Origin of the sequence: Paenibacillus sp. FSL R7-0340, assembly GCF_038002205.1 — a bacterium.
Lineage (GTDB): Bacteria > Bacillota > Bacilli > Paenibacillales > Paenibacillaceae > Paenibacillus > Paenibacillus polymyxa_B.
This window is the reverse complement of record NZ_JBBOBY010000001.1, coordinates 962,672-1,020,342: the sequence shown is the minus strand read 5'-3', so window position 1 is coordinate 1,020,342 and position 57,671 is coordinate 962,672. Positions and strand designations below refer to the sequence as shown.

Genomic DNA, 57,671 nt, shown 5'->3' with positions numbered 1-57,671 from the left:
TTTAGGTAACGATGCAAAATTGTAAATCCCTAGCAAAATACACATGCCAAAGAAAATAAGTGTGATTTTCTGCTTTTTAACGATATATTTAATCATTCGGACGACTCCTCCGATTTCCCAAGTACATCATTCCCAATTAAATCACCATTAAATAAGGTTCCTGCTCCTTGCGTAACGATTTGATCGCCTGCCTGTAGCCCAGAGACCACTTCGAGTAGATTATTAGTCACTTTCCCCAGTTTAATCGCGGCTTTTACGGCCTTTCCATTCACAACTTTAAAGACATACGGGTCATTTTCCGTACTAATTACAGCCTCTACGGGTACTAAAAGCGCTTCGTTTTGATTCATGCTTTTAGAAGCACTAATGACTTGACCAGGCTTCCAATTCAGTTCAGGATTGGGAATGCTAACTTCCACATTGATGCTTCCCGTTTTGGAATTAGTCGATGGATAGATCTGGGTAACAGTCCCTGTTCTGATTTCATCATAGAGAGATATATTTACTTTTTGGTTTTTCTTCCACGATAAGATTTCACTGTCCGGTACGGGGAGAAGTACTTTTAAAGTCTTGATATTTCCGACAACAAATGCCTCACTCCCGCTGGAGCCCAATTGACCATCAGATATCTTTTTTTCAATCACAACACCAGTGATCGGGGAGGTTAAAGTAGCTTTTTTCAGTGACAAGGATGACTGTTCATAAGCAGCCAGTGCATCCTCATAGGTAGCCTGCGCCTGGGCTTTGCTGGCTATCCCTTGTTGCCTAGTAGCCCTAGCTGACTCCAGCCCTGCTCTGGCCTGATCTACCCCAGCCGAAGCTTGTGCACGTTGTTCTTGGGATGCCCCTGCAAGCAAAAGAGACAATTTCTCTTGCGCATCACTTAAACTTTCTTGTGCGTTCGTTAATTCCAACTGTGCATTCTCATTTTCCGTTAAGGATACTGCACCTGCCTGGAATAGACTTTGGGACCGTGCGGCATCCGCTTTCTTCTTGTTGTAATTATTAGTTGCTACAGTAACCGCATTTTGAGACTGTGCAATCTCCTGCTTTTTGGCGCCATTGTTCAATTCCTGCAATTTGGATTGGGCCGCATTGACCTGGGATTGTGAACTATGAATGCCCGCCTGTGCCGATTGAACAGAAGCCTCCGCTTGGCTAACACCAGCCTTTGCCTTTTCCATGGTTGCCTTTGCCCGATCCAGCTGTAACTGATAAGCAGATGTATCTAACTTCGCAAGGACACTCCCTTTTTCTACTGAATCTCCAACCTCGACCATGGTGTTCAATATACGTCCATCCGCTTCAAAGGAAACATTGGCCTCATTACTTGCCTGCAATGTCCCCGCCAAATTAAAATCATTGGCCAAAGGTTTCATTGCAAGTTTCTCCACTTTTACCGGGTGACTGGCTTGTGTTACAGAGTTCTCCGTTGCACTGGAGCAACCAGAAGCTACTATAGCTAATACAACCCCTGCAATCATTATTCTGATTCCTTTTCTCTTCAACTAATGTCATCCTCTCTGATTCTCTCTTCTAAAGGTGCTATCAGCAACCCGTGGGTCAAGTAAACTTTTTCATCCTTTTTTCATGTTATAACAATGAACAAACAAAAAAATCGTACAAAGGGGCAAGCACCTTATGTACGACTGGGCAAATAAATAACATATTTTCAGTTATTATTTCTAAAGCTGTAAAATACCACGTTCCAACGAAACAGCAACAGCTTCGGATCTGGAATCAACACCAAGCTTGTTATAAATATTCGTTAAATGTGCCTTTACGGTACGCTCGGAAATTCCCATATCAAACGCAATTTCCTTACTTTTATAACCATGTGCAACAGACTTTAATATGTGCCTTTCCTTATCAGTCAGAACTAAGTTTCTTTCGTGTGACTCTATCTCAGCTTCTCTCTTATTCGTGGCAGCGAATACCCTTGCTGTTATCTCTGGCTGAAGCAGCGTTTCCCCCCTTAGCGCAGACTCAATAGTGCGAAATAAATTTTCTCGACTGGTATCTTTTAATAAATATCCTTTTGCTCCCAAAGAGAGCCCCTTAATCATTAAATCATCTTCGTTATAGGTCGTCAGGATAATGACTGGTGTTTCATTTTGTTTTTCTCTGAGGGCTTTCATGGTTTCCAAACCACTCATTTGTGGCATATATAAATCCAACAATATGACATGCGGCTGAAGTTCTTCAATCAATTTAAGAGCCGTTACACCTTCTCCGGCTTCACCAATAACCTCATAACTGTCATTGGTCTCCAGCACCAGCTTTAATCCTTCTCTAACTACCCAATGATCGTCGACAATTAAAATCTTGTATTTCATGATAGGTCTCCTTTAGTAAGAGGCGTCTCTATTTTTATAGCTGTACCTTCTTGAAATATACTGCTAATATTGATTTTTCCACCCAGTATCCGTACACGTTCATGTATACCTATTATTCCGTAATGCCCTGTTTGCTTGGCAATAATATCCGTATCAAATCCTTTTCCATCATCGCGAATCTCGATTTCAATCTTGCCTTCGTTATCTAAAATATTAATCCATACGGTATTAGCATGTGAATGCTTCGCTACGTTGGTTAAACACTCGCTTATAATAAACAATCCATGTTCGAACACCAGTCTGGGAACCGAAGCTTTAATTTTGATGTTGCGTATTACACGAATGCTCGTAGCCATTGTAAATCGCTGTATTTCTTCCTCCACTGCTTCTGCAAAATCAACTTCCGAGATGGTTTTCGAACGCAGATTGTCTATAGCTCGCCTTGAATCAGACAATGTTCTTCGCACTTGTGACATCGATTGTTGAACGATCTCCTGAGCTCTTTGCGTACTTCCTTTTGTCAGATGGGCATCAATGGCTTCAAGTTGCATGATTAGCCCAGCAAGCCCCTGTGCCAGCGTATCATGAAGATCACGGGCCATACGTTGTCGTTCGTTAGCAATTGTAAGTTCTTCGACCTTTTGATGTGCGATTTCAAGTTCCTTAAGAACATTTTGCGTGTGGATTCGTGCTTGGACTTGTTTGAGAAAAAGAATGGCATAAGCTACTATAACAACTGCAATTAGAAAAAATAGCGGGATGAACAATACAAACTGCTTGCCATCATTATGCCAGACCACAGCCACACAAAAAAGTACATAGGAGATCAAAAATACAAGAATGACCTTAAGCGGCTTATAATAAATACCTATACTCTGCCCCACCAAAATTGGCATTAACCCAACCAGTACAATGGAGAAACTTTCAGGTAAAAGTAAGGCACTTGAAAAGATCAATCCTCCTTGTACAACAAAATAAGCCCATGAAAAATATTTTGCAACTCTTTGAGCATGCAAGTACAAGAGGATGTGTAATATGACAATTACAGTAAATAAGACACTTTGCAGAAGATTTAGTCCACTAGACAAATGTTGAAGAATGACAGACTCACTATAAATTATAAAAATCCATATTATAGTTAATACTTTTGAAATATCTTTCTTCTCAAATTCACCTTCACTTTCACTTATTTCCGTATCTACATTCTGGACCTGTACATTGAATTCATCGTTCATAATTCCCTCCTACAATTCTGAATTCGGCTTTTCAACTTATTAGAGACCATGCCGCTATGAGGGCCTGATCCATTTAGTTTGGACAGAAATCATTTATATATTATTTTACAAAAAAACAAACAGAAAAAAACGTACACATGGGCAATATCATTTGTACGTTTGGGCATTAAATACTATTTGCTTTTTAAGAATCATCTTCATTTTGGTATAAAAGCTTAATGCTAACTCTCCTCTGCACGTTACCTGCAGCTTCATTGTCTTCAGCAATCACCTGCCACTGTCTGCCGATAAGCCCTTGCAAAGTATCGATTTCGAGAGGATCAAGATGCAGATTCTTCAACGTGATCCCATCTTGCTCATAATCGCGATCTAGGGCTCGATCAAAACGAAAATAAAGCAGCCTTTTCAATCCATTGATGTGTAAAAACTTAAATTCATAACCACTAAGGATCGCTTCTTCCCACTCGTCTCCTATGTCTTCTGCCGTTTGACAACGTTCTTTGAAATCCATTGTTTTTTCTTTAACCTTGTCGAGCAAAGGAGTGAAATCCTGTTTTTTGATACATTCAATGATGACGTCTTTCGGTTCACCACTCGTACGTAAGTTCTCGATCAGAAAGGCCACTGGGATGGACAATTTCACTTTACTCATTGGAGTATACTCCTTTACTCAAGTAGGAATTGAACCAAGCCACCACTTGTTCAAAGTTATCCACACGAAGGGACGGTTTACCGCTCTTTAGCAATGAATGATTGGACCCGGGATATCGAATGAGGCGTGTTATTTTACCCAACCGCTTCAGAGCCGTATATAACTCATCCCCTTGGCTAACAGGGCAGCGCAGGTCTTCCTCGCCGTGTAAAATCAGCAACGGAGTTTCAATGCTATTTACATGTGCCAGTGGGGATTTGGACCAGAGTAGCTCAGGATCTTCCCACGGGTTAGCCCCAACGATTCCCTCTGTGTAGGAAATACCAATATCGCTCAAGCCATAGAAGGAGAGCCAGTTGGAGATGCAGCGTTGCGTAACGGCAGCTCGAAATCGGTTCGTGTGAGAAATGATCCAGTTGGTCATCAGGCCGCCATAACTGCCGCCAGCCACCCCGAGCCTGGTTTCATCTATACAATCAAACTGGCTCAGCACAAAGTCCAAGGCGTCCAGCAGATCACGATAATCTCCTCCCCCAAAGTCCCCCCGGCAGGCCTGAGCAAAATCCTGACCATAACCAAAGCTACCGCGCGGATTGGTCATGAGCACGGCATATCCCTGCGCAAGGAGCGTCTGCATTTCATGGCTATACGTGCCGGTATACATCGCATGGGGTCCGCCGTGAATTTGTAAGATCAAAGGAACCTGATCCCCCGGTACCATTCCGGCCGGTTTGAAAATCCATCCTTGTACCTTGAAGCCATCCGAAGCCTCAAACCAAAATGTCTCTGGTGAACTCACTTGCAAGGAAGCCATATGATCGTCGTTATGGTGCGTAAGTCGCTTCTCTTCCCCTGTCTCCAGATTCATTTGATACAGCTCGCCTGGCCGGTCCACATCAAGTGCAGCAAAAACCAAATAGCGGCCGTCAGCAGATAGCGTGTACTGATAGATATCTCTATCACTTCCGCCAGTCACCGCTTGAACATCCCCGTCCATTGTGATGCGGTATATATGAACAGCACCCTGCAACGTCCCGAGCACATACATTTCTGGCTTCAATCGTGCAGGAGCATATAACGGAGATGGAGACGGACCAAATGATTTCATATCGCTTAAGGCGAAGTTGCCGATTTGCATGTCTAATTCAGGAACCAATAGTTCCGGGGCTCCCCCCGTAACAGGCACGGTGTATAGTCGATTCTGGCTACCACTTCCATAAATGCGATCACTAGCGATCAGAGTCAATGATTTTCCGTCTGGGGCATACGAAAATTGGCTAATCGCCAAGCTGGAATCCGTAACTTTCACCAGATTACCGCCGTCGCAATCGATCGTATACACATCCGAAAACGAAAGCATGTCTGCATCCTTCATGTCGTCGTCTACACGTTTGGACAAGAAGGAAATCTGCTTGCTGTCCGTGGACCATACAGGGTAAGATGCATTCCAAGGTCCCGACGTTATTGGCGTGATCCGGCCGTTTTCAAGCTCCAATACATATAAATGACTAAATAGACCATTCCACCAGCCCGATCCTTCAGCTTTGGGAGTGGTGCGATCCACGATACGTCCCCGCTCACCGGATTGCTTGCTATATTCCTCAAGCCCCATGGCTTCCCGCTCAGCGTGTATACTCACCATACTTGTGAATACAATATACTTTCCGTCCGGTGACCAGACGAATGCACCCACTCCCCGCTTCACCTCCGTCTGCTGCTGTCCCTCTCCACCTTCAGCCGGAACCGTCCATAGCTGTTTGCTTCCATTCGCCAGACGTAAAAAAGCTAGCTGTAATCCATCGGGTGACCAAGCTGGAGCCGAATCCTTGTGGCCACCGGTCAACGGCTGATCGTCGTTCCCAAGAAGGGATGCGACACGGATGTGTGTTTGGTAGTCATTCTTTGGGCGATCTATGCTTTTATTGACGTAGGCAATCGTTCCATCGGGGCTTATTGTGGGATCACTGATCCACTGATATCCGTACAAATCCTCCGGTACAATTGATCGTTTATTCATGAGTAGCCTCCTTTTTTTGGTTAACGCCTACTTCCAAAAGTTCATCTATTCGTGAGCCACCTGCTCATGCAGGGGAAAATGACAGGCAGCAATATGTCCTGGAGTATGCTCTTCGAGCAATGGACTCTGTAGTCGGCATATCTCTTGTGCATAGGGGCAACGCGTGTGAAAAGTACAGCCCGAAGGCGGATTGGCAGGATTGGGGATTTCCCCCGTCAATGTGATCCGTTCTTTACGCAGCCTCGGATCAGGAACAGGCACTGCCTCAAGCAATGCTTTTGTATACGGATGTTGCGGTCTTGCAAACAACTCGTCACGATCTGCAAGCTCCACGATTTTGCCCAAGTACATCACCGCGATGCGGTCGCTAATATGCTTGACGGAGGGCAACCCGTGGGCAATAAAAATGTAGGTAAGCTGGAACTGCTGCTGAAGCTCCTTTAACAAATTCAAAATCTGAGCCTGAATTGACACATCCAGCGCGGATACAGGTTCATCACAAACAATGAGCTTCGGTTTCATAGCCAGTGCTCTCGCTATGCCAATCCGTTGACGCTGCCCGCCACTGAATTCATGGGGATGCCGATCCGCTAAATGCGCGCCTAACCCTACCGTTTCCAACAGTCGAAAAACTTCAGCTTTAAGCTCCTTGCCTCTAGCAATCCCGTGTACCTGCAGCGGTTCCGCGACGATATCAAAAACCTTCATTCTTGGATTTAAAGAGGAATACGGGTCTTGAAATACAAATTGTAAATCTCGTCTGACTTTACGGACTTCTTCGTCTGTTAAATCAGACAGGCTTTGCCCTTGAAAACGAATTTCGCCTGCCGTGGGTTCTAATAGTTGTGTAATCATTTGTCCTGTTGTTGATTTGCCACACCCTGATTCCCCTACAATACCTAAGGTTTCTCCTGGCATCACCTTAAAGCTCAAATCATCAACCGCCCGTACATAACCGCTCTTTCTGGAAAACCAGCCCTTGTTCATCGGAAAATATTTCTTAAGCCCATTCACTTCGAGAAGCGGTGTTTTCTGTGCTGTCTCGTTCATACTGACACCTCCTCCATCCGTAAACATCTGACATAGTGTCCTGGATTCTTGGCCTGTATTTCAGGATGAATCCTTGTGCACTGTTCCTGGGCATAAGGACAGCGGGGATGAAATGGACAACCACTCGGCATCTGCATCATATTAGGAACGGTACCGGGAATGGAATCCAGCCATTCCCTCTGTTCCGTAAGCTTAGGGAGTGATCCTAGCAGTCCGATCGTATAGGGATGGCCCGGCTTTTCGAACAATTCAAATACGTCCGCTTCCTCGACTACTTCCCCGGCATACATCACGACTACCCGGTCAGCCATTTCCGCGACGACACCTAAATCGTGGGTAATAAGAATGATGCCTGTATTCTCTTCCTTGCTCAGCTTGTGGATTAAATTCAAAATTTGAGCCTGTATCGTTACATCCAGGGCCGTCGTCGGCTCATCAGCGATGAGCAGTTTTGGCTGGCAGGCCAAGGCCATTGCGATCATCACCCGCTGACGCATTCCTCCCGACAACTGATGTGGGAAATAACCTACCACTTTCGACGCGCCAGGTATACCTACCCTTTCCAGCATCTCTATACTTTTCTGCCGTGCTTCGGGTTTGCTCAGCTTCTGATGCTGCCGGATGACCTCACTGATTTGGTTGCCAATCGTAAATACAGGATTCAACGAACTCATTGGCTCCTGAAAAATCATGGATACCTCGTTTCCCCGATATTTGCGCATTTCTCCCTTGGACAATTGGAGCAAGTCTCGTCCTTCAAGCAGAATCTCCCCGCCCACGACTTTACCTGGTGCTGCCACTAAACCCATAATAGACAAGGAGGTTACACTTTTACCGGAACCGGACTCTCCAACAATAGCTACTGTTTCGCCTGGATTCACAGTGAAGCTGACACCGTTGACCGAAGGAACGATGCCATCCTCCGTTTTAAAGTAGGTTTTCAAATGATTCACTTCAAGCAATCTCGTGGTCATCTTTTCCGATCCCCCGCTTTCTGTTATTCTTTCGCTTTCATATGGGGATCTAACACGTCGCGAAGCCAGTCACCGAGAAAAATGACGCCCAGGACTGTGATGGTAATCGCCAGACCGGGAAACGTTGCCACCCACCAGCTCGTGGCTATATACTGTCTCCCATCGCTCAGCATGCCACCCCAAGACACTGCCGGCGGTGTAATCCCTAACCCGAGAAAACTAAGAGAAGCTTCCATAATAATCGTCGTTGCTACATTCATACCGGAAATGACGATAAACGAAGACAGGACATTCGGTAAAATGTGCTTCAACAAAATCCTACTATTTTTAGAGCCAATCGCCTTGGCTGCTTTAACAAAGTCTCGTTCCTTGATACTCAATACCTCGCCCCGGACAACTCTCGTATAAGAAACCCAATTTGTAACCCCAATGACGAAAATGAGCGTAGTCATGCCAGGCCCTACCACGGCCAAGACAACCAGCATCAGCAGAATAGCCGGAATAGCCAAAAAGGCGTCGGCAACTCTCATTATGGTGGCATCCACCCATTTACCATAAAACCCGGCGAGGAGGCCGAGGATTGCGCCAATGGTGCCTGAGACCAGAACTGCACCAATACCGACGATAAGCGAAACTCTCGCTCCATATACGATACGACTCCACATATCTCGTCCTAGGTTATCTGTACCAAGCCAATGTTTCGGCAATCCACCATCCAGCCACATAGGCGGCTTCAGACGGTTAAGCGGGTCAATTTCCGCAGGATTGTGACTGGCCAGCATAGGGGCACATAATGCCGTTAAACTAACGAGCAGTAAGATTACTGCGCCGACTGTTCCGGTTTTACTTCGTAACAGTTGCTTCCATATGCGTCCGATACCGGACGGTTGTGTCTGCTTTTTGCCATCCAGGTTTAGATCTGGACCAAGGGCTTGTACATCATGAATGCCTGCCACGCTTCCCCCTCCCCTCTCTAGTTGTATTTAATCCTTGGATCAAGCAGTCGGTAAACGACATCGGTTAAAATATTGCTGACCACCACAATAAAGGCAATCACAAATACAGCAGCCTGAACGATAGCCATGTCGTGCGTATTCACAGCGACGACAAGTAACTGTCCCAAACCCGGCCATGCAAATACCGTCTCTGTAATCAGTGTACCGCCGATCAAGCTCGTAAATTGCAAGCTCATAATCGTAACGACCGGAATCAATCCATTACGGAAAGCGTGTTTTCCGATAACCACGATTTCTAGAATCCCTTTACTTCGGGCTGTTCGAATATAGTCCTGATTCAAAATGTCCAGCATACTGGAGCGAATGAGTCGGGTCATCTGTGCAGAAAGGCCGACACCCAGTGTAAAGGCCGGGAGTATTAAATGATCCATCCCGCCCCGGCCGGACACCGGAAGCATCCCTAACATGACGGAAAATAATAAGATGAGCATAATCCCCATCCAAAAGTTAGGCATGGCCTTTCCGACTACGGATAAACTGGAAATGATTAAATCGGTAAAGGTATTCCGTTTGACTGCTGAGATGACGCCCAACGGCACAGCAATGATGACCGCAAAAATCATGGCGGCTACTGCCAATTCAAAACTGGCAGGCAGCCGTTCCAATACTAACGGCAAAGCCGATTCACCATAGCGAAACGAGGTGCCAAAATCTCCTTGTAAGGCACTGCCAATAAATTTAATGTATTGCGTATATAAGGGCTGATCTAGCCCCAGCGCCTGCGTTAACACTGCACGATCCTCAGCTGTAGCGGTCTCCGGCAGCATAAGGGCCACAGGGTCCCCAGTTACCCTCACCAGGATGAATACAATAAGGGAGACAATCAACAGTACAGGGATAACCTGAAGCAGTGATTTAGCGATATACGTTTTCAATCTGTCACCTCCATAACCAGCAGGCTTTTTTTAAAAGGACGGGCAGGAACCTTCATTGAGGTCCCCGCCCGTTCATTTCTCTTCTTTATTTAGCAGGTGTAATATCCTGTGCATAGAACATCTCATCGCTTCTCGGTTGGAAATTCACACCGTTACCGGTGCCATAAATCCCTTCCATTTGGAACAGATATACGGCTGGACGATCTTCAGCCAAAATCTGTTGCACTTGCTGATACTCTTTTTCACGCGAGGCTGTATCCAAATTCGTCAGCGCATGCTGCAGCAGCTTCTCTACCTTCGGATTGTTATAATCCGTTTCGCCTTTTGCCTCTTCTACCAGATAGCGATTATAGTTGTTGGAAGCATCAAATAGAGAATTACCAATGCCGATCATAAACATTTCTTTGAAAGATTTGGAACTGTAACGCTCACTGAAAGCACTTGGCTCCAGCACGTCCAATTTAATGTTGAATCCTTCTTTATTTAACATGGCGGCTACGACCTCGGCATACTCTTTGTATATTGAGGATACTGAAAGGGTCAATGTCGGGCCTGCGCCAGCATAACCGGCCTGCTTCAGCAGTTCCTTAGCTTTAGCCGGATCATATAATGTTTTCTCATATAAGGAAGGATCGGCACCAAAGTTGCCTGGTGTAACGGAAGTACGGGTTACAATCCCAGCACCGCCTGCGATGCTGTCTACGATTCCTTTTTTATCAATCGCGAGATCTATCGCTTCTCTCACTTTGGAGTCAGCCGTAACACTGCCCTGACTTTGACGTAAAATCAATTGCAGCACACGCTGGATCGGAGCCTTGACGATTTTCTTACCCTCTTCGCCTTGAACACGTTCTATATCCGTGGAAGGGATACCAGATGCAATGTCAATCGAGCCTGCGAGCAGTTCAGATACACGCGTAGAAGCTTCTGGAATGGAGCGAAAAACAACTTGATCCCATTTGGGCTGACCTTCGTAATACTTATCGTTTTTAACGAGTACCACCCGGTCATCCTTGATCCATTGGCTAAATTTATAAGGGCCCGTACCTATCGGATTTTTAAGGAATGCCTCTATCCCATTTTTCTCAATATACTTGGAAGGTAAGATGCCAGCTCCCATTTTGGATAAACGATTCAACAGCAACGGATCAGGTCCATCGGTGATGATGTCTGCCGTATGTTCATCTACCACTTTCACTTCTTTGATATTTTTAAAGTAGGAATTTTGTTTGAGTGTGTTATCCTTTGCTACTCTTTCTATCGTGTACTTCACATCTTCGGCTGTGAATGGATCACCGTTATGGAAGGTTACCCCTTCGCGCAGATGAAAACGCCAAGTGGTATCATCTACCTTTTCCCAGGAAGTAGCGAGTCCAGGTACTTTCTTCTGCTGACTATCATTTTTCAATAAGTAGTCAAATACGTTAACCAGAACAGCTTCACTCGCCGTATTGTTATTGTTATGTGGATCAAAACTTTCAATATCCGTAGCATTAGCAATTGTCAGTACTTTACTGTCGGTCGATGTTGCGCTGTCTTTACTATCGCCTGTGGATTGGGTACCGCAGCCTGCCAGGATCATCGCAGCAATCAGTAACGTAATCCCGCCTCTAAACCACTTATGTCTATTCATCTTGTCCACTCCACTCCATTAAGGTTGTATATTGCCACACAGCTGCATTTGAGCGTCTTAATCCCAATTTTATGTTGTCTTCAAAAAATTCAGCGCGATGGCCGACATCATGGCTACCCCATAAGGCAGTACCATTTCATCTAAATCAAATCTGGGATGATGTAATGGATAGCTAGTATCTTCATCACCTCTCCCACATCCCAGCCGGAAAAACACGCCGGGTACCTGCTCACAATAAAAAGCGAAATCCTCCCCGCCTGTTGACGGTTTGATGTAGTCCCACTCCTTGGAGCCAAACAATTGCTCACTCGTTTCCGTCATCAGATCGACCATATCCGGGTCGTTCTGCACAACCGGGTAGCCCTGCTGATAACTCAGCTCATATCCAGCTCCGAACGACTCACACACCCCACGGACCACCTGTTCGATCAGCTCAGGCATCCGGTTACGCAGTTCCGCAGATAGGGTACGCACGGTACCGATCATCTCTACTTCCGGTGCAATGGCCGCTCCCATATACCCGCCACTAATTTTGCCAATCGTAATGACCATGGTTTCAAGGGGATCAACCATACGACTTGAAATGTTTTGCAGGGCAGAAATAACCTGCGCGGACACGGCAATGGCGTCTATTCCCTCATGTGGACGGGCAGCATGACCGCCTTTGCCTAGAATCTTAATGGTTAAGCTATCTGCCGATGCAAAAGCGACCCCTTTGCTGACCCCCAGTGTTCCTGTCTTCAGACCCGGGAACATATGTAGTCCTGCCATCGCATCCACTTTTGGATTCTCCAATACACCGTCATCGATCATAGCCTTGGCCCCTGCCAAACCTTCTTCAGCCGGCTGAAAGACAAATTTGATATTTCCTCTTTCAGGTCGCTCCAAATGAGCAAGTAACTGTGCAGTTCCCATCAGTATGGCTGTATGGGCATCATGCCCACATAAATGGGCCTTACCTGGGATCTCCGAACGATAGGGAACCGTTTTTTGATCCTGAATCGGTAATGCATCCATATCTGCCCTTAGACCGATGGTAGGCCCTGGGCTTTTTCCCCGTAACAGAGCCACAACCCCGGTTTTCCCTACCTGGGTTGTCACCTCCAACCCGAGACTACGCAAGTGCTCGGCTACAATGCCCGATGTTCGAATCTCTTCATAACCCGTTTCAGGATGGCGATGAAAATCCCTTCGCCATGTGATCAATTGCTCTTGAAGTGGTCTAGATAAAGCCAAAAGCTCGTGTATGTTCATGTTTTCACCCTCCCCACTCGAATCGTATTCTTTTTCTGTATGATATCGTTAGCCTTTTGCAACCACTCTTGCATAAATGGCATCTGCGGAATGTCCGATATGATGCTTCATCATTTCCCGCGACTTCTCAGCATCTCGTGCCCGAAGTGCACTCAAAATTTCTGTATGGACGTCGTAATTCACCGTCCGAATCTGATCATCATAGGGCATGAGATCAAGTGCCGGGTTAATCTTGGTACGAATCTGCCTAACCGCATCTTCACAAAATGGATTACCGGATGCTTTGGCAATGGCCAGATGGAATTTAACATCCAAGGCCCGAAACCATTCTCGGGTACAGTCCGCTTCAATGCTCTGTTCCAGGTAATGCTGAAGCAGGTCCAGTTCATCCGTGGTGATCCGCGCAGCCGCTAAAAAAGCACCCTCTGGCTCCACAATCATCCGATATTCAAAGACCTTCAGCATGTGCTCCCAATCTTTTGCAATTTCTTCTCGGGTACGTTTATGAGAGTTTGCTGTCACTGGAAGAACAAAGGTCCCTCCCTTGGCGCCTACTCTCTTCTCAATGAGTCCCTTGGATTCCAATTGAGATAACGCCTCACGGACTGTAATTCTACTGGCATTAAATATTTCTGCGAGTTCCCGTTCTGTCGGTAGTTGCTCCTCGCTAAGCAATTCCTTTAAAATAATAGCCTCTTCCAACTGCTCTCTAATAAAATCACTCACTTTTTTAGCTGATACTTTTTCAAAGCGCAGAGGAGTTTGGATTAACATATGAACACTCCGATCATAAATCTTTAAGGTCTAAACCTTATACCATTGTGAAAAACAAAAAAATATAAATCTGTTGTTATCATAATACCTAGTAAACCTATATGCAATACTTTTTTAAAAATATTTATGATGCTTTCGAAACAATAAAAAGAAGCAGCCCCTTACAGAGCTGCTAAATCTTTGGTTATCCTTATGCATCATATAAAAAGCACGCAACAGGTTATCCTGTGCGCGCTCGGTCATTCTCTATTTCTCCTCCAACTCATCCGGTACATCGTATTTATTGATATGTGAGGTTATTGCTGCAACTGCTTCGCTGGCATCCGTCGTGGCCGGCACTTCTCTAACCACATCATCCGTCTGGTCACGAAAATTCAAACGGTCTGCCTCGACTACTTTCTGTTGATTTGGTTTCATTTTTCATAGCGCTCCTTTCTTATTCCAGTACCTGATCTCTTTCCGTTAACGTGTACAAAGGTACTTCCCGTTCCTCTTCTGGATGGTTCAGCGCATAAATGCGTGCCGTCTCACTCTGCTCGTTCACATGCTGAATATAAATGGGTAAACCATCACACAACACATTCGCCATTATGGAAGAGGACGCTATTTCTTGCGCTCTTTGAACATTCACTTAGAAAAAACCTCCCTTGCTAAGTAGAGTTCGCCTTTACTATGCACGAGTTAAATATTTGTTATACACATTTCATGCCAACATGTGTTTCACGATCGTGAAAGGATATCATTTGAAAAAATAAATATTATTGTTATTATGGATTGAGAGATTCAGTGAAAACTGCGATCTTAATTGTAGAGAAAAGGAGTAATGATGAATGTTAAACATATTAATGGTTAACTTTCCGGCAGAAGGACATGTGAACCCTACGATCGGGATGACGCAAGCCTTTGCAGCACGAGGGGACCAAGTACATTACATTACAACTGAGAAATACAAGGACAGACTCGAAGCCGTTGGAGCAACGGTTCACCTGCATACCGATCTGATCAGGACTGCTTCTATTGATTCCAGTACTCCGGCTGGGTTGAGTGCATTTATGAATATTCATATTCAGACTTCGATGGACATATTAGCAATCACTAAGCAACTGTCTGAAAGCACTGATTTTGACTTTGTATTCTATGATAGATTCGGAGCTGGCGAGTTAGTTAGAGACTATTTGAAAATCCCTGGTATTGCTTCCTCCCCATCTTTTCTGATTTCGCAGAATCGGATGGCTACCAATCTCTTTCGCTCTAATGGAAATGAGCCGTTTCAACTTGATGAACAGGCCACGACCTCACTACATCTCATGAAAGAAAGATTCGGTGTTGCTCCCAAAGATATGGTTCAATTTATGAACAATACAGGGGCTCTAAACGTTGTATACACCAGCCGATATTTCCAACCAGACGCTGACAGCTTTGGTGAAGAGAATCTCTTTATTGGTCCCAGCTTCCCAGAACGCAAAGGGGAAAATTCATTTCCTTTGGACGCACTACAAGATAAAAAAGTTCTGTATATTTCGATGGGAACGGTTTTGGATCATGTTGAGGACTTTTTCAACACCTGTATTGAAGCTTTTTCCGATTTTGAAGGTATCGTCGTGATTGCAGCTGGCGAGAAAGCTGACTTTACGAAAATCAATCCAGCCCCAGAGCACTTTATCATCTCGCCCTATGTTCCCCAATTGGAGGTACTACGTCATTCAGATGTATTTATTACTCATGGTGGAATGAACAGTGTGAATGAAGGGATTCACTTTAATGTACCCTTGGTTGTACTGCCTCAGGACAAGGATCAGCCCATGGTCGCGCAGCGGTTAACAGAACTTCAGGCTGGCTATCGAATAACCAAAGACCAAATCAATGTCCAATCGTTAAGAGGTGCCGTAGATGAGGTAATGTCGAACGCGGCGTATAAAGAGGGCGTACAAAAAATAAATGATAGCTTCCAGCAATCTGGCGGTACAGAAGAAGCCCTCGCAAAAATTGATGCCTATCTTCAAAATAAGCTTGTGTAAATCACACGATTACAATTCTACAAAAAACAGGAGCCCTGACCATCAATGGTCGGGTTCCTGTTTGTCATGCATTTCCTATGTGGATATATCCCACTTCTGAAACGAAGCCATCGTACACTTTCCGCTCGCGAACGCTCGAATGCCCGTAGATTCCACTCCCGGATACACTCTTCCTGTGAGGACGTATTCACCATCGCCGATGAATATTTCCACCGAGCTTTTATCGACAAAAACCCGAAGCTCCAGACGGCCCTCGTTTAAGCCCACAGGCACTCTTCTCTCCCCGCCTGGGCCTATACCGGCACGTTCTCGGTTGAAACGGAACAGACCGTCATCGGGACGGTACGACAGTACAGTCTCCTCTTCACTACCCACCCGCAGTTTCAAACCGAATTCATCGGTGTTACTGGCCTCAAACTCAAATACGACCTTCAGTTCGTAGCTATCTCCGCGCGTGTCCATAATCTGCTCACCTGTCAGTAAGATATTCCGCTGCTCGAACAGATTGCATCGGTAATTCTTTACCTCTTCAAGCGGACGGAACAGCAGCCTGGCGCCGTCGATAACCACTTCCCGCGGAAGACTCATCGCACCAGCCCAATGGTGCCCCTCCTGAGTCGGCATCTCCGACTCCCACATATCCATCCATCCGATAACGATACGCCGCCCTTTATCATCCAAGGTTGACTGTGGGGCATAGAAATCGAATCCGTGATCCACCTGAGCATACCGCTCTGCCGTAAATGTTCCTTCAACGGAATTGAAATCACCTATACCGTACATGGTGGAATGCAGATTGCGGTAAGCCTCCCCCTGCGCAGGCATGCGCTGCGGGGACAGCATAAATACGTGCCGACCACCGAGCGGGAACAGATCCGGGCATTCCCAATTATCGCCGAAGCGTCCGTCACTCACGGCTAGTACATTGACATACGTCCAGCTTTTCAGGTCTTCAGAACGGTAAAGCAGTACAAGTCCGTTCCCTTTCGCATCATTAGAACCGAGAACGGCGTAATATTGACCTTCGTGTCTGAACACCTTAGGGTCACGGAAGTCTTTACGGCTGATCGTGTCCGGTATGGCGTCATAACCGATGACCGGGTTGCCCTCCCACTTTTCGAACGTTACTCCGTCTTCTGATACTGCGATTCCCTGCGACTGCTTGTAATCCTGATCTTTGTCAGGCCCGGTTACAACATGTCCGGTATACATCAGGACAAGCTTCCCGTCCTGCTCAATCGCACTGCCAGAGAAGCAGCCATCCTGGTCGAACTCACCGTCCGGTGCCAAAGCGATCGGCAGATAATCCCACTTCATAAGATCGCGGCTGACTGCATGTCCCCAGTGCATCGGTCCCCATACTGATTTATACGGATAATGTTGATAGAACAAGTGATACTGCCCGTTATATTGAATGAAGCCGTTCGGATCGTTCATCCAGCCGAATTCAGCCATTAAGTGGTAGTTCAGCCGATAATCCGGCCGAAGCATATGCTTCGATTGGGAAATAAATTGATCTGCACGCTCTCTCGTATACGCTTTAGTCTGTTTGATAAAGCATCCTTCCCCTGCAGTTATTTAATCGAACCTTGCATAACACCCTGAATAATATACTTCTGGGCGAACAGATAGATGATAATGATCGGAAATATCGTCAGTACCAAACTTGCCATCAATGGACCATAATCCACTGTATAGGTTCCATAAAAGTTGTACGTGGACAATGGAAGTGTCCTTTGCTCCGGATCGACCAGAATGAGGGAAGGCAGCAGAAAATCATTCCAGATCCACAGCACATTGAGAATGGAAATGGTGGCCGTCGTGGGCATCAGTACCGGAAACACGATCCGGAAGAATGTCTGAAACCGCGTGCATCCGTCAATTAGCGCCGCTTCCTCCAGTTCCTTTGGAATACTCTTTACAAAACCATGATAAATGAAGACGGCCAGCGAGCTGCCAAAACCGATATACATGTAAATCAGCGACCACTTACTGTTCAGCAGATCAAGGGACCCGTAGATTTTCACCAATGGAATCATGATAGCCTGGAATGGAATGATCATGGATGCAACCATCAGCATAAATGTATATTGGTTGAACTTGGTGTTGTTTCTGACAAAATAATGAGCCGTCATCGCCGCGAACAGTGAGATAAACAGAACACTTAACACCGTTATGACCAATGAGTTGGTGAAGGCAGCGATATAATTCATTTTATCGAATGCATTCATATAATTGACCATACTGAAGCTCTCTGGAAGCGATAACGGATTTGAGGTGATGGCCATGTTTTCCTTGAACGAATTGATCAGCAGAAAGACGAACGGTACGATGAACAATATGAGTATGACTGTCAACACAATGAATTTGATCACGGAGGAAGCAACTCTTTTTCTTGCCATTACGCCTCCACCTCCAACTTCTTGCTAAAATAAACCTGAAGCAGAGTGATGAGAGCAACCATCAGGAACAACACGAATGCTTCTGCCTGCCCCACACCATAATCACGGGAAAGGAATGCCTTTTCATACACATGCATCGACACCATTTGAGTACTGCTGAACGGCCCACCTTTCGTGAGCGCAAGGTTCACGTCATAGACCATAAAACCGCGCTGCAGGGACAAAAATATACATACGATGAAAGAAGGAACCATCAAGGGCAGCACCATTTTCCGCAGTCTGGTCCAGCTGTTCGCCCCATCAATGCTTGCGGCCTCCATAATATCATTCGGCACACCCGTCAATCCCGCGATGTAAATGACCATCATGTAACCCGCGTTCTGCCACACGGTTACAATCACGAGTGCCCAGAACGCTTTGTCGGGATCAGCCAGCCAAGTCGTGCTGAGCGACTGTATGCTGGCATGTTGTCCCAAATAGACAAGCACGTTGTTGAATATAAACTGCCATATAAAACCGAGTACAATGCCGCCGACAAGGTTGGGCAGGAAAAATCCCGCCCGGAAAATACTCTGTCCTTTTAACCCTTTTGTCAGCACATAAGCCAGCATAAAAGCGATCACATTGATAAGAACAACGGTATAAAACACATACTTGAGCGTCAAGCCGAACGATTTCCAAAACTCAATATCTCTAAAAACAGCCAGATAGTTTTGGATGCCAACCAGCGATAGTGTGGTGGAAATACCATCCCAGTTTGTGAACGTCAGATAGATGCCGTACAAAAATGGAATGATCATTACTGTTATGAAGGCAAACAAGGTTGGTCCGGTAAACAGCAGCCGCGTCCGCAGCCGATTCCATACTCCTTTTTCCGCAATCATGATGATCCCTCTCTTTGTCCCTGATTTCTCTCTCTATTCCGGGTAATTTGAAAACAACCTTATTTTGCGGTCTTCCAGTAGTTTTCGATTTCTTTAACCAGTGTTGCGCGATCACCCTGTTTCGCCAGATACTTTTGCATGGAAGATCCTGTCTTGGACCAGTGGTCGGCAGGCAGCATGCTCATCGACTGCTCTGACTTGCCTTTTGCGATATAATCCTGGATGGACTTGCCAAGCGGATCGGCCGCAGGCAGTGTAATATTTTTGAACGCCGGGATAATGTTTGCTTGGTTCACGAGGAAATCCTGGCCTTTCGCTTCATAGACGATCCAGTTCAGGAACTTCTTCGCCGCCTCTTGCTGTTCTGGAGTAGCCTTCTCCTTGTCAATAACAATGCGCTTGGATACAGCAGACGAAATCTCCTGATTGCCGTAGTCATCGGCATTGTTGCTGATTGGTACAGGCAGAAAACCATATTCTTTGTTAGCGGTATCAAAACTGTTGATTTGCGGCCATGCCCAGTTGCCCATGAACCAAATGCCAACTTCACCTTTGCCGAGCAGTTCCGGTCCGCGTTCATAAGTTCCTGCTAGCGGAGAAGCCTGATCGATATTGTATTTCATCATGACGTCGAATGTATCCATAAGTCCGTTAAATACAGGATTATTAGCCAAGTCCGCCTGGCCCGCTTTTAGTGACGCCATGAATTTGTCCACTTCAGCCATGTCTTTGTTCTGGCCTGCATAAGCAAGAGGCAAATAATGAGCGCCCAGGGACCAGTCCATTGATGAAATCACCAGTGCTTTCTTTCCGGATGTCTCGATTTGCTGAAACAGTTTTTCAAGGTCATTTCGGGTTTTAATTGTGGTGGGATCAAAGCTTCCGCCTACCGCTTTATCTACAACGGCTTTGTTGTAAATGAATCCGTAGCCTTCAACAGCCAGTGGAAACGCGTAATTTTTACCATCAAATGTCGTAGCAGTGGTAGCGTTTTCAACAGTGTCCGCATTCCACTTTTCCCCACTTAGATCGAGGATACGGTCCTTGAATTTCTCAACATCACCTGTATCTAGCATGATCATGGTCGGCGGGTTTCCTGATGCATACAATGCGGAGGCACGCTCAAAAGGAGAACCACCAGTCGGAACCGGCTGGATTTCAACAGTAATGCCCGGATTGTCTTTCTGGAACGCCTTCGCGGCTTCCTCCAGCTGTGGAAGGATTTCGCCTTTGGAGTTCAAAAGCGTAATTTTCACATTTTTTGAATCCCCTGATCCCCCTCCAGAAGCCGAATTACCTTCTCCTCCGGAGCCACTGCATGCAGACACCACCATAACCAAAAGAAGCAGCATTACCATCCATTGAACTCTTTTGAATTTCCTCATTGTTGTCATCCCCTTATTTATATAATGGCTCTGAACACTTAAATAAAACGCTTACAAACGGATTATATGTCAAAGGTTTAACTTGTGTCAATCGTTTGACATGTTGAATTTTTAACATGTACTAAAAAAAATCTGTTCCCCTTGTTAGAGGAACAGATTTTCATTCAGGTCGTTGCACGCTCAATTAGTTCAACAGGCAGCAGATTGACAGGTTGTACCTGCTCCCCTTCCGCCTGCCTGCGGATCAGCTCGACCGCCAGTCTGCCGATGTCTGCAATCGGCTGTCTTACCGATGTAAGTTCCGGCGTCAGCCAGGAAGCAACGCTTACATCATCGAAGCCTACAATGCGCACATTCTCTGGCACATGCCTTCCAGCGCGAATATATTCTTTCAGCGCAAAAGCGGCAATAATATCACTTGTTGCGAACACTCCATCCACATCGGGATGTTCATGAACGAGTTTTGAAATGATTCGCTCGTACTCCTTCTGATCGAACACATTCAAGTCTGTTTGAACGATCACATGCTCGACACCATTCCTGCCCACGACATCCCGGAATGCTTTGGTCCGCTCATTGGACAGCATGTTCAGCTCCAGATTTCCGCAGATATGCGCAATTTTCTGGCAGCCTTTGCGAATGAGCAGCTCCGTAGCCAGCTCGCCTCCGCGATAATTATCCGAGGATATGTAAGGAATATACGGGTCGATCTGCCTATCAAACGTCACGATCGGTGAATTCAAATGTCGGTACTCTTCTACTTCTAATGTATGGCTACCCATAATGATGCCATCCACCCGGTTCCGCTTCAACATATCGATATATACTTTTTCCTTCACGGGATCCATATGTGAATTGCACAGCAGGACCTTGCAGTCATGCTGATAGGCATAATACTCGACCTGATTGGCAAGCTCACCGAAGAAAGGATGCGAGACATTGGGAATAATAAGGCCAATAATATTGGACTGCTTACGTAGCAGAGATCGTGCTATTTCATTCGGTTGATAATTAAGCTCCTCCATTGCGTCAAACACTTTTTTGCGTGTAGTTTCGCTGATATATCCTCGGTTATTCATTACACGGGATACTGTAGTGACTGACACGCCCGCTTTTAATGCTACATCATGAATTGTCGCCATATTAACCTCTTCCCGCACAAAATAAATACATACAAACTATACTCTCTCCTCATCATTTCAACAACCTTACATAACGGAAGGCCTCAAAATGGCCGTAAATGTTAGGTGACTGAACTTTGCGAATCCAAAATTAAAGGTCACAATTGCTCTAAACCATAATGATAGCAAGGCCCCCTTAAAAAGGTCTTGCTATCTTTTCTTTAACCATCCTTCTTGGATTCAACTTCCCCGCCGGACGTAAGGGCTCTGGTTATCGGGGTGAGTAGCGTAGCGGCCCAGCGGTGCATTTTTAAACCACAACTTGATAAAATTTAGGTTTTTTTAAATTATGTTTCAAGCGTTAAGTTTGCTATAGTCTACGCCTCAATTTCAAGCTACAATGAAGATACCAAATATGGAAGCGTTTTATATTTTTTTCGGTAAGCCGGTCAATACTTGAAATAATGTATCATTGCCAGCCGTTTCTTTCATGTTTGGTCAATCTTTTATGGAGGTGTAAAATGAAGAAGAAATCTTGGTTTACTTTACTGGCAACTGGAATTGTCTCTCTGTTTTTTTCGGTAAGCGTTTATGCGGGGAATGTTTTTTGGGAACCACTTAATGGTTTCAATTCTGGTGCATGGCAAAAAGCGGATGGATATTCCAATGGGAACATGTTTAATTGCACTTGGCGTGCCAATAATGTCAATTTTACGAACGATGGCAAAATGAAGCTTGGCTTAACAAGTTCTGCGTACAATAAATTTGACTGCGGAGAGTATCGATCGACGAACACTTACAGATACGGCTTATACGAGGTCAGCATGAAGCCGGCTAAAAATATAGGGATCGTATCTTCCTTTTTTACGTATACGGGACCTACTGATGGCACGCAATGGGATGAAATAGATATTGAATTTTTAGGCAAAGACACGACAAAAGTGCAATTCAACTATTATACAAACGGGGTCGGTGGTCACGAGAAGATTGTAGATCTGGGCTTCGATGCATCAAAAGGCTTTCACACCTATGCTTTTGATTGGCAGCCAGGGTACATTAAGTGGTATGTTGACGGGGTTCTAAAGCATACGGCAACTACAAACATACCAAGCACGCCAGGCAAGATTATGATGAATTTATGGAATGGCACTGGCGTTGACGACTGGCTAGGTTCGTATAATGGAGCGAATCCGCTATACGCTGAATATGATTGGGTAAAATACACGAGCAATTAGCCCATAGTACCAAAAGCAGCCCTGTAGTGGCTGTTTTTTTTGATGATGCATTCGGCCATGAATAAAATCGCTGGAAATCTATTCAAAGCTGGCGATCACCGATGCGCAGCTGAATATAATCAGGTATTTAATAAATCCCCTGTTTAACCCATATGTTTGCGGATGGTTAGCATTTTCCTGCTTCAATTACTTTAAAGATACCAATACAGGAAAGGGGTCATGTAACTCCAATCGGTTTATAACTCAGGAACCAACTTTAATGAAGGGAAGTCAGACAACAAGTATTACGTTTGAAGGAATCATCCCCGGTTCAGCTTCAAGTTCAAGCTTATATTGCTGTCCATTCCACCTTAGGATACTCACGCTCGCGTTTTCTATTTTCTTTCCTGACCATATACTGCTTATTGACATCTGCTTAGCGACTCGCTTTGATACATTAACATGTGCCTTTCAAGGCTTTTTGGACGTTGGCTTCAATTATGAACAGGCTAGCTTAGGTTTGAAATATGTTCCTAGCAATTCATTGACCAGTAAAAGTATGGATGATATAATCATAAAAGGAAAAAATCATTGGTATAGAGCCATGCGTGAATGGGCTTTTCTCATAATTTCTTTTGTAAGCGCGTACAATGATTATTTTCCATATATACCACGGAGGAGGCGATCAAAGAATCCATTTTATCAAAATAAATGTCTTCTTTTTTTTTTATTTTTAATGCAACCGGTTGCATTATTTATTCCACTAAATATTATCAGGAGGTTGTTAACTTGCTAGGAAAAAAAACTGGGAGTTTTATTTCTTGGTTGATTATTTTGTCGCTTTGCTTCAACTTCTTCGGTTTACCCGGCGTAGCTTCGGCCAGTAGCACCGATTATACAGCCACCTACACGAATTCCACAGCGACTACCCTTCCCTCTACAACCGCTTCGATCACGTCTATCGTTACCGCAACGTATGCACCTACCACAATACCTAAATCAACTCAAACTGGGTTAACGGTTCACTTTAAGAAACCTTCAAGCTGGAATTCAGCGATTCGAATCCATTACTGGAATCTGAATCCGACAACCGTTCCGATAAGCGGAGCGTGGCCGGGAATCCTGATGAAGTCGGATGGAAACGACTGGTACAGCTACACCATTGCCGAGGCCACAGGCTCAAGTCTCATCTTTAATGACGGTAGCGGCAAACAGACGGCCGACTTGTCCCGCAGTGTGAAAGAGGGCTGGTATTACACAGATAACACATGGTATGATACCAGCCCGGAAATGCCTAAAATTCCGGCGATTTCCGCCTCCCCTGTACCCAAAACATATGATTCGTCCCAATCGGTGACGCTTTCCAGCACCAACAGTGACGATAAGATTTACTATACGATAGACGGCTCGACACCTACGACATCCTCGACCTTGTATACCTCTCCAATCCAAGTTGCTTCCTCTTTGACCATTAAGGCCTTCGGTGTCAACTCAATCGGTCAAACTGGAAATGCATCCTCTTTCGCTTATATGATTGACCTGAATTCAGATCTGCAAGCTCCGACAATCACAGCGAATTTGCCTACCAGACATTCCGATTCCTCTGTGACTGTATCCTTCAACCTAAATGATAACAAGGCGGCAACGACCAAGGCATACTACACGGACGATGGTACGGAACCAACCATAAGCTCGAAAGTATATATCCTGGGCAACGCTATGGCCGGATTGACCGGACCGTCCATCCTTATTTCCAAGACCACGACATTAAAATTTCTCGTTATAGACGGCGCTGGCAATCAAACCAAACAAAGCTTTGTTTATAATATTGGAAATAAAGGTGATTTTCGGGAAGATACTATTTACTTCGTGATTACTTCCCGGTTCTATGACGGTGATCCGAGCAACAACATGCACGCATGGGATGATGCCAAGGCGCGTAATCCGGATTCGGACCCAGCTTGGAGAGGGGACTTTAAGGGGCTGATTCAAAAGCTCGATTATATCAAAGCCCTCGGATTCAGCGCCGTCTGGATTACACCTGTTGTGCAGAATGCCAGCGGTTATGATTATCATGGTTACCATGCAATAAATTTCGCCAAAGTAGACCCAAGATATGAATCGGCGGGAGCTTCTTACCAGGATTTGATCAATGCGGCCCATGCCAAAGGGCTGAAGGTTATTCAAGACATCGTTGTCAATCATACCGGTAATTTCGGTGAAGAGAATCTGTACCCCATGTTCAAGAAAGATCCGGCTAAACCGGATACGGCTAACAACTTGGTGAAAACTACGGATAAGCTGCCGTCAAACTATGATTCTATGACACCCGATCAGCAGTATCAGGCAAGGCTCACTTTAATGAAGAACGCGGAAACGAACAATAACATTTACCATACAGAGAAAAGCCTCTCCTGGGAATCCTATACTGTCCAAACTGGTCAGATAGCGGGAGATTGCGTGGATTTGAACACGGAAAACCCTGCAGTTAACGAATATTTAATTGATACCTACAATCACTATATAGACATGGGTGTTGACGCTTTCCGTGTCGATACGGTGAAGCATGTGAGCCGGTATATTTTCAATAAATACTATATTCCTGCCTGGAAGACAAGAGGCGGCTCGGATTTCTATATTTTTGGAGAAGTAGCCACCCGTTACAGAGATGTCTGGAACAGTGGAATTCCGGCGATCTCGACGCCATTCTATACTTGGAAAAGCTCGAAATCGTATCCGGGCGATGGAAAGAATGATTACGCCTCCAATAAAGTGTCGGTTGAACAAGAGTGGGCGGACAACTCTACTACAGCAGGACAGCCAACCTCGAACAATGCTCTCTTAAACGGAAATACCTATCATACGCCTGACTATTCAATGAAATCGGGCATGGATGTGATTGATTTTCCGATGCATTGGGCATTCAAGACCGCGCAGGAAGCATTCAATATGAGAAGTGGCGATCAATACTATAATGATGCTACCTGGAATGTAACCTATATCGACTCGCATGACTATGCGCCCGACCAGGCTCCGGAAAATCAAAGATTTGCGGGCACACAGGACACTTGGGCCGAGAATCTCGATCTGATGTTCACCTTCCGCGGAATACCCGCTATCTTCTATGGTTCCGAAATCGAATTCCAAAAGGGGGCTGTCATTGATCCGGGTCCAAACGCACCGCTAAGCAAAACGGGACGGGCTTATTACGGCGATCACATGGAAGGCAGTGTTACAGTACAAGATTACGGCAAATACACAAATGCTACCGGCACGCTTGCGGAATCGCTCAACCATCCTCTGGCCAAACATATCAGACAGCTTAATTTAATCAGAAGAGCTGTTCCCGCCTTGCAAAAAGGACAGTATTCCACAGAGAATGTAACGGGCAATCTGGCGTTTAAGAGAAGATATACCGACAGCGCCAAAGGCATTGACAGCTTTGCATTGGTCACGATTTCAGGAAACGCCACATTTACCGGAATTCCGAACGGAACCTATGTGGATGCGGTGACTGGTAATTCCAAAACCGTTACTGATGGCAAGATCACCCTGACATGCTCCGGCAAAGGAAACGCAAGGGTATATGTATTGAATGGCAGCGGTGGAATTGGAGAAACGGGAACCTATCTGAAGTAAACGGCAGTATGTCTTAGTTAACTGAAGCAACCTCAGTTCGGTATTGCACCGTGCTAAGGTTGCTTCCAATTAAAAAGTATATCCAAGAGAGAGAGTCAGGATATTGCTCTGGACTAAATTTTTAACGGATGGGAGTGAACCAAGATGCACCAACGACAGCTTCTATGTGCGTACATTCCTCCGTATATTTAATGACCAACAACCATCAAGTATTAACGGGTTCTGACCGGTCATCCGGATATGTTCTACCGCATACAACGGGTACAAGCGTTAGACCAAAAGTACCTAAAGCATATGATAATTGAGGATGTCCTTCATGAATGTATAATGCTATTGCCATAATAATGATAGGCAAAACTGTAATACAATCATTATAGTTGTTTCCTCCATTTGCATTGTATTTCACACACGTTTCTTTAACAATTCTTTCAGCTGTGTGTTCGGGTCAGCAAAAGACTGAATAATCTCCTTTATACCTTCTAGAACGTTTTTTGAAGTTGTTAGATACAAATCTATTACTTCCGCAGGCCAGCTGTTAAAGTTGGCCGTGATTTTTATAACTTCTGTTCTTAAAGAAAAAGCACTTAAATTATTAGGGTCTAATCCCGCATTATTAAGCAAATGGGTCAATCCATGCACAAGTTCTACTCTTGAGCGATCGAGATTTTCAAAAGGATTGGAAATATATAATATATCCCTTAGCTTAGGGATAGCCCAGGTGATTTGTATAAATTTAACCCACGAATTTTTCCTTCTAAGCAACGATTTTGATTTGAATTACGGATATGAGATTATAGGGGGTGTAAAAAACGCCGGTGACCTTAAGCAGGTGACCGGCGTTTTCATATTAGCGTTTCGGCATTTTGCTCTCATCCATGTACAGCAGGTTCCAGCGGTGACCGTCCAGGTCGGCAAATCCTGCGCCGTACATCCAGCCGTCAATTTCACTCGGTTTGCCAAAGATGTTTCCTCCGGCAAACTCTACTTTTTGAATAAAGGCATCTACTTCTTCTCTGCTTTCAGCGCCAATGGAAAATATTACTTCTGCGGTATGGGAAGTATCTGCGATTTTTGAACCTGTAAATTTCTCAAACGCCGCATCCGGGAACAGCAGAATCGTTGTTTGGCCTATGGCAAGCTTGGCTCTCTCGTTACCAACGCTAGCCGCATGGAATCCAATCTCATTGAAAAAGGCAGTTGACCTCTCAACATCTTTGACCGGCAGATTAATCCATATCTCCTGTGACATGGCTGTAGCCTCCTGGAATATATTTCCAACTACTCCTACTATACTCTACTTCTGGCAGCAGAAGCGAATCTTATAAAAGAAACCGCAAGGTATCGATCTAGCCAAGAATGGATTTCGCATCAAAGTAATGACTCTCTTACAACAATTCTGCACTCTTCAAGTTCTTCGGGATCCGTATCTAGGTAAAGAAGCTTCCAGTCAGTTGGGTATATTGAATGCGCATGCCGATAATGGATACCCAAAGGTGTCACTGAAGCAAAATCATATATTTTCAAAGAATCTGATTTTAGGGGCATCATCGTTCCTCCCTTTAGCTTATAACTATATTTATTGGCAATAAGATTTTTTATATTTATAAAACAATAAAATATCCGAGTATCAATAAATTGAATACGATTCAGTCAAGAATATATTCAACTCTTCATGCGTAGTTAGAGCTTTCACACTGAATTCCGTCTTTTAACCGAGATGGGGGGCGCTGAAGCTTAATCATGGAGCTTGCAACTGGAGCACTTGCGTAGGAAGCCCTGTTCAACTTTAACGGTGGAGAGTCTTAGCGAAAGAATCTCCATTTCAAGTTATTACTTAGTTATACAAATTCTTTAGATTTTCTTTAGAAATATACTCATTAATTCCTTAGTTTTTTTTATTATGCTTTCTGAAAGAAAAAGAGAGAAGTTCAAAATGGTCAGTAATAACTTAATAAATCTAATTAACGCTATGCCTATCTATTCTTATTTCGCCCTCTCTCTGAGTTCTTTTAGAATACAATCCCATATGAAACTTCATCTAGTATCCTCGTATCTGGCCCACGGTAAGGATGAAGCGTACGTAGCCACAATAATTGAACATAAACCCGCTTGCATACTCCCATCAACAATGCCGATCGTACGGAGTTGTTCATAGAGATTGCGCTAGGTGTAATCATCACACAGTACCCCGCAGGCAGCTTATTCACAGCCACTGCTAACTGAACCAAGTAGTTTGCTTGCTAGGCGGATATGGAGGCTATACTTAACCTGCTAGTTTATTTTGCTGACGCTATTTGTCCTAGCAACGCGGTTTGAATGAAAATGCTAACGGTTTACTGCTGGGTTCCTCCCCAAGAGTACTGATGGCTTGGGTCACGGATGAAGATCTCCTTCATTTACTGGATCTAATTAACCACCGACCCCGAAAATGTCTGGATTGGAGGACCGCTCACGAATCTTTCACAGAAGTCCTGCCGCATTTGGTTTGACAATCCGTCTTGTATTAAAAATATCGATATTATTTTGTCCGAGGGTGGAGTCGACGACACAATGAGAGAATTGCTTCGAAAGCTTAAAATTTTACAGCTATTTTTGGCTTTGTACCGTGCTAAAATTATTAGGATACTGATTCCTGTAGCTATTTTAGTCATTATCTATGTGTATGGAAGACACGAGATTCAGAATATTAACTTAGCTAAAATTATTCATGAATTACGCATGATGCCCGTTCATGTCGTTATTCAATTGATCATTGCTTCTTTTATAGCGGTATCTGTAATGAGTACTTATGATTATTTAATACGAAAACAATTTAAGCTTGATATCAATTGGAAAACGACTTATCGATATGCATGGATAGCCAATACATTTAACAATATGATTGGGTTCGCTGGTCTTACCGGTCTAGGACTACGTACATTACTGTATAAGAGAAGTGGCGTTCCTATGAAAACAATGGGAGCTGCTGCACTCTTTTTATCGCCTATCGTATTAGTCGGTCTATCTTTACTTGGCTGTCTTGTACTGGTCGGTGTTTTTCCTGTTGAACCTATTTTTGAACAACTTCCTTGGCTTCGTATCGGTGTATGGGGAGTTTCATTGTACTTACCGTTCTTCCTATTAATGCAACGATCTTCCCTGTTCGCCAAATGGTTTCATAAGGGCGATGGCAAGTTACCTTGGAAAGTAGTCATCGCTTCTCTAGGTTCCTCTGTTCTAGAGTGGGCTTGTGCAGGGGCATTATTTTGGTTATTCACTTTTTATGATCTGAATCATTTACCGTTTGCCCCGGTATTCGGTGTGTATATTGTAGCAGCAATTGCAGGGATTATTAGTATGGCGCCAGGTGGTATTGGAGCATTTGATCTGATCGTGTTGCTTGGACTTCAGACATTAGGTGTTGATCCATCACATGCACTAACGATTTTGTTATTGTTCCGCATTTTTTACTTTGTAGTTCCTTGGTTGATCGGTCTTGTGCTAGCTACGTTTGAGATGAGTCCGAACAGTAAACAAATGCGTGAAATGATTACAACTAGTCTGGACGCTTCACGTAACACATGGGTCAAATTCTGGGGCTGGCCTTCTCATTTCGGTCTACTTAGTGATCTAGGAGCATGGGCGCTTGGAAAGTTAGTATTCACCAGTGGTATCATATTACTACTTTCTGCGGCTACCCCAGGCCTAATTGCTCGCCTACGTTTTATGGAACATGTGTTATCTTTACCTATTATGCGTTTTTCAGAACAGTTATCTGTGACTATCGGTATTATGCTTATTATCGTATCACGTGGTATTTCAATGCGTACTCGTCGCGCTTACATATGGACGGGAGCATTGTTGTTAGCAGGTGCTATCTTCACATTTGCCAAAGGGTTCGATTACGAGGAAGCTATTATTTTACTTATTGTTGCATTGGTGCTATGGATATCACGGGCTCGATTTAACAGTGAAAGTGCTAGTATTTCTTTACGTAGTATCTGGATTTGGGCGTTCCTTGCTTTTATCTCATCGTTATCGTATTACGTTATTGGTACACATATTCATCCAGCTATTTTGCGACATCTACCAATGCGTACTCAACAATGGTTTTTGAACCCGCATGAATATGCAGTGACGGCCCTTGTTGGATTAATCGGTGCTTTAATTTTAATGGCATCTATATTCACCTTACGCCCGCATCGCTACACAGGAATACGTCCAGATGAGGCGGGTATAGAGAAATTAACTCAATTTATTGCCAAAGAAGACGGTAATCTTTTGACTCATCTTCTCTATCTAGGAGACAAAAATTTTTATTGGGCGCAAAATGATCAAATTTTAATTCCCTATTCTCGAGTGCGTCACAAATTAATTGTACTTGGCGACCCAGTTGGTAATAAAAATCTTGTCTCTGCTGCGATTCAAGAATTTCAGAGGTATGCGGATCAGTATGCATTAACCGTTGTTTTTTATCAAGCAACACCTGAATATCTATCGATCTATCATGAGAATGGTTACAAATTCTTCAAACTAGGCGAAGAAGCTTTGGTTCCTCTAACTACATTCACATTAAGTGGGAAAAGTAAGCAGAACTTGCGAACTGCTAAAAATAAATCAGATCGTGAAGGTCAAATATTTGAAGTGCTTGCCCCACCCTATCATTCAGAATTACTGTCTGAATTACGTCAGATTTCGGATGAGTGGCTAGGCGATCGTAAAGAAAAAGCTTATTCTTTAGGCTGGTTCAACGAAGCGTATATTCAACGCTCTCCCTTAACATTGCTTCGTAATGCTGAGGGTCACATTTTGGCTTTTGCAACATTAGCTCCAGCTTATGACCAAAATAAAGTGATCTCAATTGATCTGATGCGCCATTTGAATGATACACCGAATGGAACGATGGATGTGTTATTTGTACGTATAATTGAATGGGCAAAAGAACAAGGTTATTCTTATTTCAATTTGGGTATGTCTCCGCTCTCCAGTGTGGGTGAAAATCAGAATGCGCATCGTGAAGAAAAATTAGCTCGGCTGGTGTTCCGATATGGTGGGCACTGGTATGGATTTGAGGGATTGCGCCGTTACAAGGAAAAATTCTCACCTGAATGGCAAGCAAGATATTTAGCTTATCCGGCAGGTATGACACTTCCAATGCTTACGCTGGATCTGGTCCGACTGGTATCTCGTCGTCCAGAACAAGTAGAGCTTCTTTAACCTTCAGAATAAATTCTTTGGATAGGCTACAGTTACGTGGACTGAAAAAATGAGGGCAATAGAATGAAAGCAATTATTTTTCACGGTTAGATATTCAGAATTCCTTCACATCCTAAGGTGGTCACTTGACCACCTTTTTAATGTTTTGACTCAACTATTCTACCTACACTCTTCTAGACATAAAAAACGTGGTTTATTGTATTAGATAACAGATAAACTAGAGGTATTGGTTGGATCAATAACAAGATATTTAAGGATCAGAGCTTGAAAAAAAAGCTTTTTTAGCAAAAAGAATACTGTCAGTCCTACTGCTTATTAGGTTCTTCCCAATCAGTTCATGAAATATATCTTAATTTAATATGTTTAGAAGCTCTGTACAGCGACGACTTCACGGCAGCTTCGCTCTTGTTTAAAATTTTAGCTGTTTCTTTTATGGAGTATCCTTGGACTAGGCGCAATTCGAGTACAGTCCTTTGCTCGTCATTACTTACCATCAAAAGAATTCGCTCGACTTCCTCTTGAATTACAAAATCGAGGGTATCCCAGTGATAATCAAATAGTTCTCTATGTGAAGAGTATTCTCTCGTCTTTTTTCGTTTTCTTAATACATCTATAACAAGATTTTTGGCATTACTTTTCCTTCCTGTTTCGATTGCTTTTCAACAAATACTGCACCCTCAACAATACCTATTTACGTTTCATGAACATTTTTCAATAAAATTATTCGTATCTCAATGCATCTATCGGCTTCAATCTCGCTGCTTTATAAGCTGGGTATACCCCAAATAAGATACCTATACCTGCAGAGCTAAGAAACGAATATATGATCGGCGAGACCGTGAATTCAATGGTCATACGAGTTGTTGCTTCAATTATTTTAGACGCTCCTATGCCAGCAGCAACCCCAAGTATACCTCCCATTAGACCGAAAATGACTGCTTCAAACAGGAATTGAATCATAATATCTCTAGGCTTGGCGCCAATCGCTTTGCGAATACCGATTTCTCTTGTACGCTCTATAACGGAGACCATCATAATATTCATAATTCCGATTCCCCCTACCACGAGCGATATTGCGGCTACACCTCCCAGCAATTTGCTCATGATATTATCTACACCCAAAGCTGCACCTGCTGCTTCGGACAGACTCATAGTTTGAAATTGATCCGGTTCTGAGGGTTTTAGCTGATGCGTCACACGCAAGCTATCCAATATATCTGAACGAGCTTGATCCATCAAAGCTGGTGACTTGGCGGAGACATCTAGGCTGGTGATATTTTTCTCACCCAGACGGTTCATCATGGTTGTAGCAGGGATGTAAATTTGATCATTTGTACTGCGGCTTAAATTCGTAACGGGCTGAGAATTCAATACTCCGATCACTTTGAAGGGGATCTGTTTAATTTGAAACGTTCGTCCCACCACGTTTTTGGTATCCCCACCAAAAAGACGTACAACCGCTTGGCTTTCCAGAATAGCAACATTCATACGTTTATCCAACTCATCGTTGGTAAATGTCCTGCCTTCAGCAAAGGAAAACTTTTTAACTTTATAAAATGAAGCGGATGTTCCTATAATAGTTGCATTATAGTTATATCGACCCCATACAACTTTTGAATTGCTCGAAATACTGGGCATTAATGCCGCAATCGAACTCTTTTGTTCCATTGCCTTGATATCAACCCACGTAAAGGAGGGCAAGTTGTCCCCATTGACTTCTTCCTCGGTCATTGGCATGGCTGGAGCAACCATAATCACGTTATTCCCTAGACTATTTATTTCCTCCTTAATACTGGCTTTAGAACCGTTTCCGATTGCCATAATGGCAATAACCGCTGCCACCCCAATAATAATACCGAGTATCGTTAAAAATGAACGCATCTTGTTGGTGGTTAAGCTATTCATTAATACACGGATCGTTTCCATCACATTCATAGGCTTACCGTCCTTGATGAAATTCGTCTATTCGTAATTTGCTCATCCCGCTCAATATTGCCATCCCGAAAACTAATCAATCGTTTGGCATATTCAGCTATTTCCAGCTCATGAGTAACCAGAACTATAGTTTTTCCCAGCTCATTCAACCCTTGAAACAGTTCCATAATCTCAATACTCGTTTTCGTATCCAGTGCGCCCGTAGGTTCATCTGCCAGCAGAATAACAGGATTATTTACCAATGCACGTGCAATGGAGACACGCTGCTGCTGACCACCAGAAAGCTCGTTAGGCTTGTTATACATCCGTTCGGCAAGGCCAACGCTTCGTAGCGCCTCCACGGCTCGTTCCCGGCGTTCCTTGGCAGGTATACCTGCATACATCATAGGTAGCTCTACATTGGCTAATGCTGTAGTTCGGGGAAGTAAATAAAATTTTTGAAACACAAAACCTAGTTTCTGATTTCTAATCTCCGAAAGTTCTTTCTCACGAGCATCCAATATGGAATACCCATCCAGGTAGTATTTTCCGGTATCCGGATGATCCAGGCAACCAATGACATTCATCATGGTAGACTTGCCCGAACCAGAGGGTCCCATGATAGCAACAAACTCACCTTCGCTAATGGATAAATTCACGCTGCGCAGAGCCTGAATCTCCTGACCGCCTACTTCATACATTTTTTTCAGTTCTTTAATTTCGATCACCGTTTTATTGGATTGAGTTTCGCTCATTGTGCCTGCCCCCCTCCACTGCCATTCGGATCAGCACTGCTGTTCTGAGGAGGAATAACAATAGTTTCGCCTTCCTTGACACCAGACTTGATTTCGGCCTGATCCGCTGTATAGACGCCTAGTTTCACCGGTCTAAATCCATAATCAGCAGGATTTGCCGCGTTCTTCGCCACATATACTCCATCTACACCACCTTCAGATCTCAATGCAAACAATGGCACAGACAGCGCGTCTTTGTGTTCAGCTAACAGAAGGGATACATCCATGTTCATCCCCGGTTGCAGCCTTATTTTTTGGCTATCCAAAGACAATTCAACTTTGTATGTAGTCACATTGGATTCCACAACTGGCTCTGGAGAAACAAAAAGAACTTCTCCTTTGAATTGCTTGTCCGGAAATGAATTGGTATGCATTGTAGCCTGAAGTCCGGTCTTCAATTTGGCGATATCACTTTCGTTAACCTTGGCACTAACCTTCATGACCCCTGTATTGGAGTTATTCATTATGATAAAAGGTGCAGTAGGACTGGTGCCCACATCGCCGTTGACCTTCAAAACAATCCCATCCCACGGCGCCGTAACCTGTAATTTATTCAGAACACTTTTCTTTTGCTCCAATTCTGTTTCGGCCTGCTGTAAAGAAGCCTGTGCAGATTGAATGTTGGAAGCTTCAGGCGGGGACTGTGCTGCCTTTAATTGAATTAAAGCGGTTTTATAACCCATTTCAGCATCTTCAATAGCCTGGTTTTGTCTGATCTGTGCCTTCTTGTATTGAAGCTCGGCATTACTCATATCCAATTTTGCCTTATCCAAGCTTTGCTTGGCCGTCGCCAGGTCACTTTCTGCGGCCGCATCATTCTGAACTAGATAAGTCTGGTCATCATAATCCTTCTGGGCTTTATCCAAGGTCACCTTGGCAACCTCTTTTTGTGCAGCGGCTTCCTCTAACTCCGTCCCGTCCTTGGCTGTTTTAATCGCCATCTGTGTCTTTAGGACATTTGCCTTCTGGAGCTCAATATCAATTTGCTTTGGTCCACGCTTGGCTTCCTCTAGCTTGGCCCTTGCAATCGCAACATTGGACTGGGCATCTTTAATTTGTAATTTGGCATCTGAATCATCTAAACGAGCTAAAACCTGGCCCGCCTTAACACTATCTCCTGCTTTGACATTGACCGCAATGAGCTTGGCACCCTCGACATTTGTAAAATTAATATTCACTTCCTTGGAAGCCTGAACGGTCCCAGTCACGGCAAGCGATTCGGTTATATTGGTTTTTTTCACCTGAACAATCTGATTCGCAGGACCCTCCACGGGCTTTTCCTGCCCCCTATTCATATAAACAGTACCACCGATTCCCACTATAATGATCAAGGCCAGAATACCTATGATCACTTTTAATCTTCCTTTTTTTCTTAATATTTGCAATGCATCTTTTTTTACTGTTTCCGGCAATGTCATATCCCCTTAAATATATTTTTTTAAATCCTATACACTCCACGGTTTGTTTAAAACATGTTGTAACTGTGTCATTTGAACAATCAATTCATCCATATTCCGTTCTATTTGCTTCACTTTTAACTGATTAGTAGCGACCTCCGTACCTGTGGCAAATCCCCGTTCCTTTTTTTTACGAGAAATGTTTAATACTTTATTAGCGTTCTGCAGATTACTTTGCAGTTGTTCGTATTGCTCATCATTTTGCTGTAAATTAAAGTACATACTCTTCAATGTTTCTGCCAATTGGTCTTTGGTATTTTCCAGTCCACCTTGTGCTGAATCTACATCAATCTGTTTAATTTCATAATCATCATTCCCTGAGTTCCACGTGTAATATTTAACTTCCATCTTTGCCAGCTTGACAGCCTCCTCCTGTCTCCATACCGAAGGACTCGCCGAAATGGCACGTGTCACAAGCGTATCCAAATTCGTGCTATCCATTTTTCGGTAAACAGGTCGATCCACCAGTTCATAGACCGTACCTTGCGGTTGCCCCATTTGGGTATTTAGTGAATCCATCGCTTTTTGCAACGCAGCTTTTGCAATCTCTATATTTTTTTGTGCTTCTATACGAGTCTGAATAATGCTGCTTTGATCACTTGGAGAAATTTTTCCACGGTTGGCTTTTGCCTCAGCAGCTTTTTCCTCCAATAATGCAAGCGAAAGTGCATCCTCACTGCTCTTCACCTTGTTATCAGCCAGAAGTACCTCATAATAGTTCTTCATTGTAGTGTAGTCTGTCTGATCTTGGGCAAGCTCGATTTGCTTCTTGGATTCCAGATAAGAAACCGTCGATGAGGCATACCCCTTCCATGCTGAACTACTGGCCGCATCCTCTTCTCCATTACCTGTACCTGCGGGAATGAAGTCCAGATTCTTACCTGCATTTTTCAAGTTAATCCGATTGCGATCTATCGTTTGCTGGGCCTCCTTCAAGCTAAAGCTATTGGATCGCGCCCATTGCTGGGCTTGACTCAATGTTAGTTTCACACTTGCATTGGAAGCCAATTGCTGCCCCTCTGCTTGAACAAAGGACCCTGAAAAAGAACTGGTTGATAAGGCCAACAGCAATAAAATGAACATACGTTTTTTCATAGAACCCCCTCTTTCTATTTTTAAATAATTGTACAAACACATTCTTATATGAATTATCTATTGTTCTCTTTTGAGCAACTACAAATGAATCATAGACACGTGCAGATTGCTTTCTGCTTTGGCTAAAAGTATTTCGGGATGAAACGATCTAGCAATGTAATCATATGTCAGGGTTTTCTCATAAAATGAGATATGAATGAGCGTCTCTCTTTACTCAGCAGAAACATGACGCTCGCCTCCTTTCAGAGTCAGGCGATTTCTATGTCCCCGTAGGTATGATAAGGCTATGCCCGCCGATCGGTACAACAGCTCTCCGGCTAGGATACCGCCAACGACATCTGCTAGTACATGCTGCTTGACCAGCAAAGTGGACGCTATAATGACAATAGACATCGCGGTGACTGCCCAGCGAATCGTTCTTCCGAATACCCTTGCTCCACGAAGCATCAGGTAGCTGGTTAGCACATGAATGCTCGGGAAACAGTTAAACGGCTGGTCATGGCTGTACACCAACCAGACCAAACGGTTGATGACGCCTGTCTGGGCTAGATTGTCTGGACGGTGAACAGCCGTTTGGAAAAGGGCATAGACGATATAAGAAAGGATCAGCCCTCCACAGAGCGCAAGTAGCGTCCGGTAATAAGCTGTTCTGTCCTTGAACGCAAGTCCGATCAGTACAGATGCAATGAACGGGTACCAAAGAACATAAGGAATAATAAAGGACGGAACGAATGGCGTTAGGCGATCTAGATCCGTTACGAGGCTATAGACGTGTTCGGTAGGATGGTTAAGTATACCGTAGAAAATATACAATAACGGAACCACTGTAAGCCATAGAAGAGACAGCCAAGTTGAAAGGAAGGTTTGTTTTGTAGGGTGAGTCACGTTATCATCTCCTGATTAGGTTCATCTATAGCAATGAACCCATCATAATGATAAACTCTGAAGAACTTTAGAGGATTTTTCTAAAGAATTCCTTAACATTAGTTGGTAAGGGGTATTCCCTCTCACATCTTATTTATAGGGAATCTTATCAACAATTTACGTAATAAAAAGCCTCGCCAACTTTTTTGTTGGCAAGGCTTTTTGGGTTCTTCAATCAGATCAGCTTTCTGATTTTCATGCACTTCTTGCAGACTTCGAGTCTGAATAGTGTACATATCTTCAGATTTTCTTTAGATATATCCTCGTAAAATCCTTAGATTTTTTCGTTACTATTTTTATATTGATATAAATAACAAAACGAGGAGATATGGCAATATGTTTTGGATTATTCCTTCCAGTTGTTCGGTATATCATCCCTTTATTTGTTGGGTACCCAAAAGGGAGAAATTAAATAATGGGGGAAAAACAGTTGAATATCAGTGAATGTCTACTTTTTTTGCAAGGTTTTCTCACAAATCCACAACGAGTAGGAAGTGTTATACCTAGCTCCCGATTTCTAGCAGCTAAAATCGTTGAGTCTATACCATGGAATGAGGTAAAGGCAGTCGCAGAACTCGGGTCAGGTACAGGTGCTATTACACGTTTCATGAAGCCACAGTTAACCGGATCAACAAGAGTGCTATTGTTCGAAAGGGATAAGAAAATGAGAGCTACTCTGAAGACAAAATACCCGGATTTCGCGTGTCATTCAAACGCTTGCCAATTAATCAAAAAATTGAATCAAGATGACATCGGCCAGCTTGATTGTATTATTAGCGGATTGCCATTTTTTAATTTTACGAGTGAAATGCGAGAAACCTTACTTAGTCAGATTATTAAGGCACTAAAACCAGAAGGGATTTTTGTCGCTTATCAGTACTCACTTCAAATGAAAAAAAAATTTGCCGAAGATTTAATCATCGAAAAAATCGAGTTCGTACCTTTCAATTTCCCTCCAGCTTTTGTATATACCTGTCGCAAAAGGGGAGGCAATAATCGGTATTAATAAACTTTTCGTAGCAATCATTGGGTTTGTCTTAATTATAGAATTTTAGTAGCCGTAATCATAAAAAGTAGGAAAGGGGCATCATGTAATGGATACAATACTTGTTGTAGGTGACGATACAGAGATTCGAGATGTCATTCACGTTTATTTGCGCAATGAAGGATACTTTGTCATAGAAGTTGCAAATGGTCTGGAAGCGTTAGATTTAATAAGATCAATCTCTTTCGAACTGGTCATCTTAGATATTAAGATGCCACAAATGGATGGCATTAATGCTTGCATTAAAATAAGGGAAATATCGAGCACCCCCATTATCATGCTATCGGGGGAGGAAGAAGATATTGGTAAAATTTCGGGTCTTACTCCCGGTGCGGACGATTACATGATAAAACCCTTTAATCCGTTAGAATTACTCGCTCGAGTAAAAGCTCATTTGCAGCGACAATCATTAATAGGAAAAGAAGAATTTAATTCTGTTATATTCATCAAAGATCTTGTGATCGATAAGAGTAAACATTCCGTTACATTGAAAGAAAATAACATTTCGCTGACCCCTCTTGAGTTTTCAATTCTAGAGTTGCTTGCAAGCCACCCTGGGCAAGTATTTAGCTTTGATAAGATTTACGAAAGCGTGTGGAAAGATCCTATTGGGTATTCCGATAATACCGTGATGGTCCATATTCGTAATTTACGAGAGAAATTAGAGGAGTTTCCCAGAGATCCTCAGTATATTAAAACGATTTGGGGAGTTGGTTATAAAATTGACTGAACATGTGCAAAAACCAAAACGAAAAAAAAGGATGATTCAGGTCAATATTTTAATCAGAATGATGCTAAGTCTCATTATCGCCACAACCATAAATAACATGCTTATTTTACTTTTACTGGATATTGGCCATGGCATGGAATCCGAGTGGCTCCTCAATTTCATTCCGTATATTTTCCCCCCCCTGTTTATGGTTAACTTTATTATTACTTTCCTAGCTTTAACTCGACGAATCGTAAGAGACTTAATTTCGTTGGAGCAGGGGCTTCAAATTATATCCGAGGGTAATTTAAGCTATCGAGTGCCTGTCATGCGAAATGATGAGCTTGGGAGGGTTGCGTTTAATATCAACTTGATGGCGGAACGTCTACAACAGCAGATCGAAAAGGAACGTGAACTAGAAATCTCCAAGTTGGAAATGATAACAGGCATATCACACGACTTGCGTACGCCACTTACAAGCATTATTGGCTATATAGAACTCTTAAGAACAAATTCATTTCAAAATAAAGATGAATATACGCGATTTGTTCAAAACACTTATAACAAAGCTATTCATTTAAAAAAATTGCTCGATGATTTGTTTGAATATACCCGACTTACTTCGGTCGATACCCGCCTGGACCTAAATAAAATCGATGTATTCCAGCTTCTAGATCAATTAATTTTTGAATTTGAACCGATCGCTCAAGAGAACGGTATCCATATTATTAAAGACTTAGGTAACTCTCCTATTATAACCGTTATTGACAGTAAAAAAATTGCCAGAGCAATCGATAATCTACTCATGAATGCCCTTAAGTACTCTGTAAAGCCAGGAACCGTACGTATTTTAATGAAGTTGGATAATAAGCAAATTAGTATTGAGATCGAAAATAAAGGGAATCCCCTCACACAAGAGCAAGAAAATAAACTCTTCAATCGTTTTTATAAAGTAGACCATTCAAGAAGTAGTGAAGGCATTCAAACGGGAGCAGGTCTGGGCCTTTCTATTGCTAGAAACATTATTGAGTTGCATGGAGGAACCTTAACGCTCATTCATATAAATAACATATTTAAATTTACTCTTACTTTGCCTTTCGAAGGAGTTCTGACCCGTTCCATTGGATCAGAAGAAGGCCACTCCGGCAACCTTGATGTATAAGTAAAAAAACTTAAGCCCCGAACAATACTTTGTCCCGGGCTTAAGTTTTGATTTTTAGTATCCAAATTAAACTTACTCTGTTTTTTAAGTATAATCCTCGAGAGTGCTGACAGATAATGTGTTTATGTAAAACAAAAAAGCCGCGCTTATCACGGCCGTACCATAATTAATGCTCATATATTTAGCCTGTTCATTATGCAGCTCTTTTCTCATCTACTCTCTGAAAACAATATCCCGTATATAATGCTTCAATGATAAATTCATTTAATGCCTCCAACATGTATGCAGGTGCATCCCTGTCAGCTCCAAACGTTTGCCCGCTATCATGAAGAACGATAACAGCTCCACCCCTTAGCTTGGACAGCAGCCTTTGCTTAATTTTTTGCTTGCCGCCAGAGCTCTTCCAGTCACCTACAATAACAGACCAAAGAATCATGCGAAATTGCTTCATCAGAAAAAAATCAAATAGGTTAATGACTCCCCACGGGGGCCGATAATAGAAGGCTTTCTCTCCAATAATACGATTAATGACATTGGCCGTTTTGTTTACCTGCTCGCGAACCCTCTTAGGACTCATTAAAGCATTTGACCAATGTACATAATTGTGGATTCCGACAAGATGTCCTTCATTGTGCATCCGTTGGATTAAATCGGGATATTTCTCTGCTTTGCGACCAAGGACAAAAAAGGTACTCTTTATATTATATTTCTTTAATAAATCAAGCAAAAGAGGCGTAAATTCTGGGTCCGGACCGTCATCAAAAGTTAACGCAATGGGCTGCTCGCCCGTTCCCCTTTTATAAACTCCGATTCCAAATAGTCGGATTATAAGGGTCGGGATAATCGTGTATACGAGTAATGCACTAATGAGAATTATGAATGTCTGCTTCATGATCCTGCTCCTTTTTAACAGTAATAAATCCATGCTTGCCTTTTTTCTAGGAGCATATCTTTATTTCACTGGATCTATTATTTATTGCAATAGTTCCAAAAATAACTTCTAATGAACCAAACGCGGACTCTTTAGGATGGAACTGTTTAGTATTTTCTATCATATGTTGAAGAAGTTTTGCATCATCTAGTAATTCCGATAGGCGCTCGGTTAGATCCCCAGATGTCTCTGCATGAATGGCTACCCCAGAACGAACTAAAAATTTGGCATTATCCTGTTCTTGACCAGGGATTGGTTTACAAAGTAGCATCGGCAGTGCCATAGCAATCGCCTCAAAAGTCGTGACTCCTCCTGGTTTGGTAATCATAATATCAGATATAGCCATTAACTCATGAACATAGTTAATATAACCTGTTAAATAGATGCGATGTTTGGAAATTTTCAGACTCTCATTCAATTTCATTCGAAGTTTTTCATTATGCCCACAAACAATGATGAATTGTACAGGCTGTGACAATAGATCAAATTTCTGAATAGTAGAGCTTCCATCGCCAATCATGCCGCAACCTCCTCCCATCACAAGCACAGTAGGCATATGAGGATCTAAACCATACTTCTTAGCTGTTTTCTCTCTTTCTATGGACTGAGAAAATTGCGGGCGAATGGGAATTCCCGTATCTGCAATCCGAGTCTCTTCAACACCTAATTGAATTAAAGAATCACGTACACTTCTGGAACCCACAATATATTGATCTGTATATGGATAAATCCATGAACTATGATCCGTGTGATCGGTAATGATAGTAACAGTATGAATATCGATTGAACCATATGATTTCAACTTCGACATCACGCCTGCCGCCAAAGGGAAGGTGCATACTACAATAGCAGGCTGTATTTCATTAATCAATTTCATCATTCGTCCGATTCCTGTAGAAAAAACGGTCTTTATGATATAGGATAGGGTGTTTTGTCTCCGCGTTTTCTGATATAGATATCCATAAACTTGAGGGAATGTTTTTACGGCTTGGAGATAAACATTTCGACTCAAATGATTCATATAAGGATGGACCCATTCCATAAAATCAATAATGACAGGTTCCATATGAGGAAATCGAATTTGCATCGCATCTTGTATCGCTTGGGCTACTTGAATGTGACCATCTCCATAATTTCCGGTAAGAATCAACATTTTTTCTTTCGTTCCTTTTTTCATGGATCACAGCTCTCCTTTCAAAAAATCAAATCTCAGAAACGTTTAAGAATCACTTTCCTTTTATGTTAAGAGAAATCGGCATAAACTGAAGGCACAGAAAGGATGCTTTCATATGCCAAAGAAACGATTCTTATTATTGATGATGAAATGAAATTCGGGAGTTGGTGGGGGTATATCTGACTAGGACGATTAATATTTTTAAATCAGCATTTCGCCTTATGTGAAAATCGTTTGAGCTGCTAGAATATATAGCAACAGTGAAATCATAACTTTGTTGTATTTCCTTTAAATCTATCAAAAGTGAACTTGCGAACCTTCGGGCAAATCAAAAATGTATTTAAACATGTGTCGGGTCAGTTTAAAAAAAGGGGAAAATAAAGGCTGGTCTAGCTTTAGAAAAAAATATCCCGCTTGTAATCGATTTACAAACAAATTGATACAAGTTATTACAATGGCGAAACTGAGATATGCAATGACGAGACTGAAAACTAACGCCAAAAAAATCTCAAAGCAAACATTTCTTTTGCCGTTTATCAGTTTCAATTTTCTACCCAACTCCCCAAACGGTTTTTATATATCGCGGCTCTCTTGGGAGATCATCTATTTTCTCGTGTAAATTCAGAATTTGAACTACTACCGTATTATCTAAATCTCCTAAAGGTTGATTCCACACATCACGCTTTGCTCCTTTTCCGACTTTTAAGAATCATGAATATGACAATTCCTATGATGAAGGCAAGTCCCACATATATACCGTAGTGATAAATCATTGTCCCGATTGTTTCCACATGACCACCTGCAAATTGGCCAACTACAAAAAAGACAGACGTCCAAACAAGCCCGGCTGTATAGGAATAAAGAATATAACGGCGAAATGACATTTTATTAATTCCGACTAAATAGGGAACAATATGCCTCACCACCGGAAAAAAGTAGCTAAAACTCAATGCAATATTTCCATATTTATTTAGAAGGTGTTCTGATGTTTGTATATGCTTCCCCAAATTTTTTTTATGGCGAAGTTTATCCAGCACCGGCGAACCGAAAAACCTGCCTAGAATATAACCAAGAGATAGCCCGGAGATAACTCCTAAATAAGTGATAATAAATGCTGGGAAATAGTGGAGTAATCCTACTTTGCTAACGGCTCCGCCGGTCATAACGACAACCTCGTCCGGTATTGGCATTCCAACAATTCCGAGCCATAATGCAAAGAATAAAGCAGCATAACCAAACTGCGCAATCCAATGAATTAGTGTGTCATAACTCACTTAAATCCCCTCTTTCTTACGGCATGTATAAACAAAAGCAGGAGGAAAATTGAGGGGCACAAAATCGATTTTATCAATAGCAGATCGATTTACTCGCAGTTCGATAAAGCGTGTGATAGCTCCTGTGCCAGAACCGAATTCTGCAATTGTGCTCACATCATCCCATGACACAGATTGAACCATTTTACTCGCCAGAAACCGTGAACTGGGCAAAACACTTCCAACTCGCTTTGGATTTTTAATAAATCGTTGCAAGAACATTGCATACTGATTTGAAGTCAAATGACTCTCCCCCTTTCTTCTATTTTTTTCATTTGTTCACCAGCTTATGCAGTAAAGTTGGATAATTTCGACTTGAACCACTTGGTTGTGATAAAGGTGCCAACGGCTATCATTAGAGCAACCACGGCCAATTTAGGATCGATCAAATCTAGCAAAGCCAATATATAATGTCCAAGGAACTTGCCAAAGGTAAAGAACGTAGCGGTCCAAACAAACGCGCTGGAATACGAAATCAAAGCAAACTTCTTGTATGAGGTACCGTTTAGACCAACGAATACAGGCAAAATATACCGAATGACTGGTATGAAATGTCCAAGACACATTGCGATATCTCCGTGCTGTTCAAAAAATTTCTCTGCTTTCTGAAAGTGACGGTTGTTTTGAAACTTTAGTTTAAATTTTTCTCCAAAGATTCTGCCCGCAAAATAAGCAATTGTAATTGCTGTAAATAAGCCAGCGAGAATAACAATATATACAATCCACGGGTTTAAAGCTCCGTTGTTACTCAAAATTCCACCTGTTAGTATGGTTATTTCATTTGGAACCGGGACGCCGAATGGGCCTAGGCAGAAGGCTAAGAAAAAAAAGAGATATCCATAATGATCGACTAGCTGTAAGACGATATCACTAATCATGTTCTAACCTCCTCGTTAATGTCGATGAAAGTATATTATTATAAAAATCTTAGGAGCTTATAGGGATATTTCTAAAGAAATACTGAAGTAATACAAAAACGCCTTTAATTCTCCCCTCCAAGCCATGGCTTGACATCTTAAACTGTTTTACGCCCAATGTAGGAAAGGTCTGATCAGCTTTTAACCAAGCTAATCAGACCTCAACTTTATCCTAACACTTTGGTAATTCTACTTCTTTAGCACTAATGGAAATTGAAAAAGAGAGAGTTCACTCTCCTATTCCCGCTCGTACTAGTGAAACCATAGCTTCACATACAAGTAGAAGAAAATACACGATCTCATAAACATCCCCCTCCCCAACATTATGAAGGGATACAAATTAGAGTCGCACTAGGTCTTTCTATAGCCATAAATATCATTGAGTTGCGTGGCGGAACAGTTTGCCCTTATAAAAAAGCCTTACCGACTTGGTTGGTAAGGCTTTTTGGGTTGGATGATATAGATTTTAAACCTTCTATAGATGAATCTTTAGATTTTCTTTAGAAATATACTCATTAATTCCTTAGTTTTTTTCATTATGATTTCTGTATCGAAACAATAAAGAGGTGCAGAAATAGAGAGATTGGGCCATGTGCATCGGTATGTTCTTCCCAATCGTACGATATTTTCTCCCTATGTCTTCACTTCAATTTTCTCATTTTTAATCGTTCCGGTATCCATTCGTTTCGATAAAAGAAATAAATTTGTTAATTTTTGTGCCATATTCAGCATTGTTCCTGACAATAAAAACAGTAATGGAGGAAAATCAGTTGAAACTTAATGAATACCTTTTATTTTTGCAAAGCTTTATTCGCAGCCCCAAAAATGTAGGCAGTGTTATACCAAGCTCCCGGTTTCTAGCGACCAAAATGGTTAAACAAGCCCCCTGGAACGAGATTAAGGCAGTCGCAGAACTCGGATCGGGCACAGGTGCCATCACCCGTTTTATCAACGCCCAGGTGAGTGAACCCACGAAAGTGTTATTGTTTGAGATGAATGAGACTATGAGGAATAATTTACAGACAGAATACCCAGACTTCTCCTGTCATCCGAACGCTGCTCAGTTAGTAGAAGCAATGAAGAAAGAGAACATTCATCAGCTGGATTGTATTTTTAGCGGACTACCTTTTTTTAATTTTGAGCGTGAATTGAGAGATACCTTGGTTGAACAGATCTATAAAGCACTCAAACCTGGAGGCTTGTTTATCGCCTTTCAATATTCGCTTCAAATGAAAAAGCAGCTTTCCGAAAAATTTATCATTGAAAAAATTGATTTAGTACCTTTCAATATCCCTCCCGCTTTCGTTTACGTCTGTCGCAAAAAGGAAACAATTTAAATGATGATGGCACTTTCATTCACTCCATTAAATGTTTTGCTTATGCGTATGTAGAAAAAGTGAAGACTTTACCTTATTATCAGGATATCTATACTAGTTGCGTAATTTCAGGTACCTTAAATACCTTTATTCTACCCAGTCAAAAAAGAAGGAGCAGTCAGTAATGAATACCATTCTTGTTGTGGATGATGATTCCGAGATTCGGGATGTCATTCATGTATATCTACGTAATGAAGGATACCATGTGATTGAAGCAGCCGATGGTGAAGAAGCCCTGGATGCCATAAAGACAACACCGATTCAACTGGTTATCTTGGACGTCATGATGCCACGAATGGATGGAATCAGAGCATGCCTTAAAATAAGGGAAATATCGAATACTCCGATTATCATGCTGTCAGCCAAGGAAGAAGATATTGATAAAATTAACGGACTGACTACCGGGGCCGATGACTACATGATCAAACCGTTCAATCCATTAGAATTGCTTGCTCGTGTAAAAGCACAGCTACGTCGTCAAACATTAATAGGAAAAGAAGAATTTAATTCCCTTATTCTTATTAAAGACCTGATCATCGATAAGAGTAAACATTCCGTAAAGTTAAAGGGCAACGAAATTTCGTTGACTCCTCTGGAGTTTGCTATTCTGGTCTTGCTTGCCAGCCATCCTGGGCAAGTTTTTAGTTCGGAGCACATTTACGAAAATGTATGGAAGGCGCCATATGGATTTTCTGATAATACCGTAATGGTTCATATTCGTAATTTACGAGAAAAATTAGAGCAGTTCCCAAGAGATCCTCAGTATATTAAAACGGTGTGGGGAGTTGGCTATAAAATTGAATGAACATGTACAAAAGTCAAAACGAAAAAAACGGATTCAAGTCAACATTTTAATCAGAATGGTGCTAAGTTTTATTATCGCCATTGCTATAAATGATATTCTCATTTTACTTTTCTTGAAAATTAGCAGTACTATGGAATGGCATTGGTTTCGCAATTTTTTTCCTTATCTTCTTACCCCCTTGTTTATGGTAACGTTTATTTTTACTTTTTTAGTTTTGACACGGCGAATCGTTAGAGACTTAATTACATTGGAGCAAGGGCTTCAGATTATTTCCGAAGGTAATTTAAAATATCGGGTGCCTGTTGTTCGGCAAGATGAACTTGGACGGGTTGCGCTCAACATCAATCGAATGACAGAACGTTTAGAGCAACAGATTGTAAAAGAACGTGAAATAGAGAAATCCAAGATGGATTTGATCACAGGTATTTCACATGACTTGCGCACGCCTCTGACAAGCATTATCGGCTATATCGAGCTTTTAAGAACAGACTCATATCAGGATAAAGATGAATATACGCGCTTTGTTCAAAACACCTATAACAAAGCAATTCATTTGAAGAAGTTGCTCGATGACTTGTTCGAATATACTCGGCTCACTTCAGTCGATACCCACTTAAATCTGAGAAGGATCAATTTATTTCAACTCTTGGATCAATTGCTGTTCGAGTTCGAACCCATTGCTCAAGAAAACGGTGTGTATATCGTAAAAGATATCGGTGATTCCCCAATCGTTGCCTCCATTGATAGCGATAAAATTGCCAGAGCAATCGATAATCTTCTCATGAACGCCTTAAAATATTCCTTGAAGCCTGGAGGCATTAGCATTCGACTGAAAACAAGTCCTAAGCAAATTACGATTGAGGTCGAAAATAAAGGAGCTCCCCTCACGCAAGATCAAGAGGAGAAGCTATTTGATCGTTTTTATAAGGTTGACCATTCAAGAAGTAGCGAAGGTATCCAAACTGGAGCAGGACTGGGTCTTTCCATCGCTAGGAATATTGTTGAGTTACATCAAGGCACCCTAACGCTCAATCATAGTCATAACGTATTTACATTCCAATTGAATTTACCTTTTGTAAACAACTCAAGTAGCTAACCGCAGTCCTTAAAGAATATTTATACAGTGGCGGATTATTATAATTTTACATCTTAATAAATCCATTTACAGCGACTCAGGATATTCCTATTTCATAACCATTTCCTCAATATACTGAATGTCGCATATAACGTGCTTAAATGATCAATTTTCTTTTTCAAAGAATTATCTCTAATAATCTGTCCATCTTTAGTCCATTGTCCATATATTTGAACTAACCGCCCTGTAGTTCGTGAGAGTTCAAGAAGAAGTGCTGTCTTCAGATGCTCTTTTTGAACTAAAGTTAGGTTATTATCCATTTTTATTTTATTAAATTCTTCTATCAAATCTCTTACTAGTTCATTATTCACTTCTTTCAATGAAGCCATTGTCTTCTCCAAGAGCTTCACGTTTCCTTATTATCTCTTGATACCCTGGAACTAAACATACTTCGGTTTGGACATCTTTGTACTCTAATTCAGCAGATTTATAGATTGATTTTCCGCAAATAGTTAAAAAGTAGCTCAATTTATCTAAGTTTGGTTTCGCTAAATTCTTTTTCCCATTAAGTTGACCCTTGTGAACATAGTCCTTAAGTGAATCAATTATATCCACCATTAAACCGATAAACTCTTCCTTCTGATCTTCCTTAAAATTTTTTTACTCTCTCAATTAAATTGTCATAATAAACTGACAATTGGTTCTCGTTCGAGATATTTGAGACAAGTGTATTTATAAGTAACGAAAGATGTGATACGCAACAATTAGCAATAATAAGAATTTATAACAGTTTGAACTCTTCTGTCATCTAGTGAATTCAAACTATCTATTATTGGTTTAATATTAGTAGGTAATGGAACAAAGTAATCACCCCCTTCATCATATTCTTCGTAATCGAGTTCAGTTCCGTTAACGTCTTCTTTTCTAATTGTTGATTCTTCCTCTTCAATGTTATAAACCAGTTTACCAATTGCAGGTACAGGTATTATATCCTCTTCGTCTGTAATCGTTCTAAGTTTATAAATTCCATTATCGTGCTTTATTACTTTTATTTGTTGTTCTAAGGCTTCCAAGGTATCTAGTGTCACGAGAGCCGCACAGTCTTCGTGCCATCATACGATATTAAAAAACCTAATGAGGTGAGCCTATTGTTCGTTCAATTAACCGTGAGTGAGATAATGATCTGAAAACAAAAAAACTGCACAAAAAATATCTCGATGGATAAGCCTTGAAAAAACAGCATCATTTTATGATAAATCTAAATGGGATTTATGCAGGAAATGCAGGATATAAAGAGAGTCTTAAAAATCTCAATTCAGCTTATTCGACCCCTTTTACAAAAAAAACTACCAAGCAGATTTGGATGGTAGTCTGTTGTGTTTTGTCGATTTTCCAATAAATTGAAATAGTTACTCAGCGGCACTTGACGTCAGATTCCTGTGGTGGATTTTTCCCTTTCATTTGGAAAAAAACACCCGGCAGGATGCGTACCGAGAGAAATACGGCATACACCCAAGCCGGGTAAGGGATTAGAAAATAATATCAATGGCCTCTAGCACATCTTGCTCCTGTTCGGATTGCCCGTTCAGGGAAATATCCTTCAACAGCACCGAAGGCTGTTCGCAAATTTGGGTGATGATCACGAGCAGGTCCTGAGCGAAATTGTCGATCAGATTGAGCGTAAACAACTTGGTGGCATATTCAAACTGCCCGTTCATTCCCTCATCCAGCAACGAAATGACCAAGGTAAGATCAAATTGGGAAACCGTATGAGTTTCCGGATAAGATTCGATCTTGATATCCCCGAAGCTTTGAACGTTATCTTCCTTGGTTTCTAGAGCAAACATGACATCGAATACAGGATTGCGGCTTTGATCTCGCGGCGCCTGCAGCTTTTTCACAAGCTCCTCGAACGGATAATCCTGGTGGTCGTAGGCCCCCAGCATCGTTTCTTTGACTTCGTTCAAGTAAGCGAGGAACGTCTTCTCCCCGGACGGATAATGGCGAATCGCCAAAGTGTTGACAAACATTCCGATGAGCGGCTCCAGGTCGGCATGTGTGCGGCCCGAAACCGGCGTGCCTACAATGAAGTCTTCTTGTCCCGAGTACTTGCTGAGCAGGATTGAATAGGCCGCCAATAACACCATATAAAGGGTGGCACCGTTCTCATCGGCGATGCGCTGCAAGCTGTCGGTCATCTGCTTGTCGATGCTGAAAGGCAGCACATCTCCCTCAAAGCTGCGAGCGGCAGGTCTGACAAAGTCCGTAGGCAGTTCAAGCGTCGGCAGTTCGCCTTCCAGCACGTCCAGCCAGTAGGCTTCCTGACGTTTCAGCCGCTCTTTTACAGGTTCGGACTGCTGCCAAGCGGCGAATTCCTTGTATTGAATCCGAAGCGGTTCCAGAGTCTCGCCGTTATACAGGCGCAGCAGCTCTTCGACGAAGATGCCCATCGACATGCCATCCGTGACGATATGATGAATGTCCAGCATGAGCAGATGTCGTTCCGCTTCCCATTCGACTAAGCCCACACGCAGCAGCGGCGGCCGCTCCAAATCAAAGACGCGTACAAAGCCGTCTACGATGCTCTTCGTTTCACTTTCCGTCGCTTTCGTATACTCGACGGCAAACTTCAAGTCCGGATAAATCCGTTGTACCGGTTCGCCGTCGACCATTTCGAAGCCGGTTCGCAAAATTTCGTGACGAGCTATCAATCCTTTGAGCGCCGCCTCGAATTGATTCCGTTCCAAGCGCCCGACGAGAACCGTCATGCCGGACATGTTGTAGCTAAGCTCGGCGCCTTCCATCTGCTGCTGGATGTACAGCCGTTTTTGCACGGAGGAAAGCGGATAGTAATCCCTCTTATCCAGAACCGGAATGGAGAGGTATTCCTGCCGCTCCAATTGGCTGATCGCTTCGGCCATCGCTTCGATGGTCGAGTGCCGGAACACATCGCGCAGCGGCAGGTCCACCCTCAGCTCCTTGTGCAACTTGCTGACCAGCGTCGTCGCCCGCAGGGAGTGCCCGCCGAGGTCGAAGAAGTTGTCCGTCACGCCAATCGTGACCGGCCCGAGCACGTCCTGCCAGATGGCGACCAGTTTCGCCTCCAGTTCGGTGCGCGGCGCCACGTATTCGCGGCCTGCGCTTGCTCCCCCTTCCGGCGCCGGCAGCGCCTTCCGGTCGATTTTCCCGTTCGGCGTCAGAGGCAGGCGCTCCAGCTCCACGAAGTACGACGGGATCATGTAACCCGGCAGCTCGCTGGAGATCGCCCGTTTCAGGTCCGCCGCCGTCAAGCCTTCTTCCGCTGTATAATAAGCGCACAAAGCTTTCTGACCTTCTTGATCTTCCCTGACGACGACGACCGCTTCCTTCACGCCACCTACACTCAGCAGCTTCGCTTCGACTTCGCCCGTCTCAATCCGGTACCCCCGGATTTTCGCCTGGTTGTCGATCCGGCCGATGAAGTCCACGTTGCCGTCTTCCATCCACCGCGCCAAGTCTCCTGTGCGGTACAGCCGCTCGCCCGCGGCGAACGGGCTGTCTACGAACTTCTCTTCTGTCAGCTCCGGACGGTTCAAGTACCCGCGCGCTACTCCGACTGCGCCGATGACCAGCTCGCCCAGCACCCCGACCGGCACCGGATTCAGATGCGCATCCACGATGTAGAATTTCGCATTCAGCCACGCTTTGCCGATTGGCACATGGCCTGTCTGCGGCAGCTTCGCCAGCTCCTCGTCGTAGAAGCTTGAGTCGATCGCCGCTTCCGTCACGCCGTATGCGTTGATGATCCGGAACAACGAGCCGAAGCGTTCCTGCAAGGTCCGGTAATCCGCCACGCTGCAGCTGTCTGAGCTCGTGATCAACAGCTCCATCCAGCTCATATCCAGCCGCTGCTCGTGCACGTACTCCAGGAACGGCACGATCAGCGCCGGTGTCGATTCGAAGATGGTGATCCGCTCCCGCTCCATCCAGTGGTGCAGACGAGACGGATCGATCCGGTCGTCCTTCGGCACAATCACCATCGTGCCTCCGTTGTACAGCGTCCGCGCGATATCTCCCACGAACACGTCGAACGAGAAGCTTGCGAGCTGCAGCAGCCGCACCGGGAACTGATCCAACCGGTATTCCCGCCGGTAGCCCGCCGCCGTGTTCACCAGGCTGCGGTGCTCGATCATCACGCCCTTCGGCTTGCCCGTCGTTCCCGACGTATAGATCACGTACGCCAGATCCTCCGGACGGGCTTCATGGAAGCTGTCGGCATTCGTCCGCTCCTCGCTGTACGACGCTTCGTCGTCCAGGTACAGCACCGCCGCCAGCGCCAGCTCCTCTTCGCCGAGCCAGGCTTCGGCACGCTCTCGCAGCGGCGTTTGCGTCAGCAGTACCTTCGCTCCGCTGTCTTCAAGCATGAACCGCACGCGGTCCGCCGGATAATCCGGGTCGAGCGGCACATACGCCCCGCCCGCTTTCCAGACGGCCAGCACGGCCACCAGCAAGTCCACCGAACGCTCGGCGAGAATGCCGACGATCGTCTCCCGGCCGATGCCGCTTGCGCGCAGCGTAGCCGCCAAGCGATTCGCCCGCTCGTTCAGCTCCGCATAGGTCAGCCGGTCATTCTCGTACACGACGGCCGCCTCTTCCGGCGTGCACTCCGCCTGTTCCTCAAACAGCCGGTGGAACGCGGCCGTAGGAGCCGCCTCCGGCTGCGCCGGGTTAAACGCGCCGAGAATTTGCTCTTTTTCCGCCGGTGTCAAAATGCCCAGCTCGGCAATAGTCGCCGATGGGTTGCGAAGAATGGATTCAAGCAGCTGCAAGTAGTGAGCGGCCAATTTCTCCACCGTTTCGGTTTTATAAAGAGCAGTGGCGTATTCAAACAGATATTCCAAGCCTTCCTCGATCTCCGTGACGTCCAAGCTGAGATCGAATTTAGAAACAATTTCTTCGCTGGCATACGTCGACAAATGGAGTCCGGGAAGCTGGATTTCCAAATTCTCTGTATTCTGCAAAGCAAACATCGTATCGAACAGCGGATTGCGGCGTAAATCACGAGCCACGTTCACCTTATCCACCAGTTCCTCAAACGGATAATTCTGATGTTCAAAAGCGCCCAGCGTCGTCTCCTTGATTTCCTTCAAGTAGTCAAGGAACGTCTTACCGGCAGCCGGATAACTGCGGATGGCCAGGGTATTGACGAACATCCCGATCAGCGGCTGAACGTCGCTATGATTTCTTCCCGCAATCGGCGTACCGACCACCACGTCTTCTTGCCCTGTATATTTATGCAATAATATTGTATAACCAGCAAGCAGAACCATGTAAAGCGTTGCGCCGTTCTCGGCTGCAAGCCGTTTCAGACCCTCGCTTTTCTCGCTATGCATAAACAATTGCAGCGTGCGGCCCTCGTAGCTCTGCATAGCCGGGCGCGGATAGTCCGTCGACAATTCCAAAACCGGCAGCTCTCCGCGGAACATGTCGAGCCAGTAGGCTTCCTGCTTGGCAAGCTGAGCTTTCTGCACGTCCGATTGCTGCCATACCGCATAATCTTTGTACTGAATGCGGAGCGGCTCCAACTGCTCCCCGCTGTACAAGCGGACGAACTCTTCGATCAGTACGTCAATCGAAACGCCGTCAGATACGATATGATGCGTATCGAACATTAGAATGTGCCGGTCCGGCGCCAGTTCGGCAAGGCCTACCCGCAGAAGTGGCGGCTTCGCTAGATCAAACGGACGAACGAATTGGCGCACCGTTTCTTCCGCCTGCTCCCCGCTGATCTGCACATATTCCACCTGGAAGGCGGCTTCTTCGTAAATCCGCTGAACCGCTTCGCCTTTTACCATCTCAAAGCCGGTACGCAGCGTTTCATGACGAGCTACGAGCCCCCGGAACGCTTCTTCAAACCGCTGCCGGTCGAGCTCCCCTTCGAGCAGCATAGCTCCCGGTATGTTGTAGCTCAGCTCGGCTCCTTCCAGCTGGTTCAAGATATAGAGACGTTTCTGAGCGGAAGAGAGCGGATAATACTCGCTAGGTTCCGCAGCCGGAATAGCCGTGAACGAGCCGATCTCCAGCCGCTCCATAGCCGCGGCCATTTCCTCAACCGTCGAGTAGCGGAATACGTCGCGAAGCGGGAATTCAACGCCTAGCTCCTTATGCATTTTGCTGACAAGCGTCGTCGCCCGCAGGGAGTGTCCGCCGAGGTCGAAGAAGTTGTCCGTTACGCCTACCGCCTTCTCCCGAACAAGCACATCCTGCCAAATGGCGGCCAGCTTCGCCTCCAGTTCGGTGCGCGGCGCCACGTATTCGCGGCCTCCGCCTGCTCCCCCTTCCGGTGCCGGCAGCGCCTTCCGGTCGATCTTTCCGTTCGGCGTCAGAGGCAGGCGCTCCAGCTCCACGAAGTACGACGGGATCATGTACCCCGGCAGCTCGCTGGCAATCGCCCGCTTCAGGTCCGCCGCCGTCAAGCCTTCTTCCGCTGTATAATAAGCGCACAAAGCTTTCTGACCTTCTTGATCTTCCCTGACGACGACGACCGCTTCCTTCACGCCACCTACACTCAGCAGCTTCGCTTCGACTTCGCCCGTCTCAATCCGGTACCCCCGGATTTTCGCCTGGTTGTCGATCCGGCCGATGAAGTCCACGTTGCCGTCTTCCATCCACCGCGCCAAGTCTCCTGTGCGGTACAGCCGCTCGCCCGCGGCGAACGGGCTGTCTACGAACTTCTCTTCTGTCAGCTCCGGACGGTTCAAGTACCCGCGCGCTACCCCGACTCCGCCGATGACCAGCTCGCCCAGCACCCCGACCGGCACCGGATTCAGATGCGCATCCACGATGTAGAATTTCGCATTCAGCCACGCTTTGCCGATCGGCACATGGCCTGTCTGCGGCAGCTTCGCCAGCTCCTCGTCGTAGAAGCTTGAGTCGATCGCCGCTTCCGTCACGCCGTATGCGTTGATGATCCGGAACAACGAGCCGAAGCGTTCCTGCAAGGTCCGGTAATCCGCCACGCTGCAGCTGTCCGAGCTCGTGATCAACAGCTCCAACCGGCTCATATCCAGTTGCTGATCGTGCACGTACTCCAGGAACGGCACGATCAGCGCCGGTGTCGATTCGAAGATGGTGACCCGCTCCCGCTCAATCCAGTAGTGCAGACGAGACGGATCGATCCGGTCGTCCTTCGGCACAATCACCATCGTGCCTCCGTTGTACAGCGTCCGCGCGATATCTCCCACGAACACGTCGAACGAGAAGCTTGCGAGCTGCAGCAGCCGCACAGGGAACTGATCCAACCGGTATTCCCGCCGGTAGCCCGCCGCCGTGTTCACCAGGCTGCGGTGCTCGATCATCACGCCCTTCGGCTTGCCCGTCGTTCCCGACGTATAGATCACGTACGCCAGATCCTCCGGACGGGCTTCATGGAAGCTGTCGGCATTCGTCCGCTCCTCGCTGTACGACGCTTCGTCGTCCAGGTACAGCACCGCCGCCAGCGCCAGCTCCTCTTCGCCGAGCCAGGCTTCGGCACGCTCTCGCAGCGGCGTTTGCGTCAGCAGTACCTTCGCTCCGCTGTCTTCAAGCATGAACCGCACGCGGTCCGCCGGATAATCCGGGTCGAGCGGCACATACGCCCCGCCCGCTTTCCAGACGGCCAGCACGGCCACCAGCAAGTCCACCGAACGCTCGGCGAGAATGCCGACGATCGTCTCCCGGCCGATGCCGCTTGCGCGCAGCGTAGCCGCCAAGCGATTCGCCCGCTCGTTCAGCTCCGCATACGTCAGCCGGTCGTTCTCGTACACGACAGCTGCCGCTTCCGGCGTGCGTTCCGCCTGTTCCTCGAACAGCCGGTGGAACGCCGACGCAGGAGCCGCTTCCGGCTGCGCTGGGTTAAACGCGCCAAGAATTTTCTCTTTTTCCGCCGCCGTCAAAAGCTCCAACTGATTCACGCGGATGTTCGGGTTAGCCCCAACCTTCTCCAGTGCCCGGGCAAAATGACCGTGGATCAGCCTGATGTCTTCCTCTCTGAACGTCAGCGCATTGTACGTAAACCGCAGCAAAATATGCTCTTCCGGAATGACGGTAATGTCCAGGTCGTAGTTCGTTTGCTCCGGCGACTGGATATTAGCGATTTTCAGCGCTTCTTTGTCTCCGCCGACGACCTGCTCAATCTGTTCTTCCATCGGATAATTTTCAAAGACCATGATATGGTTGATCAAGTCGCGCTTTTGCTCGCTCAGCGACTGAATTTCGAACAGCGGGAACGTTTCGTAAGCTCCCGATGCCAGCGCTTGATCCTGGGTTTTTCTCAAGATATCGGCTACCGTCTCCTCGGCTTTGCCTTGAATACGGACCGGGATCGTATTAATAAACAGGCCGATCATGCTTTCGATGCCCGGAATTTCCGCCGGACGCCCGGATACGACGGAGCCGAATACGACATCCTCGCTGTTGTTGTATACCTGCAGAACCAGTCCCCATACGGTCTGCATGAACGTATTGAGCGTCACCTGCTGCTGGCGCGCCACCCGCTCGATTTGCCCGGTCAGTTCCTTGCTGAGTTCCACATCGATTTCAGCCGTTTCAAAAGCGCCCTGCTTCAGCTGCGTTTTCTCCTGGGGCAGCTTGGTCTGCTGATCGTAACCCGCCAAATACTCGGACCAGTAACGCGAAGCTTTCGCGGCATCTTGAGCTTCCAGCCATTCGATATACCGGGAGTACGAGGTAACCGGAGGAAGCTCCAGCGTCCGCTTCTCCTGGAACGCGAAGTAGGTGTCGAACACTTCCTTGATCATGAAGGACATGCACCAGCCGTCCATCAAAATGTGATGGTGACTCCAGATCACATGGTAGGACTCGTCGCCCGTTCGCAAAACTGTCACGCGCATAAGAGAGCCTCGGGCCAAATCGAACTTGTTCGCTTTATCCGCGCTGACGAAATCGGCTATCATCTTCTCCGGGTCATCATCGCTTACTGAGCGAATATCTTCGAAGTACACTTCACACTTCCGCTCACGGAATACCACTTGAATCGGCTCGTCTCTCCAGCCGGTAATAAAGTTGGTCCGCAGCGCCTCATTCCGCTGCACCAGCGTATCCAATCCTTGGGTGAAGGCTTCGACATTCAGGCTTCCGTACAAATCGAAGGTCACCTGTTCGAAGTAAGCTTCCGAATCGGCATCCAGCAGGCTGTGGAACAACATCCCTTTTTGCAGCGGAGTCAGGGTGTATACATTCTCCAGTTCGCCGAGCGCCGCCGTATGTTCGGTCAGCCGCTCCAGTTCCTCCAACGTCACATCTTGAAGCAGTACGTCGCTAGGCGT

At 44.5% G+C, this 57,671-nt stretch carries 47 protein-coding genes and 1 pseudogene (2 of these 48 running past the window's edge); 10 read left to right on the top strand and 38 right to left on the bottom strand.

The features are described 5' to 3' along the window. The 15 genes from MKX59_RS04440 to MKX59_RS04370 all read right to left on the bottom strand — a co-directional run. Nucleotides 1-96, bottom strand: partial view of an efflux RND transporter permease subunit gene (locus MKX59_RS04440; RefSeq protein ID WP_340857692.1) — the 5' end (the start) only. Its footprint begins 3,015 nt before the window's first position; 96 of the gene's 3,111 nt are visible here — the first part of the coding sequence; the start codon lies at nt 94-96; its stop codon lies off the left edge, out of view. Beyond that, entirely contained in the window at nt 93-1,484 is a 1,392-nt protein-coding gene (locus tag MKX59_RS04435; protein WP_075154795.1) for an efflux RND transporter periplasmic adaptor subunit, read from the bottom strand. The genes MKX59_RS04440 and MKX59_RS04435 overlap by 4 nt, the downstream gene beginning before the upstream one ends. A 201-nt stretch (nt 1,485-1,685) precedes the next feature. Then, a complete protein-coding gene (locus MKX59_RS04430) occupies nt 1,686-2,336 on the bottom strand; it encodes a response regulator transcription factor (protein WP_340857691.1) in 651 nt (216 codons plus the stop codon). Continuing rightward, nucleotides 2,333-3,571, bottom strand: coding sequence for a sensor histidine kinase (locus MKX59_RS04425; protein ID WP_340857689.1), 1,239 nt, complete (start codon nt 3,569-3,571; stop codon nt 2,333-2,335). The genes MKX59_RS04430 and MKX59_RS04425 overlap by 4 nt, the downstream gene beginning before the upstream one ends. Before the next feature lie 184 nt (nt 3,572-3,755). Continuing rightward, complete coding sequence (locus MKX59_RS04420; protein WP_340857687.1) at nt 3,756-4,223, bottom strand: hypothetical protein; 468 nt, start codon at nt 4,221-4,223, stop codon at nt 3,756-3,758. Further along, nucleotides 4,216-6,240: a S9 family peptidase gene (locus MKX59_RS04415; RefSeq protein ID WP_340857686.1), complete on the bottom strand. Its 2,025-nt coding sequence runs from the start codon at nt 6,238-6,240 to the stop codon at nt 4,216-4,218. The genes MKX59_RS04420 and MKX59_RS04415 overlap by 8 nt, the downstream gene beginning before the upstream one ends. Nucleotides 6,241-6,285: 45 nt before the next feature. Then, nucleotides 6,286-7,290, bottom strand: a complete 1,005-nt coding sequence (locus MKX59_RS04410; protein WP_053326145.1) for an ABC transporter ATP-binding protein — start codon at nt 7,288-7,290, stop codon at nt 6,286-6,288. Next, on the bottom strand, nt 7,287-8,264 hold the full coding sequence (locus tag MKX59_RS04405; protein WP_023990421.1) for an ABC transporter ATP-binding protein: 978 nt from the start codon (nt 8,262-8,264) through the stop codon (nt 7,287-7,289). The genes MKX59_RS04410 and MKX59_RS04405 overlap by 4 nt, the downstream gene beginning before the upstream one ends. A gap of 23 nt (nt 8,265-8,287) precedes the next feature. After that, nucleotides 8,288-9,220: an ABC transporter permease gene (locus MKX59_RS04400; RefSeq protein WP_023990422.1), complete on the bottom strand. Its 933-nt coding sequence runs from the start codon at nt 9,218-9,220 to the stop codon at nt 8,288-8,290. Nucleotides 9,221-9,237: 17 nt separating this feature from the next. After that, complete coding sequence (locus MKX59_RS04395; RefSeq protein ID WP_023990423.1) at nt 9,238-10,155, bottom strand: ABC transporter permease; 918 nt, start codon at nt 10,153-10,155, stop codon at nt 9,238-9,240. Nucleotides 10,156-10,240: 85 nt separating this feature from the next. Then, nucleotides 10,241-11,788, bottom strand: coding sequence for an ABC transporter substrate-binding protein (locus MKX59_RS04390; protein ID WP_023990424.1), 1,548 nt, complete (start codon nt 11,786-11,788; stop codon nt 10,241-10,243). A gap of 69 nt (nt 11,789-11,857) precedes the next feature. Further along, a complete protein-coding gene (locus MKX59_RS04385; protein ID WP_028541761.1) occupies nt 11,858-13,042 on the bottom strand; it encodes a M20 metallopeptidase family protein in 1,185 nt (394 codons plus the stop codon). A gap of 48 nt (nt 13,043-13,090) precedes the next feature. Continuing rightward, the gene (locus tag MKX59_RS04380; protein ID WP_023990426.1) at nt 13,091-13,816 is read right to left on the bottom strand and encodes a FadR/GntR family transcriptional regulator; all 726 of its coding nucleotides are present in this window, start codon (nt 13,814-13,816) and stop codon (nt 13,091-13,093) included. Between the two features lie 246 nt (nt 13,817-14,062). Then, nucleotides 14,063-14,233: a hypothetical protein gene (locus MKX59_RS04375; RefSeq protein WP_023990428.1), complete on the bottom strand. Its 171-nt coding sequence runs from the start codon at nt 14,231-14,233 to the stop codon at nt 14,063-14,065. Between the two features lie 19 nt (nt 14,234-14,252). Further along, nucleotides 14,253-14,447, bottom strand: coding sequence for an H-type small acid-soluble spore protein (locus tag MKX59_RS04370; RefSeq protein ID WP_023990429.1), 195 nt, complete (start codon nt 14,445-14,447; stop codon nt 14,253-14,255). A gap of 199 nt (nt 14,448-14,646) precedes the next feature. Between MKX59_RS04370 and MKX59_RS04365 the strand changes: the two genes are divergently transcribed. Beyond that, nucleotides 14,647-15,834 (top strand): macrolide family glycosyltransferase, encoded by a 1,188-nt coding sequence (locus MKX59_RS04365; protein WP_076264966.1) that lies wholly within the window; start codon nt 14,647-14,649, stop codon nt 15,832-15,834. Nucleotides 15,835-15,909: 75 nt separating this feature from the next. On the opposite strand, the gene MKX59_RS04360 is transcribed toward MKX59_RS04365, so the two are convergent. The 5 genes from MKX59_RS04360 to MKX59_RS04340 all read right to left on the bottom strand — a co-directional run bounded on the left by MKX59_RS04360 (nt 15,910) and on the right by MKX59_RS04340 (nt 21,647). Next, entirely contained in the window at nt 15,910-17,325 is a 1,416-nt protein-coding gene (locus tag MKX59_RS04360) for a glycoside hydrolase family 32 protein (protein ID WP_076264965.1), read from the bottom strand. Between the two features lie 83 nt (nt 17,326-17,408). Further along, nucleotides 17,409-18,236, bottom strand: a complete 828-nt coding sequence (locus tag MKX59_RS04355) for a carbohydrate ABC transporter permease (protein WP_025723176.1) — start codon at nt 18,234-18,236, stop codon at nt 17,409-17,411. Then, nucleotides 18,236-19,120: a carbohydrate ABC transporter permease gene (locus MKX59_RS04350; protein WP_028541756.1), complete on the bottom strand. Its 885-nt coding sequence runs from the start codon at nt 19,118-19,120 to the stop codon at nt 18,236-18,238. Before MKX59_RS04350 ends, MKX59_RS04355 begins: the two co-directional genes overlap by 1 nt. Before the next feature lie 59 nt (nt 19,121-19,179). Further along, nucleotides 19,180-20,505 carry an ABC transporter substrate-binding protein gene (locus MKX59_RS04345; RefSeq protein ID WP_023990434.1) on the bottom strand — a complete coding sequence of 442 codons (1,326 nt, stop codon included), beginning with the start codon at nt 20,503-20,505 and terminating at the stop codon, nt 19,180-19,182. A 164-nt stretch (nt 20,506-20,669) separates the two neighbouring features. Then, nucleotides 20,670-21,647: a LacI family DNA-binding transcriptional regulator gene (locus MKX59_RS04340; protein WP_023990435.1), complete on the bottom strand. Its 978-nt coding sequence runs from the start codon at nt 21,645-21,647 to the stop codon at nt 20,670-20,672. 500 nt (nt 21,648-22,147) lie between these two features. On the opposite strand from MKX59_RS04340, the gene bglS reads away from it, so the two are divergent. Then, on the top strand, nt 22,148-22,861 hold the full coding sequence (gene bglS, locus MKX59_RS04335; RefSeq protein ID WP_028541754.1) for a beta-glucanase: 714 nt from the start codon (nt 22,148-22,150) through the stop codon (nt 22,859-22,861). A 768-nt stretch (nt 22,862-23,629) separates the two neighbouring features. Beyond that, the gene (locus MKX59_RS04330; RefSeq protein ID WP_076264998.1) at nt 23,630-26,479 is read left to right on the top strand and encodes an alpha-amylase family glycosyl hydrolase; all 2,850 of its coding nucleotides are present in this window, start codon (nt 23,630-23,632) and stop codon (nt 26,477-26,479) included. Nucleotides 26,480-26,881: 402 nt separating this feature from the next. Here MKX59_RS04330 and MKX59_RS04325 read toward each other — a convergent pair whose 3' ends face one another. Both MKX59_RS04325 and MKX59_RS04320 read right to left on the bottom strand, forming a co-directional pair. After that, entirely contained in the window at nt 26,882-27,118 is a 237-nt protein-coding gene (locus tag MKX59_RS04325; protein WP_023990439.1) for a hypothetical protein, read from the bottom strand. A gap of 208 nt (nt 27,119-27,326) precedes the next feature. After that, the gene (locus tag MKX59_RS04320; RefSeq protein ID WP_071558210.1) at nt 27,327-27,728 is read right to left on the bottom strand and encodes a VOC family protein; all 402 of its coding nucleotides are present in this window, start codon (nt 27,726-27,728) and stop codon (nt 27,327-27,329) included. Nucleotides 27,729-29,029: 1,301 nt separating this feature from the next. Here MKX59_RS04320 and mprF point away from each other — a divergent pair. Further along, on the top strand, nt 29,030-31,675 hold the full coding sequence (mprF, locus tag MKX59_RS04315) for a bifunctional lysylphosphatidylglycerol flippase/synthetase MprF (RefSeq protein WP_340857679.1): 2,646 nt from the start codon (nt 29,030-29,032) through the stop codon (nt 31,673-31,675). 335 nt (nt 31,676-32,010) lie between these two features. Here the strand turns inward: mprF and MKX59_RS04310 are convergent, their stop codons facing one another. The 6 genes from MKX59_RS04310 to MKX59_RS04285 form a co-directional block, all read right to left on the bottom strand. Continuing rightward, nucleotides 32,011-32,289: an RNA polymerase sigma factor gene (locus tag MKX59_RS04310; protein WP_256703655.1), complete on the bottom strand. Its 279-nt coding sequence runs from the start codon at nt 32,287-32,289 to the stop codon at nt 32,011-32,013. Nucleotides 32,290-32,395: 106 nt separating this feature from the next. Next, entirely contained in the window at nt 32,396-33,610 is a 1,215-nt protein-coding gene (locus MKX59_RS04305; protein ID WP_076264963.1) for an ABC transporter permease, read from the bottom strand. Further along, on the bottom strand, nt 33,607-34,344 hold the full coding sequence (locus tag MKX59_RS04300; protein ID WP_076264962.1) for an ABC transporter ATP-binding protein: 738 nt from the start codon (nt 34,342-34,344) through the stop codon (nt 33,607-33,609). Before MKX59_RS04300 ends, MKX59_RS04305 begins: the two co-directional genes overlap by 4 nt. Continuing rightward, complete coding sequence (locus MKX59_RS04295) at nt 34,341-35,795, bottom strand: efflux RND transporter periplasmic adaptor subunit (protein WP_340857677.1); 1,455 nt, start codon at nt 35,793-35,795, stop codon at nt 34,341-34,343. The genes MKX59_RS04300 and MKX59_RS04295 overlap by 4 nt, the downstream gene beginning before the upstream one ends. Nucleotides 35,796-35,828: 33 nt before the next feature. After that, nucleotides 35,829-36,935 carry a TolC family protein gene (locus MKX59_RS04290; RefSeq protein WP_340857675.1) on the bottom strand — a complete coding sequence of 369 codons (1,107 nt, stop codon included), beginning with the start codon at nt 36,933-36,935 and terminating at the stop codon, nt 35,829-35,831. 210 nt (nt 36,936-37,145) lie between these two features. After that, nucleotides 37,146-37,820, bottom strand: coding sequence for a phosphatase PAP2 family protein (locus tag MKX59_RS04285; protein ID WP_028541750.1), 675 nt, complete (start codon nt 37,818-37,820; stop codon nt 37,146-37,148). A 454-nt stretch (nt 37,821-38,274) separates the two neighbouring features. Here MKX59_RS04285 and MKX59_RS04280 point away from each other — a divergent pair, with 454 nt between their 5' ends. The 3 genes from MKX59_RS04280 (at nt 38,275) to MKX59_RS04270 (ending at nt 40,775) form a co-directional block, all read left to right on the top strand. Continuing rightward, nucleotides 38,275-38,865, top strand: coding sequence for a class I SAM-dependent methyltransferase (locus MKX59_RS04280; RefSeq protein WP_076264960.1), 591 nt, complete (start codon nt 38,275-38,277; stop codon nt 38,863-38,865). Nucleotides 38,866-38,953: 88 nt separating this feature from the next. Further along, nucleotides 38,954-39,634, top strand: coding sequence for a response regulator transcription factor (locus tag MKX59_RS04275; RefSeq protein WP_053326157.1), 681 nt, complete (start codon nt 38,954-38,956; stop codon nt 39,632-39,634). Next, entirely contained in the window at nt 39,627-40,775 is a 1,149-nt protein-coding gene (locus tag MKX59_RS04270) for a sensor histidine kinase (RefSeq protein ID WP_075154804.1), read from the top strand. The genes MKX59_RS04275 and MKX59_RS04270 overlap by 8 nt, the downstream gene beginning before the upstream one ends. A gap of 193 nt (nt 40,776-40,968) precedes the next feature. Here MKX59_RS04270 and MKX59_RS04265 read toward each other — a convergent pair whose 3' ends face one another. From MKX59_RS04265 to MKX59_RS04240, 6 genes and pseudogenes are all read right to left on the bottom strand, one after another. Continuing rightward, nucleotides 40,969-41,667 carry a polysaccharide deacetylase family protein gene (locus MKX59_RS04265; protein ID WP_076264959.1) on the bottom strand — a complete coding sequence of 233 codons (699 nt, stop codon included), beginning with the start codon at nt 41,665-41,667 and terminating at the stop codon, nt 40,969-40,971. Nucleotides 41,668-41,713: 46 nt separating this feature from the next. Then, entirely contained in the window at nt 41,714-42,883 is a 1,170-nt protein-coding gene (locus MKX59_RS04260) for an MGDG synthase family glycosyltransferase (protein ID WP_076264958.1), read from the bottom strand. A gap of 547 nt (nt 42,884-43,430) precedes the next feature. Then, a pseudogene (locus MKX59_RS04255) lies at nt 43,431-43,556 on the bottom strand (winged helix-turn-helix domain-containing protein); the annotation flags it as partial. A 1-nt stretch (nt 43,557) separates the two neighbouring features. Next, on the bottom strand, nt 43,558-44,154 hold the full coding sequence (locus MKX59_RS04250) for a DedA family protein (protein WP_069080145.1): 597 nt from the start codon (nt 44,152-44,154) through the stop codon (nt 43,558-43,560). Continuing rightward, nucleotides 44,155-44,436, bottom strand: coding sequence for a hypothetical protein (locus MKX59_RS04245; protein ID WP_028541746.1), 282 nt, complete (start codon nt 44,434-44,436; stop codon nt 44,155-44,157). A 44-nt stretch (nt 44,437-44,480) separates the two neighbouring features. Then, complete coding sequence (locus tag MKX59_RS04240; RefSeq protein ID WP_023990456.1) at nt 44,481-45,071, bottom strand: DedA family protein; 591 nt, start codon at nt 45,069-45,071, stop codon at nt 44,481-44,483. 809 nt (nt 45,072-45,880) lie between these two features. Between MKX59_RS04240 and MKX59_RS04235 the strand changes: the two genes are divergently transcribed. The 3 genes from MKX59_RS04235 to MKX59_RS04225 all read left to right on the top strand — a co-directional run bounded on the left by MKX59_RS04235 (nt 45,881) and on the right by MKX59_RS04225 (nt 48,387). Next, nucleotides 45,881-46,447 (top strand): class I SAM-dependent methyltransferase, encoded by a 567-nt coding sequence (locus tag MKX59_RS04235; RefSeq protein WP_081391175.1) that lies wholly within the window; start codon nt 45,881-45,883, stop codon nt 46,445-46,447. Between the two features lie 163 nt (nt 46,448-46,610). Then, a complete protein-coding gene (locus tag MKX59_RS04230) occupies nt 46,611-47,291 on the top strand; it encodes a response regulator transcription factor (protein ID WP_023990458.1) in 681 nt (226 codons plus the stop codon). Further along, nucleotides 47,284-48,387 (top strand): sensor histidine kinase, encoded by a 1,104-nt coding sequence (locus tag MKX59_RS04225; RefSeq protein ID WP_076264957.1) that lies wholly within the window; start codon nt 47,284-47,286, stop codon nt 48,385-48,387. The genes MKX59_RS04230 and MKX59_RS04225 overlap by 8 nt, the downstream gene beginning before the upstream one ends. Before the next feature lie 92 nt (nt 48,388-48,479). On the opposite strand, the gene MKX59_RS04220 is transcribed toward MKX59_RS04225, so the two are convergent. The 4 genes from MKX59_RS04220 to MKX59_RS04205 form a co-directional block, all read right to left on the bottom strand. Beyond that, a complete protein-coding gene (locus MKX59_RS04220; RefSeq protein WP_023990460.1) occupies nt 48,480-48,755 on the bottom strand; it encodes a hypothetical protein in 276 nt (91 codons plus the stop codon). Beyond that, complete coding sequence (locus MKX59_RS04215; protein WP_028541742.1) at nt 48,730-48,984, bottom strand: hypothetical protein; 255 nt, start codon at nt 48,982-48,984, stop codon at nt 48,730-48,732. Before MKX59_RS04215 ends, MKX59_RS04220 begins: the two co-directional genes overlap by 26 nt. 146 nt (nt 48,985-49,130) lie before the next feature. Beyond that, nucleotides 49,131-49,454 carry a hypothetical protein gene (locus MKX59_RS04210; RefSeq protein WP_028541741.1) on the bottom strand — a complete coding sequence of 108 codons (324 nt, stop codon included), beginning with the start codon at nt 49,452-49,454 and terminating at the stop codon, nt 49,131-49,133. Nucleotides 49,455-49,895: 441 nt separating this feature from the next. Beyond that, nucleotides 49,896-57,671: the 3' end of a non-ribosomal peptide synthetase gene (locus MKX59_RS04205; RefSeq protein WP_340857669.1), read on the bottom strand. Its footprint extends 10,986 nt past the window's final position; the window shows 7,776 of its 18,762 coding nt (coding positions 10,987-18,762); the start codon falls outside the window, past its right edge; it ends in the stop codon at nt 49,896-49,898.

Bases quoted from the DNA above. Each gene is read 5' to 3' on its own strand.
- MKX59_RS04350 (WP_028541756.1), bottom strand. From the start codon at position 19,120: ATGATTGCGGAAAAAGGAGTATGGAATCGGCTGCGGACGCGGCTGCTG.
- MKX59_RS04355 (WP_025723176.1), bottom strand. From the start codon at position 18,236: ATGGCAAGAAAAAGAGTTGCTTCCTCCGTGATCAAATTCATTGTGTTG.
- MKX59_RS04305 (WP_076264963.1), bottom strand. From the start codon at position 33,610: ATGAATGTGATGGAAACGATCCGTGTATTAATGAATAGCTTAACCACC.
- MKX59_RS04420 (WP_340857687.1), bottom strand. From the start codon at position 4,223: ATGAGTAAAGTGAAATTGTCCATCCCAGTGGCCTTTCTGATCGAGAAC.
- MKX59_RS04360 (WP_076264965.1), bottom strand. From the start codon at position 17,325: ATGCTTCGGCCGGATTATCGGCTGAACTACCACTTAATGGCTGAATTC.
- MKX59_RS04260 (WP_076264958.1), bottom strand. From the start codon at position 42,883: ATGAAAAAAGGAACGAAAGAAAAAATGTTGATTCTTACCGGAAATTAT.
- MKX59_RS04320 (WP_071558210.1), bottom strand. From the start codon at position 27,728: ATGTCACAGGAGATATGGATTAATCTGCCGGTCAAAGATGTTGAGAGG.
- MKX59_RS04375 (WP_023990428.1), bottom strand. From the start codon at position 14,233: ATGAAACCAAATCAACAGAAAGTAGTCGAGGCAGACCGTTTGAATTTT.
- MKX59_RS04345 (WP_023990434.1), bottom strand. From the start codon at position 20,505: ATGAGGAAATTCAAAAGAGTTCAATGGATGGTAATGCTGCTTCTTTTG.
- MKX59_RS04405 (WP_023990421.1), bottom strand. From the start codon at position 8,264: ATGACCACGAGATTGCTTGAAGTGAATCATTTGAAAACCTACTTTAAA.
- MKX59_RS04430 (WP_340857691.1), bottom strand. From the start codon at position 2,336: ATGAAATACAAGATTTTAATTGTCGACGATCATTGGGTAGTTAGAGAA.
- MKX59_RS04385 (WP_028541761.1), bottom strand. From the start codon at position 13,042: ATGAACATACACGAGCTTTTGGCTTTATCTAGACCACTTCAAGAGCAA.
- MKX59_RS04240 (WP_023990456.1), bottom strand. From the start codon at position 45,071: ATGATTAGTGATATCGTCTTACAGCTAGTCGATCATTATGGATATCTC.
- MKX59_RS04300 (WP_076264962.1), bottom strand. From the start codon at position 34,344: ATGAGCGAAACTCAATCCAATAAAACGGTGATCGAAATTAAAGAACTG.
- MKX59_RS04230 (WP_023990458.1), top strand. From the start codon at position 46,611: ATGAATACCATTCTTGTTGTGGATGATGATTCCGAGATTCGGGATGTC.
- MKX59_RS04435 (WP_075154795.1), bottom strand. From the start codon at position 1,484: ATGATTGCAGGGGTTGTATTAGCTATAGTAGCTTCTGGTTGCTCCAGT.
- MKX59_RS04390 (WP_023990424.1), bottom strand. From the start codon at position 11,788: ATGAATAGACATAAGTGGTTTAGAGGCGGGATTACGTTACTGATTGCT.
- MKX59_RS04265 (WP_076264959.1), bottom strand. From the start codon at position 41,667: ATGAAGCAGACATTCATAATTCTCATTAGTGCATTACTCGTATACACG.
- MKX59_RS04220 (WP_023990460.1), bottom strand. From the start codon at position 48,755: ATGGCTTCATTGAAAGAAGTGAATAATGAACTAGTAAGAGATTTGATA.
- MKX59_RS04410 (WP_053326145.1), bottom strand. From the start codon at position 7,290: ATGAACGAGACAGCACAGAAAACACCGCTTCTCGAAGTGAATGGGCTT.
- MKX59_RS04340 (WP_023990435.1), bottom strand. From the start codon at position 21,647: ATGGCGACAATTCATGATGTAGCATTAAAAGCGGGCGTGTCAGTCACT.
- MKX59_RS04290 (WP_340857675.1), bottom strand. From the start codon at position 36,935: ATGAAAAAACGTATGTTCATTTTATTGCTGTTGGCCTTATCAACCAGT.
- MKX59_RS04215 (WP_028541742.1), bottom strand. From the start codon at position 48,984: ATGGTGGATATAATTGATTCACTTAAGGACTATGTTCACAAGGGTCAA.
- MKX59_RS04415 (WP_340857686.1), bottom strand. From the start codon at position 6,240: ATGAATAAACGATCAATTGTACCGGAGGATTTGTACGGATATCAGTGG.
- MKX59_RS04275 (WP_053326157.1), top strand. From the start codon at position 38,954: ATGGATACAATACTTGTTGTAGGTGACGATACAGAGATTCGAGATGTC.
- MKX59_RS04365 (WP_076264966.1), top strand. From the start codon at position 14,647: ATGTTAAACATATTAATGGTTAACTTTCCGGCAGAAGGACATGTGAAC.
- MKX59_RS04380 (WP_023990426.1), bottom strand. From the start codon at position 13,816: ATGTTAATCCAAACTCCTCTGCGCTTTGAAAAAGTATCAGCTAAAAAA.
- MKX59_RS04425 (WP_340857689.1), bottom strand. From the start codon at position 3,571: ATGAACGATGAATTCAATGTACAGGTCCAGAATGTAGATACGGAAATA.
- MKX59_RS04280 (WP_076264960.1), top strand. From the start codon at position 38,275: ATGGGGGAAAAACAGTTGAATATCAGTGAATGTCTACTTTTTTTGCAA.
- mprF (WP_340857679.1), top strand. From the start codon at position 29,030: ATGAGAGAATTGCTTCGAAAGCTTAAAATTTTACAGCTATTTTTGGCT.
- bglS (WP_028541754.1), top strand. From the start codon at position 22,148: ATGAAGAAGAAATCTTGGTTTACTTTACTGGCAACTGGAATTGTCTCT.